Annotated in this window: 49 protein-coding genes, 1 tRNA gene, 1 other RNA gene and 3 pseudogenes (1 of these 54 running past the window's edge); 32 read left to right on the top strand and 22 right to left on the bottom strand. The window is 36.4% G+C overall.

The genetic code is table 11. The annotated features are described in order from the left end of the window. From F6K18_RS25255 to F6K18_RS25245, 3 genes are all read right to left on the bottom strand, one after another. On the bottom strand, positions 1-469 hold the 5' portion of the coding sequence (locus F6K18_RS25255; protein ID WP_287525063.1) for a type IV pilin-like G/H family protein. 68 nt of this gene lie to the left of the window's left edge; the window shows 469 of its 537 coding nt (coding positions 1-469); the start codon lies at positions 467-469; the stop codon falls past the left edge of the window. 591 nt (positions 470-1,060) lie between these two features. Then, the gene (locus F6K18_RS25250) at positions 1,061-2,380 is read right to left on the bottom strand and encodes a class I SAM-dependent methyltransferase (RefSeq protein ID WP_287525062.1); all 1,320 of its coding nucleotides are present in this window, start codon (positions 2,378-2,380) and stop codon (positions 1,061-1,063) included. Between the two features lie 81 nt (positions 2,381-2,461). Then, the gene (locus tag F6K18_RS25245) at positions 2,462-2,662 is read right to left on the bottom strand and encodes a hypothetical protein (protein WP_287525061.1); all 201 of its coding nucleotides are present in this window, start codon (positions 2,660-2,662) and stop codon (positions 2,462-2,464) included. 479 nt (positions 2,663-3,141) lie between these two features. Between F6K18_RS25245 and F6K18_RS25240 the strand changes: the two genes are divergently transcribed. The 6 genes from F6K18_RS25240 to F6K18_RS25215 all read left to right on the top strand — a co-directional run bounded on the left by F6K18_RS25240 (position 3,142) and on the right by F6K18_RS25215 (position 8,941). Further along, positions 3,142-3,339 carry a hypothetical protein gene (locus tag F6K18_RS25240; protein ID WP_124154965.1) on the top strand — a complete coding sequence of 66 codons (198 nt, stop codon included), beginning with the start codon at positions 3,142-3,144 and terminating at the stop codon, positions 3,337-3,339. A 62-nt stretch (positions 3,340-3,401) separates the two neighbouring features. After that, a complete protein-coding gene (locus tag F6K18_RS25235; protein WP_287525060.1) occupies positions 3,402-4,319 on the top strand; it encodes a hypothetical protein in 918 nt (305 codons plus the stop codon). A gap of 225 nt (positions 4,320-4,544) precedes the next feature. Continuing rightward, on the top strand, positions 4,545-4,796 hold the full coding sequence (locus F6K18_RS25230; RefSeq protein ID WP_287525059.1) for a hypothetical protein: 252 nt from the start codon (positions 4,545-4,547) through the stop codon (positions 4,794-4,796). Between the two features lie 158 nt (positions 4,797-4,954). After that, positions 4,955-5,317 (top strand): transposase, encoded by a 363-nt coding sequence (locus F6K18_RS25225; protein ID WP_287525058.1) that lies wholly within the window; start codon positions 4,955-4,957, stop codon positions 5,315-5,317. A gap of 969 nt (positions 5,318-6,286) precedes the next feature. After that, positions 6,287-7,471: an AI-2E family transporter gene (locus F6K18_RS25220; RefSeq protein ID WP_287525057.1), complete on the top strand. Its 1,185-nt coding sequence runs from the start codon at positions 6,287-6,289 to the stop codon at positions 7,469-7,471. Between the two features lie 315 nt (positions 7,472-7,786). Continuing rightward, a complete protein-coding gene (locus tag F6K18_RS25215; protein WP_287525056.1) occupies positions 7,787-8,941 on the top strand; it encodes a homocysteine biosynthesis protein in 1,155 nt (384 codons plus the stop codon). A gap of 1,045 nt (positions 8,942-9,986) precedes the next feature. On the opposite strand, the gene F6K18_RS25210 is transcribed toward F6K18_RS25215, so the two are convergent. Beyond that, positions 9,987-10,985: a hypothetical protein gene (locus F6K18_RS25210; RefSeq protein ID WP_287525055.1), complete on the bottom strand. Its 999-nt coding sequence runs from the start codon at positions 10,983-10,985 to the stop codon at positions 9,987-9,989. A 618-nt stretch (positions 10,986-11,603) separates the two neighbouring features. Between F6K18_RS25210 and F6K18_RS25205 the strand changes: the two genes are divergently transcribed. Continuing rightward, complete coding sequence (locus F6K18_RS25205; RefSeq protein ID WP_287525054.1) at positions 11,604-12,482, top strand: tetratricopeptide repeat protein; 879 nt, start codon at positions 11,604-11,606, stop codon at positions 12,480-12,482. 100 nt (positions 12,483-12,582) lie between these two features. On the opposite strand, the gene F6K18_RS25200 is transcribed toward F6K18_RS25205, so the two are convergent. Then, entirely contained in the window at positions 12,583-13,020 is a 438-nt protein-coding gene (locus F6K18_RS25200) for a hypothetical protein (RefSeq protein WP_287525053.1), read from the bottom strand. 599 nt (positions 13,021-13,619) lie between these two features. Here F6K18_RS25200 and F6K18_RS25195 point away from each other — a divergent pair. After that, a complete protein-coding gene (locus F6K18_RS25195; protein ID WP_287525052.1) occupies positions 13,620-14,345 on the top strand; it encodes a hypothetical protein in 726 nt (241 codons plus the stop codon). Between the two features lie 107 nt (positions 14,346-14,452). On the opposite strand, the gene F6K18_RS25190 is transcribed toward F6K18_RS25195, so the two are convergent. Then, the gene (locus F6K18_RS25190; protein ID WP_287525051.1) at positions 14,453-14,869 is read right to left on the bottom strand and encodes a CoA-binding protein; all 417 of its coding nucleotides are present in this window, start codon (positions 14,867-14,869) and stop codon (positions 14,453-14,455) included. Positions 14,870-15,135: 266 nt separating this feature from the next. Here F6K18_RS25190 and F6K18_RS25185 point away from each other — a divergent pair, with 266 nt between their 5' ends. The 4 genes from F6K18_RS25185 to F6K18_RS25170 all read left to right on the top strand — a co-directional run bounded on the left by F6K18_RS25185 (position 15,136) and on the right by F6K18_RS25170 (position 18,853). Further along, entirely contained in the window at positions 15,136-15,324 is a 189-nt protein-coding gene (locus tag F6K18_RS25185; protein WP_287525050.1) for a hypothetical protein, read from the top strand. Positions 15,325-15,802: 478 nt separating this feature from the next. Further along, on the top strand, positions 15,803-16,888 hold the full coding sequence (locus tag F6K18_RS25180; RefSeq protein ID WP_287525049.1) for an alpha-hydroxy acid oxidase: 1,086 nt from the start codon (positions 15,803-15,805) through the stop codon (positions 16,886-16,888). Between the two features lie 209 nt (positions 16,889-17,097). Continuing rightward, complete coding sequence (locus F6K18_RS25175; RefSeq protein WP_287525048.1) at positions 17,098-17,607, top strand: NINE protein; 510 nt, start codon at positions 17,098-17,100, stop codon at positions 17,605-17,607. An 847-nt stretch (positions 17,608-18,454) separates the two neighbouring features. Then, on the top strand, positions 18,455-18,853 hold the full coding sequence (locus F6K18_RS25170; protein ID WP_287525047.1) for a nuclear transport factor 2 family protein: 399 nt from the start codon (positions 18,455-18,457) through the stop codon (positions 18,851-18,853). Positions 18,854-19,488: 635 nt separating this feature from the next. On the opposite strand, the gene F6K18_RS25165 is transcribed toward F6K18_RS25170, so the two are convergent. The 4 genes and pseudogenes from F6K18_RS25165 to F6K18_RS25150 all read right to left on the bottom strand — a co-directional run. Continuing rightward, on the bottom strand, positions 19,489-20,982 hold the full coding sequence (locus tag F6K18_RS25165; RefSeq protein ID WP_287525046.1) for a M48 family metallopeptidase: 1,494 nt from the start codon (positions 20,980-20,982) through the stop codon (positions 19,489-19,491). A gap of 466 nt (positions 20,983-21,448) precedes the next feature. After that, a complete protein-coding gene (locus F6K18_RS25160; protein ID WP_287525045.1) occupies positions 21,449-21,802 on the bottom strand; it encodes a PleD family two-component system response regulator in 354 nt (117 codons plus the stop codon). Between the two features lie 812 nt (positions 21,803-22,614). Then, the gene (gene bchD, locus F6K18_RS25155; protein WP_287525044.1) at positions 22,615-24,639 is read right to left on the bottom strand and encodes a magnesium chelatase ATPase subunit D; all 2,025 of its coding nucleotides are present in this window, start codon (positions 24,637-24,639) and stop codon (positions 22,615-22,617) included. An 803-nt stretch (positions 24,640-25,442) separates the two neighbouring features. Continuing rightward, positions 25,443-25,551: pseudogene (locus F6K18_RS25150) on the bottom strand (IS200/IS605 family transposase); the annotation flags it as partial. A 293-nt stretch (positions 25,552-25,844) separates the two neighbouring features. On the opposite strand from F6K18_RS25150, the gene F6K18_RS25145 reads away from it, so the two are divergent. Then, a complete protein-coding gene (locus F6K18_RS25145; RefSeq protein WP_287525043.1) occupies positions 25,845-26,072 on the top strand; it encodes a hypothetical protein in 228 nt (75 codons plus the stop codon). A gap of 135 nt (positions 26,073-26,207) precedes the next feature. Further along, positions 26,208-27,030 (top strand): annotated as a pseudogene (locus tag F6K18_RS25140) (IS5 family transposase). A 412-nt stretch (positions 27,031-27,442) separates the two neighbouring features. Here F6K18_RS25140 and ssrA read toward each other — a convergent pair. Further along, positions 27,443-27,837: a transfer-messenger RNA gene (ssrA, locus tag F6K18_RS25135) on the bottom strand. A gap of 36 nt (positions 27,838-27,873) precedes the next feature. Here ssrA and F6K18_RS25130 point away from each other — a divergent pair. Then, entirely contained in the window at positions 27,874-28,014 is a 141-nt protein-coding gene (locus F6K18_RS25130) for a hypothetical protein (protein ID WP_287525042.1), read from the top strand. A gap of 299 nt (positions 28,015-28,313) precedes the next feature. Here F6K18_RS25130 and F6K18_RS25125 read toward each other — a convergent pair whose 3' ends face one another. Beyond that, entirely contained in the window at positions 28,314-30,125 is a 1,812-nt protein-coding gene (locus tag F6K18_RS25125) for a serine/threonine-protein kinase (protein WP_287525041.1), read from the bottom strand. A gap of 676 nt (positions 30,126-30,801) precedes the next feature. Next, complete coding sequence (locus tag F6K18_RS25120) at positions 30,802-30,936, bottom strand: hypothetical protein (protein WP_287525040.1); 135 nt, start codon at positions 30,934-30,936, stop codon at positions 30,802-30,804. Between the two features lie 13 nt (positions 30,937-30,949). Here F6K18_RS25120 and F6K18_RS25115 point away from each other — a divergent pair, with 13 nt between their 5' ends. Both F6K18_RS25115 and F6K18_RS25110 read left to right on the top strand, forming a co-directional pair. Continuing rightward, positions 30,950-32,314: a lipid-A-disaccharide synthase-related protein gene (locus F6K18_RS25115; protein WP_287525039.1), complete on the top strand. Its 1,365-nt coding sequence runs from the start codon at positions 30,950-30,952 to the stop codon at positions 32,312-32,314. Positions 32,315-32,513: 199 nt separating this feature from the next. Further along, positions 32,514-32,696 (top strand): hypothetical protein, encoded by a 183-nt coding sequence (locus F6K18_RS25110; RefSeq protein ID WP_287525038.1) that lies wholly within the window; start codon positions 32,514-32,516, stop codon positions 32,694-32,696. Positions 32,697-33,099: 403 nt separating this feature from the next. Here F6K18_RS25110 and F6K18_RS25105 read toward each other — a convergent pair whose 3' ends face one another. Both F6K18_RS25105 and F6K18_RS25100 read right to left on the bottom strand, forming a co-directional pair. After that, positions 33,100-33,525 carry a Uma2 family endonuclease gene (locus F6K18_RS25105; protein WP_287525068.1) on the bottom strand — a complete coding sequence of 142 codons (426 nt, stop codon included), beginning with the start codon at positions 33,523-33,525 and terminating at the stop codon, positions 33,100-33,102. Between the two features lie 27 nt (positions 33,526-33,552). Continuing rightward, complete coding sequence (locus F6K18_RS25100) at positions 33,553-33,732, bottom strand: hypothetical protein (protein ID WP_287525037.1); 180 nt, start codon at positions 33,730-33,732, stop codon at positions 33,553-33,555. Positions 33,733-34,655: 923 nt separating this feature from the next. Between F6K18_RS25100 and F6K18_RS25095 the strand changes: the two genes are divergently transcribed. From F6K18_RS25095 to F6K18_RS25085, 3 genes are all read left to right on the top strand, one after another. After that, positions 34,656-35,387, top strand: a complete 732-nt coding sequence (locus F6K18_RS25095) for a VWA domain-containing protein (RefSeq protein WP_124143577.1) — start codon at positions 34,656-34,658, stop codon at positions 35,385-35,387. Positions 35,388-35,550: 163 nt separating this feature from the next. Continuing rightward, on the top strand, positions 35,551-35,679 hold the full coding sequence (locus F6K18_RS25090) for a hypothetical protein (RefSeq protein ID WP_287279520.1): 129 nt from the start codon (positions 35,551-35,553) through the stop codon (positions 35,677-35,679). A 758-nt stretch (positions 35,680-36,437) separates the two neighbouring features. Continuing rightward, entirely contained in the window at positions 36,438-36,632 is a 195-nt protein-coding gene (locus F6K18_RS25085) for a hypothetical protein (RefSeq protein WP_287525036.1), read from the top strand. Between the two features lie 40 nt (positions 36,633-36,672). Here the strand turns inward: F6K18_RS25085 and F6K18_RS25080 are convergent. Then, positions 36,673-37,614: pseudogene (locus tag F6K18_RS25080) on the bottom strand (sigma-70 family RNA polymerase sigma factor); the annotation flags it as partial. 200 nt (positions 37,615-37,814) lie between these two features. Then, the gene (locus tag F6K18_RS25075; protein WP_287279521.1) at positions 37,815-38,150 is read right to left on the bottom strand and encodes a hypothetical protein; all 336 of its coding nucleotides are present in this window, start codon (positions 38,148-38,150) and stop codon (positions 37,815-37,817) included. A 1,238-nt stretch (positions 38,151-39,388) separates the two neighbouring features. Between F6K18_RS25075 and F6K18_RS25070 the strand changes: the two genes are divergently transcribed. Continuing rightward, on the top strand, positions 39,389-39,988 hold the full coding sequence (locus F6K18_RS25070) for a DUF4126 domain-containing protein (protein ID WP_287525035.1): 600 nt from the start codon (positions 39,389-39,391) through the stop codon (positions 39,986-39,988). A gap of 1,095 nt (positions 39,989-41,083) precedes the next feature. On the opposite strand, the gene F6K18_RS25065 is transcribed toward F6K18_RS25070, so the two are convergent. Beyond that, positions 41,084-41,308: a hypothetical protein gene (locus F6K18_RS25065; protein ID WP_287525034.1), complete on the bottom strand. Its 225-nt coding sequence runs from the start codon at positions 41,306-41,308 to the stop codon at positions 41,084-41,086. 433 nt (positions 41,309-41,741) lie between these two features. Between F6K18_RS25065 and F6K18_RS25060 the strand changes: the two genes are divergently transcribed. The 6 genes from F6K18_RS25060 to F6K18_RS25040 all read left to right on the top strand — a co-directional run bounded on the left by F6K18_RS25060 (position 41,742) and on the right by F6K18_RS25040 (position 46,925). Further along, positions 41,742-42,785 carry an NB-ARC domain-containing protein gene (locus F6K18_RS25060; RefSeq protein WP_353735160.1) on the top strand — a complete coding sequence of 348 codons (1,044 nt, stop codon included), beginning with the start codon at positions 41,742-41,744 and terminating at the stop codon, positions 42,783-42,785. A gap of 3 nt (positions 42,786-42,788) precedes the next feature. Further along, complete coding sequence (locus F6K18_RS36840) at positions 42,789-42,977, top strand: hypothetical protein (protein WP_353735159.1); 189 nt, start codon at positions 42,789-42,791, stop codon at positions 42,975-42,977. 31 nt (positions 42,978-43,008) lie between these two features. Beyond that, positions 43,009-43,299 (top strand): nucleotidyltransferase family protein, encoded by a 291-nt coding sequence (locus F6K18_RS25055; RefSeq protein WP_287525033.1) that lies wholly within the window; start codon positions 43,009-43,011, stop codon positions 43,297-43,299. Positions 43,300-43,428: 129 nt separating this feature from the next. Beyond that, positions 43,429-43,773 carry a DUF86 domain-containing protein gene (locus tag F6K18_RS25050; protein ID WP_287525032.1) on the top strand — a complete coding sequence of 115 codons (345 nt, stop codon included), beginning with the start codon at positions 43,429-43,431 and terminating at the stop codon, positions 43,771-43,773. Positions 43,774-43,900: 127 nt separating this feature from the next. After that, a complete protein-coding gene (locus tag F6K18_RS25045; protein ID WP_287525031.1) occupies positions 43,901-44,044 on the top strand; it encodes a hypothetical protein in 144 nt (47 codons plus the stop codon). A 202-nt stretch (positions 44,045-44,246) separates the two neighbouring features. Beyond that, entirely contained in the window at positions 44,247-46,925 is a 2,679-nt protein-coding gene (locus F6K18_RS25040; protein ID WP_287525030.1) for a GH92 family glycosyl hydrolase, read from the top strand. A gap of 1,225 nt (positions 46,926-48,150) precedes the next feature. Here the strand turns inward: F6K18_RS25040 and F6K18_RS25035 are convergent. Next, a tRNA-Ser gene (locus tag F6K18_RS25035) sits at positions 48,151-48,237 on the bottom strand. Between the two features lie 310 nt (positions 48,238-48,547). Here F6K18_RS25035 and F6K18_RS25030 point away from each other — a divergent pair. The 5 genes from F6K18_RS25030 to hisS all read left to right on the top strand — a co-directional run bounded on the left by F6K18_RS25030 (position 48,548) and on the right by hisS (position 54,172). Beyond that, positions 48,548-48,916, top strand: a complete 369-nt coding sequence (locus F6K18_RS25030) for a 2Fe-2S iron-sulfur cluster-binding protein (RefSeq protein WP_287525029.1) — start codon at positions 48,548-48,550, stop codon at positions 48,914-48,916. Beyond that, positions 48,906-49,427 carry a thermonuclease family protein gene (locus F6K18_RS25025; RefSeq protein ID WP_287525028.1) on the top strand — a complete coding sequence of 174 codons (522 nt, stop codon included), beginning with the start codon at positions 48,906-48,908 and terminating at the stop codon, positions 49,425-49,427. The genes F6K18_RS25030 and F6K18_RS25025 overlap by 11 nt, the downstream gene beginning before the upstream one ends. A 304-nt stretch (positions 49,428-49,731) precedes the next feature. Beyond that, a complete protein-coding gene (locus F6K18_RS25020) occupies positions 49,732-50,562 on the top strand; it encodes an inositol monophosphatase family protein (RefSeq protein ID WP_287525027.1) in 831 nt (276 codons plus the stop codon). A gap of 529 nt (positions 50,563-51,091) precedes the next feature. Continuing rightward, positions 51,092-52,012 (top strand): DnaJ domain-containing protein, encoded by a 921-nt coding sequence (locus tag F6K18_RS25015; protein WP_287525026.1) that lies wholly within the window; start codon positions 51,092-51,094, stop codon positions 52,010-52,012. Positions 52,013-52,783: 771 nt separating this feature from the next. Then, positions 52,784-54,172 carry a histidine--tRNA ligase gene (gene hisS, locus F6K18_RS25010; RefSeq protein ID WP_287525025.1) on the top strand — a complete coding sequence of 463 codons (1,389 nt, stop codon included), beginning with the start codon at positions 52,784-52,786 and terminating at the stop codon, positions 54,170-54,172. A gap of 398 nt (positions 54,173-54,570) precedes the next feature. Here hisS and F6K18_RS25005 read toward each other — a convergent pair whose 3' ends face one another. From F6K18_RS25005 to F6K18_RS24995, 3 genes are read right to left on the bottom strand one after another with little or no spacing between them, the layout of a single operon-like run. Beyond that, positions 54,571-55,575: a hypothetical protein gene (locus F6K18_RS25005; RefSeq protein ID WP_287525024.1), complete on the bottom strand. Its 1,005-nt coding sequence runs from the start codon at positions 55,573-55,575 to the stop codon at positions 54,571-54,573. Further along, on the bottom strand, positions 55,541-57,127 hold the full coding sequence (locus F6K18_RS25000; protein ID WP_287525023.1) for a hypothetical protein: 1,587 nt from the start codon (positions 57,125-57,127) through the stop codon (positions 55,541-55,543). Before F6K18_RS25000 ends, F6K18_RS25005 begins: the two co-directional genes overlap by 35 nt. Beyond that, positions 57,124-57,612 carry a hypothetical protein gene (locus tag F6K18_RS24995; protein ID WP_287525022.1) on the bottom strand — a complete coding sequence of 163 codons (489 nt, stop codon included), beginning with the start codon at positions 57,610-57,612 and terminating at the stop codon, positions 57,124-57,126. Before F6K18_RS24995 ends, F6K18_RS25000 begins: the two co-directional genes overlap by 4 nt. Positions 57,613-57,671 lie beyond the last annotated feature (59 nt).

Below are 57,671 nucleotides of genomic sequence, written 5' to 3'. Positions count from 1 at the left end.
TCTCTCCCTCACAAAGAATTGTCTGGGAAGTTAATGCTCCATTTGCGTCTATCAGATATACCATTCCTGCATATCCTCTGAGACCAGCAGCACTATCCGCTGTCCAAGCTGCAACAGCTGCTTCACCGTCAACTTCTTTGCCCTCAGCAGCAGTAATATCATAGGTATAGTTACTTGTAGCAGTTTTAATACCTAAACCGAGCTTTCCTATGTTCTCAGCAATATCGCCAGTGAGAAATTTACCTTCCTCCGCATAATAAGCTTGCTGACCCTTATTAATAGAAGCCAAATACTGCTTCGCCTCAGACTGCTTCGCCTTATTAGCTTGGTTTAAGAAAGAAGGCAACGCAATAGCAGACAAAATACCAATAATAATGATAACCACCAACAATTCAATCAGAGTAAAACCCTCTTCCTTTCTCTTCTTAGCAACGTGCTGTAAGAACTTAGCCTTAAATTCAGTTTTCATGTTTTCTCCTATAAAAATTGGACAAATAAAATTTATCTCCTGAATCTAACTTACCCACCTTGGCAAAAATTCATATCATCCCCCAGGAAATTTTTTTTTCAGAGACATCTAACGAGCCAACTTATCAAGAGAGTATTAAAGAAAGCCAGGTTTGTCATTGCGAGGCGAGGTAGATTAACTATTGTCGATTTGCTAATATTTATTCACATAAATTCATATACATTGATATAGTTGCATAGATTGTGCTATAATTGTCCTTAGAGAGAGTAGTTTGTGGTGCAAAACCAGGCCACTATGTAACCGCTATCCTGATAAGTTATCTCTAGCATGGTCAAGTAATTAAAACCTCTGTTTAGCCGATAACCAAGGCGACGTAAGTGCTTAAAAGCGTCTACAGGTTTTCTTGTAGACATTGGGAGATACCCCCTCAGCAGGTCTTGCTTGCTGTGCATTGTTAACAAATGTTAGCAAAATTGTATCGGTAGTCATTGAGACCGAAATGGAGTCCAAAATAAATTCGATCCCCCCTTAGTCCCCCCTTAAGAAGGGGGGAAACTTAAAGCCCCCCTTATCAAGGGGGGTTGGGGGGATCTAGCACTCCAAAAGCACATAAAGAAAAGGATCTAGAGTATCCAATAATTCCCTAACCTCCTCCCAACACCTCTCCTGACTCACTGCTTCTAAAGTAATCGGGTCTAATGGCCTAATCTTGACCAACCGTTCTACCAAAGATTCTACAGTACAAACCCCGTCCCACAGAGGCAGCAAACAAACAGCCATACTACTATCTATATGAATAGGTGTTAAACTGGGCAACTTGACATAATTACTAATCTCAAAAGGTTTATGGTTATTGATACAGTTAATCAAATCCTCCCTAGCTTGAGAATTTCGTAACTGAGGATGTAGTTGTACCTTAGCCTTTTGCCAGTCAGAGTCTGTCCATTCGGAAACTGGCACAAAAGATTGACTTTGTTGGGGATGACCACACCAAAAGTCCAACAAACGGTGCATGGGTTGTAAAAGTTCAAATAAATGTAGTCGTTCCTCCAAAGAAATTTCAGGTAAACTCATGGCTAAAAAAGCTGGCAAATCATCTTCATTTTTAAACAAATCCATTATTTCCCACTGTCGCCATTTCACCATATTAATAAATTCTAGATCGGCACTTTTCAAAGCAGCAAAAACTTCTGGAATTGTATAACCTTTATCTCCCAGTAATAAATAATTACTCAGCATCCATTCTTCATTTTTTGCCCTTTCGGGTTTCCAAATTTGCCGTTTCAGAATAATTGAATCTTTCAAAGTATCCAAAGTTTCTCGTGCTAGTTCCATTTCCATTTCTCCAGGATTTTCATTCATTAATCCCATCATTTGAAAAACTTCTTGCACCTGAAAATAGTTATGGCGTTGGAGGGAACTATGGAGATTTGTTCTAATAATTCCATCAGGTTTTAAAACAGATTTCATTCCCTGTAAACCAGCAACTATATCTGGTAATAAATACAGCACTTCATCACAATTAATATAGTCAAACTCTAAACCTAAACTTGGCAATTCTTCTATAAGCAATACATGAAATTCGGCATTATCAAAACCATGATATTTGAGACGTTGCCGAGCTAATTCTACAGATTTTTCCGAAATATCAATGCCGACTATTTTTGCCTCTGGATTTGCTTCTGCTAAGACTAATGCTTTATAACCACTGCCACATCCCGCATCTAAAATAACCTTATTTTCAGTTCCTATAACTTTTTTATTTCTCAGATAATATGGTGTGACAAGATTATGAATAAAAAGTGATTCATAGTCATCTTTAGGAGATTTTTCAACAGGTATTCTGGGATAAGTTACAAAATCAAATTGTTGACGAATTTTTGCTTGTAGTTCTGATTCTTGATAGTTCATAATTGTTTGATTGGTAGTGCTGAGTTAGAAGAATAGTTAGGGATTGCTGATTAAATATAAAAGCATTGACATATAAATACTTTAGCCTTTTTGGGAACGAAAAAAGTGCCCCTGTTTCAGCTCTTCACGCTCATGCATGGAGCGTATTTTAGGCACATAGTTGGGCAGAAAAATCATTCTTACAAAACGCCCGCTCCTACTTCCTCGCTCCCGATCCATTTCTCCTGTATCCAGTATAGCTATCTCCTGTCTCCTACCCCTACTAAAATACTTTTTCAGCAAACCCTAGTTATTCATATCTATCCCCCTAAATCCCCCTGAGAAAGGGGGACTTAATAGTTATAAATGTTTATCTGAAAATAGGGGGACTTGAAAATAAAAAGCTTACTTAATTAAACTGAAAAGGCATTGCTGAATTAAGGTATGAAAGTAGGTTGATAGGGAACACTTAACTGGGAACACCGGATCTGGGAAAAGTTAATATTAACAAGTAGTTCAAACCATCCAAAATAAAAAATCCCAAATACAAAATTATCAAATCATACCCAGAATCAGCAACGCCCTGAAAATTGTATAGTTATAATTTAAGTAAATGTTGATTGAGATAGTGGCTACACAAAATCAAGTCAAAATTTATCCGGCGGTTTGGAGAGCAAATCTCTACAGAGTATTAGGAAAAGTTCCCCCATTTTTAAGGCGGTTAGGGGGGATTTAATTCTACATTTTGCAAAATATTTAATCCTTAATTATAACATCGTAATATGAATAATAAAATAATCTTCATTCTCAAAGTCCTAATTCTCTCTGCTGGACTTTCCCTCTCGATCAAATATGCTGGCCCCTACCTTTCCATTTCCTCCACAGCAACCAATGCCATCATTGCTGTACTCACACCTCCAATAGTTGTAGGGATATTATTGGGATGGCGACTTTGGGGACAAGTTCAGAATGTGGAATAAAGGGTAAAGAAAGTGGGTTTTTAGGTGATTTCAGAGAAATTTGAGAAAAGTAAGAAAACTTGATGACTAGATTCCTTTATGACCAATTTGCTAAACAATATTTAGAAGAATTACTATCAATTATTGGCGAAGTAAAAGCACCCCGTGAAGTGCGGGGAGAAGCTAGGCAAATAGATGTCTGGTTTTCACCACAACCACAACTTCAAGGAAACCTAAAAGTATTAGGATTATTAGGTCGTTTTGCCACAACAACTGCTTTATTTGAACCTTACCGAAATCCTGTAACCCCTAATGAAATTTGTAGTTGTTTGCTGAAATTACTGGAAGTTAGGGGAGAATTTCAAAGAGAAGCGAACCGCAATAATAGCCGTATTTATGAAGATGATTATCCGAAATTATGGATACTTACTCCTACTGCTTCTCAACCTATATTAAATGGATTTGGTGCTAGTTCAGATGAAGAAAATTGGCTGAGAGGAATTTATTTTTTACCGGAATATTTACGCACGGCAATAGTAGTAATTCATCAGTTACCACGAATTCCAGAAACAATGTGGCTGAGAATATTAGGTAGGGGAAAAGTACAGTCTCAAGCTATAGATGAGTTAGAAGCATTACCTCAGGATAATCCTCAGCGTGAAAATGCTTTATTGTTGTTATCTGATTTGCTAAGTAATATAGAAGTAAATCCAGATATAGATTCAGAAGATCGGGAGTTAATTATGAGATTATCACCACTTTTTTCCCAACGTTTAGAGGAGGCAACTCAGTCAGGTATACAACAAGGTATACAACAAGGAGTACAACAAGGACATAGAGAAGTGATTGAAAATTTGCTTGTGTTTCGTTTTGGGCAATTAGATCGGGAACTGGAGGTAATTATTCAGCGGTTACAATCTCTATCTCTACCAGAATTAATGCCTTTACTATTACAATTGTCCCGTGATGAATTGTTAGCTAGATTTGGAGGTGAAAATTAATCAAATTATCACCACTTTTTCCCAAGGTTTAGAGGAGGCAACTCAGTCGGGTATACAACAAGGATTTCAACAAGGAGTAAAGTAAGCACAACGGGAATTTATAGAAAGTTTTTTAATATTTAAGTTCGGCACATTGGATGAAAAGCTAGAGTTCAACAATTAATAATTACAGTAGTTTCCGAAGTTATGAGGTACAGTTAGAAATAGGAATTTGATGATATAGCTATGAAGTCATATCCAATAGAACTGCGAGAAAAAATAGTTGATGCACACTTGAAACAAAAAATATCAATTCGTCAGGTGGCTATCACATTTTCTGTTGCTAAAAGCTTAGTGCAAAAACTGGTAAAACAACACAAAACAGATGGAAATTTAGAACCATTAAAACCTGGGAAACCAAGATTTAGTCATCTGACAAATGCAGATTTAGATTTAAAACAATTGGTATCAGAACATCCAGATGCAACTCTAGAATAATTATGTGAATTATTTGGATAAAAACAGGAAATTTGGTAAGTCGTACTGCCATATTTCGAGCTTGACAAAAACTGGGATTAAGCCGTAAAAAAACACTTCGTAGTAGCCAAGCGGGGACAGAAAGAGTTCAAAAATTAAGAGCAGAATATGGGGAAAAAGTGAAAGATATAGACCCAGAAAATTTAGTTTTTATAGATGAAACAGGTGTAATGCTTGGTTTAACAAGAACTCATGCCGGTTCAAACAAGGGAACTAGAGTATATGAAATGAAGCCATTTTATCGAGGTCAAAAAGTCACAGTAATTGGTGCAATAAGTGTTAAAGAAGTAGTAGGGTTAATGACAATAAATAATTCCATGGATAGCAAAGCATTCAAAGTATTTATTGAACATTTTTTACTACCAGAACTATGGCCAGGGGCGGTAGTTGTGCTCGATAATTTACCTGCACATAAACTAGCATCAATTGAACAAATGATTAAATCTGTAGGAGCTAAAGTTCTAAATTTATCTCCATACTAACCGGATTTTAATCCCATTGAATTATGGTGGTCACAATTAAAATCTTTTTTACGGAGCTGTTCTCCAACTACAGCAAAAATGGTTGATAGAATCATCTCTGTGGCAATTAACTTAATGAATCCTCAACATTTAAAAAACTGGTTTGCTAAGTGCTGTTACTGTACCTCATAACAACGGAAAGCGCTGTAATAATTAATTATTAATTATTAATTATTAATTATTACCTCTCCTTGAAAAGAAGAGGATTGACTAATCATGAAAATTTTTTCTCTCTTGGTCGATTGGAGGACAGCGAGGAGACCCGTTCTTACAGACCCGCTCCGAAGTACGCCATCCCCCCCTTCGGGAAGCTCCGAAGAGAGAACTCCGTTCCGCTGTCGCGAACGACCGCTTGTTTCTCCTTTAAAGGAGAGGATTTTTACCTTAATTATTCGGTAATAATCTCACAAATGATAGATTTTTCTGCTGTAGATTTAGCCAGATTAATAGTAGATTTATCTAATTTATCTCCTACAGAAATTTTGGCGAGATTTAAACCAGAAAATTGAAAGTTTTAGACAGCTCTAAATTAACCTATCACCTCTAGTAAAAAACTATGTTTTACCTAATAAGTATTGAAACTTTTTGGGAGTAGGGGTGTAGCGGAGTCGGCAATGAGGAGAGGTCAAATCAATAAATTTTATGATAATAGTTAATCATATTTAAAGGATTTGTCATTGTTTCTTTGTCTACTCCGCTACACTAGCTCATCTGACCATCAACGTTTGCTCTAGTTATGGGTAAAGTATAGACTAAAAAATGGGATATTTTTGTTTGATGAAGGCAGCTAATTCATAAGCGATCGCTGCTCATTTCTTCTGTTTTAACCAAGCTAATATCAAGGTGTAAATTGTAATTAAATATTACACAAATTCAAGATAGAATACATTAACCTATATACTTAAAATCCATACTTTAATTATAATTCTTGTGAATCTAGGTAATTGGATTGGACTATTCGCCATCCTCGCTTCCATATATATATTGTGGCAGATCCGTCAATTATTACTGCTAGTATTTACCGCAGTGGTAATTGCTACTACTCTCAATAAACTAGCTAGATGGCTACAACGTTTCAGCATAAATAGATCCCTAGCTGTATTAATATCGGTCAGTCTATTTATACTAATAATTGTGACTTTTTTCTGGGTAATTGTTCCACCTTTAGCGGAGCAGTTTCAACAGTTAATAACTATTGTTCCCTTGGGTATTAATAAATTAAATGATTGGTTGAATATACTCAAAGAACAATTACCTATTCAACTTAGAGAGCAATTACCAAACATTGATATTAATGAAGTTGTTACTCAACTACAACCTATATTTAATCAACTAATTAATAATGCTGGAGAGTTCGTTGGTAATACTTTCGGAATATTTCTGAGCTTACTACTAATTCTAGTTTTAACCATAATGATGTTGGTAAATCCTAGTGCCTACCGTCAAGCATTTATACAATTATTTCCCAATTTTTATCGACAACGAGTAAACCTAATTTTAAACCATTGTGAAATAGCATTAGGAGGGTGGGTAATTGGCACTTTAATTAATATGAGTGTAATTGCTTTACTAAGTTTTATTGGTCTATCTATATTGCAGCTCCCTCTGGCTTCAGCTCAAGCTATTTTGGCAGGGTTACTAACTTTAATACCGAATATTGGACCGACTCTTAGTGTAATTCCGCCGATGGCGATCGCTCTGATAGATTCTCCTTTAAAATCTGGTTTAGTTTTGTTGATTTACATTCTGATTCAACAAATTAAGGGTAATATTTTGACTCCTTATGTAATGGCGAAACAAGTTTCTTTGTTACCTGCTATGACATTAATTTCCCAAGTATTTTTTGCTAGCTTTTTTGGATTTTCAGGACTTTTACTCGCTTTACCTTTAACAATTATTGCTCAAGTCTGGATTCAAGAGTTATTAATTAAAGATATTCTTGATAATTGGCAAATTGAAAATTTTTCATATGAAAGAAATACCGTCAATGTTATGACTAAATCTGCGGAAGTTAATCAGAACCAGGTAGAAGATAAAATTGATTCTAAAGTAGAGCAAGTAGAAGATAAAAGTACAGAAGATTTACCTAAATCTAGTTCAGAAGAAGAAATTTAATAGGCAAGGATTCAGGAATCAGATTCGTTTTTTTTCTTCCCTGTTCCCTGTTCCCTGTTCCCTGTTCCCTAGTAGAGCAAATAGAATATCAAAGTACAGAAGATTTACCTAAATCTAGTTCAGAAGAAGAAATTTAATAGGCAAGGATTCAGGAATCAGATGTGAGAATTGAGGTGTTCCTTTAAATTATAGAATATAGCAGTTATCTTATTCATATATATTCGTTTTTTTTCTTCCCTGTTCCCTGTTCCCTGTTCCCTGTTCCCTGTTCCCTAAAAGTCTCCAATATCTCACAACTAAAATCATATTGCTAATATGAGAACAATTGCTGAAATTAACGACAAAATTATCAACAAAAAAGCCGTTGTATCCACAGTAACAGAAGTAAAAACTAGAGTTGCTGAAACCAGTGTTACCCAAGTAGCAAAAGAAGTTGATGTAATTACCACCGGGACTTTTGAGCCAATGGAGTCCTCTGGAGCTATCATTAATCTAGGACATACTGACCCACCAATTAAAATTCGCTCCTGCTGGTTAGATGGTATCCCTGCTTATTCGGGCTTTGGGGCTGTGGATTTATATCTTGGCGCCACTCAAATACCTGAAGATAATGAAGAATCTAAAGAAAGAGGTGGTGGTCATGTAATTGAAGACCTAATTGCAGGTAAACCTGTCCATCTTAGGGCAATTGGTCAAGTAACAGATTGTTATCCCAGAGCTACCTTTGAAACGACAATTACCCGTGAAACAATTAACCAGTTTTATTTATTCAATCCACGAAATCTATATCAAAATTTTATAGTTGGTGTAAACGGTGGCGATCGCCCTCTATTTACCTATCTTGGGCCTCTGATGCCAAATTTAGGTAATGCAGTTTATTCTAATACTGGTGCTATTTCTCCACTATTCAACGATCCAGATTTACAAGTAATTGGTATTGGTACTCGTATATTTTTGGGCGGTGGTATTGGATATATAACTTGGGAAGGTACTCAACACTTTCCTTTACAAAAACGTTTACCTAATCGTACTCCCATTGGACCTGCTGCGACTTTGGCCTTGATTGGAGATGGGAAACAAATGCAATCTAAATGGGTGCGTGGTTGCTATTTCAAAAATCATGGTCCCTCAATTATGTTGGGTGTAGGCATTCCTCTGCCTGTTTTGAATGAGAAAGTAGTAGCTAACTGTACTATTCAAGACCAAGATATTGTTGCACCAGTAGTAGATTTTTCCATTCCCCGACGGGTACGTCCAACTTTTGGTTTAGTTAGCTATGCTCAACTCAAGTCTGGTCGTATAAAAATAGAGGGCAAACTTGTCAGAAGTGCCCCTCTTGCCAGTATTTTCCTTTCTAATCAAATTGCTTTAGAGTTAAAACAGTGGATTGAAGCGGGAGAATTTACTCTAACTGAATCAGTTGCTCCAATTCCTATGGATAGAACTTTTTTGCCATTTCTAGAAAGTTAATTTTGAATCAGAGTTAGGGGAGCTGTTCCATTCGTCTGGCGCAGAAGTTAGGAGTTTCGACTTAGTTAACAATTTGCGAATGCTAAATTTTTGGGGTTGCACATTGTGGAATGATATTGCCAAAAATTAGTCTAGACTTTGACTAAAAAAACCATTAATTAATAATTCTAGCAATTGATTAATCCAAAATCCAATTCAATCAAAAATATCAAATCATTCGTCACTGTGCAACGCCAAATTTTTGAACCTAAGCGACCTAAAAGGTTGGAATTTTTTAAACTAAAAAATCCTAAAACCTTTATATGTCAATGCTTTTAGATTTATTCAGCAAGCCCTAATTAATAATTAATAATTAATAATTACCTCTTCTTTTCAAGGAGAGGTAAGACTAATCATGAAAATTTTTTCTTCTCTTGGTCGATTGGAGGACAGCGAGGAGACCCGTTCTTGCAGACCCGCTCCGAAGATCGCCATCCCACCCTTCGGGAAGCTCCGAAGAGAGAACTCCGTTCCGCTGTCGCGAACGACCACTTGTTTCTCCTTGAAAGGAGAGGATTTTTACCTTAATTATTCGGTAAATATTGAAAAAAAGGAAAAAACGATATAAATAACTATCTAAAATGACCTGGAACACCTATTTTTAAGCAGCTCCGATTAATATCTACCTTTTTGTAGAATTCTTTTTTCAAATTCCCCAACATAATTTTATACTTATTGAACACTTCAGTTATTAGGTAATAATAATAGTTCACTCATGTTTTTAGCAATTATTTATATGAAGTAAATATATTTTATTCGTTATTTCTCTACTCTATACAGATGTTGTATGCAAGGTATCTCACATATTAATAAAATGTAGCAAAAATGCGTGATATTTGGTATTAATTTTGCATAGGTACTTAGATATAAAATTAAAGATAAAGATATTGATAATTTATTTGCTACTCCTTTCTTTCCTTTTTCCCTTTTTCCCAAGTATGCTAATTATGAGAAAATTCTCCAAACTTTGTCGCTAAAAACTATAAAAAAACAAAAATAAATTATCCTACTCATCTGTATTTTTCTTTTTTTTAGTAGGTTTAGGAATAGGTTCTTTTCTTGTTGGAGCTGAATTTGCCGAATTATAATTCTGGGAAGTAGGTCTGCGAGAATAATTACTTCTTCTATTATCATTAAATGTTTTTCGACCTTTAAATGGAGGCTTACGACGATTATTAACAAATAGACTACCTATATCATTAGCATATTGAACAACAAGAAATGTATCCTGCCTTTGAATATGTAAATCCCAGAAACGATTCAGTGGGCGATCGCCTAAATTCCCTTTTAGTTTCAGCTTGAAAAACCTAGGAGTATCTTCATCCTTGCGAGGAGCTTGTTTAACTCTAACTATTATATATTCTTCTTCTTGAGATTGATAAATTACTTCTCCTCGGATGGAAAAATAACCATCATTTAAGCTTAATAAACTATCTATTTGAGTCTCATCATCAGTAACAATAGTAGTTTGTTGAGAATTATCTATATCTTCTGATGTTTGTGGTATTTCTTCACTTTGATTATCTTCAGCAGTGGGAGAAATGGTCAAAGAAGAAGTAACATTATCTTTTGATTCAGTATTTTTAATTTTTCTGAGGGTTTCTGGTTCCCATACCCCCATAATTTGGATATGTAGGTCATCATTTTCTTGTCTAGTACGAGGATAAACAACCCACAGATGTTCCTCCTCTAGGTCTAAATGATTTTTTAATAGACTCATTACCCGACCTAACAATACAGCATCTATTTCTGAACCATCTGGAGTTTGTAAACTGCCCCGTGTAAATTGTTCTGTAGAAGGTTGATAACGACCTCGAACTAAACCTATAGCTCGATACTGTTTTGGTTCACTTGGGGGAGCAATTGGATGTTGTCGCACAATAGTATTATCTTGATTAGGAGTATCAATTTCATTTTGATCTAAATCTTGAGATTCCCAAGAATTTAACGGCTGATTATCTGTCACAGTTAAAGTATGAATATCTCGATCTTTCTCTTTGGCCATCTCTTTACCTGAAGATTTATTAGTTAATTTTACCGAAAAATTGGGGGATGTGCCTCGCCCTTATAGGGCAACTTTTTAATTGATTAAGTGGGAAGACATAAGCTATAGTATTATTGTCGCGGGTGGGCAATCCGAGACAATAAATCGACACTATTGTTATTAATCCAATTAGATTGTTGATTAATCCGTACATTTTCCACAATTCTTTAATTTTCTTGGCTCGTTTGCACAGCATACCGTAGGAAATGAAAAAAAATTGGACACGTATATAATGAATTGTGGAAGTATTTGACAGTTTGCTACAATAACAAAGGCAAGAACCAAGCTAACTTAATTTAATTCTCAGGGTTGAAATCCTATACAAAACTTTTAAGAGTAGGTTGCCTATAAAGGTGGTTAACAAATCCATTAACCTTAAAATACCCGAAAATAATGGAATAGAGTAGCAAAGTTTTCAAATTAATCAAAAGCTTTTATTAGGTGGAATTACCACCGATTTTAAGCCTGTGGAGAAGATTAGGTGGCAACCTTCGGGTACTGCGCAGGAAGCTATTCTCCAAAGCTCAAACCGCAGTTTGGGTAAGTCTGAATAAGTTCAGTAGAACGGAATTTAATCTCATGGTAGATAAACGTCGTGGTTTTTTGATGGCGGTGGTGGTGTTGGTAATAATTGCTTTTTTAGGATTTTCTCTATCTCCTTTATTAGGGGGACTATTAGAGGCCAATCAAAATAATGGTCAATCCACTCCATCTTCAACTCAGACTCCTGTAGCAGATCAAGAAGCAGATTTGCTGGCACAAGCACGGGGTTATGAGTTAGTTTTACAAAGGGAACCAGATAATCAAACTGCACTACAAGGACTTTTACAAGTTAAGTTAGAGTTAATTCAATCAGGAAAGGGCAATATTGAGGAGGTTATACCTCCATTAGAAAAATTATCTGAATTAAATCCTGGTAATACAGATTATAATGTACTGCTAGCTCAAGCTAAAACATATACAGGCGATCGCGAAGGTGCGGCTCAAATTTATCGTTCCCTTCTGGCAGCTAAACCTGGAGATTTAAAGGCTTTGCAGGGTTTGGTTAATTTGTTGTTGCAACAGGAGCGCCCGGAAGCTGCTATTGGTTTATTACAGGATACACTAAAAGCGGCTCCTGTGGCAAATCAAGTGGAAGCTGGCAGTATTGATGTGGTTTCAGTGCAGTTGATTTTGGGACAGGTTTATGCAGAGCAGAAACGCTACGATGAGGCGATCGCTGTTTATGATGAAGCAATTAAGGGCAATGCTGAAGATTTTCGGCCTGTTTTAGCTAAGGCAATTATGCTCAGAGAGCAAGGTAATAATGAAGCTGCTCAAGAGCTTTTCGATCTGGCAATAGAACTAGCTCCTGCAGGATTTAAAGATCAAATTAAGCAGGAAGTTTCGGCTAATTCCGGTTCCGAACCACAAGCATCTCCAGAATCAAATGCTACTGAAACTCAGGTAGAAGAGTAGAAAATAATTAGATTAGCATTAGCTCCAAATTAGTTAAATTCAAACACTAAACAATTTTGGACTTAAAGATTTATTTAATCTATTGAACTCTGATAAATTATCAGGGTCTTTTTTTTGCAAGTAAATAGCTAATACTAATTAACCCTACTCCCAATATTGTGACTTGATCTATTAGTGTTTGAGAAGTTTCTTGATGAGGATTAAGACTATATTTCCAATTTCCTACCTTTGCCATCATCAAGTCTGTTTGACTGTAGGTGTAAAGAAACTTTAACTCCAAATTACTGTTTTGTAGCAGTAGAATTAGAAGTTTTGTAACTGCTATTGCTTCATTATTAGCTTTCGAGTTAATAACATCACCAATTACAGTAGTAGGATCTATTTTAACATCTGCTTGGGTTGCCTGAGCTGTTAAAAAAAATTCTGAGGCATTATTATTAGCTGCCTGTGCTGAATTTATATCGATCGTGCTGTAGCTAAGAATAGTACTAATAGTTATAGAGGCTATTTTTATAAATTTTATAAAAGGGTTTCTCATCTCAGTATATTCCACAATACTTAATTAAGATTTTTCACCATAGAGACCTGTTCTAATTAAACTTTTGTGAATTAGTTAAATCACACATCCTTAAATGGATGAAGCTAGAAGAACTTTTTTCTCAACAGTATTATTACTGATGTGCCACTTTTATAGTATGAGCTTTGTGTCAAGCTGTGTACTGATAGAATAACGGAGAAATAATGATTTAGATCACTGACAAAATAACTTTTTTATGGGTATATATCCTTAAGTAAGGATTTCATTTTTGTAACTTCTAAGTATGTATACACAAATGTGGAGCGTTATATGAAATACTAAATTTTTTGCTACAAATATTTAGGCTGTTTCCAGGAGTCAGGAATCAGAAGTCAGTAGGAATAGCTTATATATAATTTAGTTACAGTCAAGCTCTGTTTTGAGTCAAATCGACATTTCTAGGTAAAGTCTTTTAAGTAGGAAAATTATTCGTAGCATTATTTTTTATATTTCATATATAGGTGGGAAAATTTAGTTGAAGACTGTCTACTTATGTATTGGACATTTGACGCATTCTACATGGGCTACTGATGGTTGAAATACTGAACAGTTTAATCATAATGATAAACCTTAACAATTTTCAGCGTTGGTGTAGCCTAGCGACAGCTATATCGCCATACAAAAAAACTCTAAATTTTCTGCTAGTTGGCTTGATTATTTTTGAATTTTTATTAGTTCTAATTTATCTTGGCAGTATCTTAGTTAGTGGTAAATCCTACCCCCTATTTGACATGAACGGTCAAATGACTATTTCTTCTCTCTTACAAGCATTACATTTATTAATAATTGGATTGATACCTTTAATATTACTTTTCAAAGAATGGCATTCTCAAATTCCCCCTTCTCATTGGTTTAAATTAACCTTTGGTATACTCTTAATTTATGGTGCTATTGATGAAGTATTTAAAATTCATCTACAACTAAAAAACTGGATTCCTTGGTTGGGCGAACGTGGTTGGCTGCAAATATATATAGTTCTTTTTATTATGCCTTTGATTCTCTTTTATTCAGACTTAAAATTCTTGTGGCGTTCCTATGGTCGAGAAACTTTTTTAGCATTACTAGGAATGTTGATTTTTGCCATTGGAGGATTTGGAGCTGAAATTTTTAAAGATATTGCTCAACCTTTACTCAGTTTATTATTTACACAAGATTTTTTAATGAGTTTTATTGAAAAAATTCGCATTGCTTTTGAAGAATTTTTTGAACTAATTGGTGAAAATTTAATTGCCTATGGATTTTTACTTTTTCTGGGTAAAAGACTAGTGCCGCTACGCGGAAGTTAAAAGTCATGCATTTAAAAGTCAATCATTTTTTATTTGTAATTGTTTGAGGATTTTGTAACTGGTCAGTTATTTCCGCCATCTTGCACTAGATAAAGATCGGCAAATGATTAGCCAAGAAGTCGTAAATACTCAACCTTAATACAAACATCCATTGCTAAATTTAAACCTGCATCTAATGCTTTATTTGCTGACTGCCAATCTTTAACATCTAGCTGAGTCCAAATAGTTTTGGCATGAATAGCGATCGCTGAGTCTACTATTTCTGGCAAATATTCAGAACGGCGGAAGACATTAACAATATCTACAGGTTCAGGAATATCTGTTAAAGCAGCATAACTAGGTTGACCATCAATTTCTTTAACTACTGGATTAACAGGATAAACTTTATAACCTACCTCTCGTAAAAATTTAGCAATTTGATAGCTAGTACGAATTGGTTGATCAGAATGACCCACCACAGCAATTACTTGAGAATTTGTTAGTATCTCTCGCTTCAGATGATCGTTAGTATTCAAATTGACCATGATTTTGTTTAATAAGCAATATATTCTAAATAGGACAATATTATGATATAGCAATATGATTTGAGTTGTGAGATATTGGAGAGTTTTAGGGAACAGGGAACAGAGAACAGGGAACAGGGAAGAAAAAAACGAATATATATGAAGTTAAGATAACTGCTATATTCTATACTTGAAAGGAACACTTCAATTTTCACATCTGATTCCTGATTGCTATATAATATAAATTAATTTTTTATCCAAAATTTATAATATTTTGATAATTAGTTATGACCGAAAAATTATGGTCAATAATCTCCCATTTTAAGGGTATAAAAAAAGCGGTCGAGAGATGGCGAGGTCTCCTCGCCATATCTAATCGACCAAGAGAAGAGAATATTCTAGATTTAAAGCCTCTAGTTGAAGCAAGAGGTACTGAATCATGTAGTTCAGATTATAGGAGGCTAACTGATAACTGAAATGACGAAATTTAGTAGTGAGTATTCGCGTTAAATTTCTGCAAAACCGCCTTTTTTTTAATTAGATGCTAGACAAATTTTTTATCCTCTACAGCATCAGACCTATAAGCACTATTTAAACTGTTGAAAATTACCATTTTTTTTGCGGGTTTAATACCCCACCGTCAACGAGGGAGCTTAAAATTGCTTAGGGTTATCAGACACGGAGTTGCCGGTCGTTGACTATCCATAAGCAATTTTTCCTTCAGCATAGCTGCCTTCTTCAACATTTAATCATTAGACATCTCCAGAAAAGAAACTTGCTCTTTATTTACTATAAACTAGGGTTGTAAAAGTTACTTACAAAATAATTTTCCGTATTTTTTTCCTAAAAACATCTTCCCTGTTCCCTGTTCCCTGTTCCCTATTCCCTATTCCCTACTGTTACAAAAAGTCTATATCTTTTTCACCAGATGTCTATTACCAATTACCAACAATAATGAACAAACCAATTAATATCTTCGAGTATGGATCTTTGGCAACACAACATTTATCTCAAATGGCACTAGATTATTATTCTAGTGGCGCATGGGATGAAATTACTTTGCAAGATAACCGTACTGCTTATGAACGATATAAATTACGACCTCGAATGTTAGTAAATGTTAGCCAGCGAAATTTAACTACAAAAATCCTGGGACAGCATATTAAAATGCCAATTTTAATTGCCCCTATGGCTTTTCAATGTTTAGCACATCCAGAAGGAGAATTAGCAACAGCAAGAGTAGCAGCAGATTTAGGAACAATAATGGTATTAAGTACCATGTCCACTAAAAGTTTAGAAGATGTGGCATTAGCTCCAAATGTGCCAAAAAATTTTTGGTTTCAACTCTATGTACATCGCGACCGCGGTCTAACTCGTGCTTTAGTAGAAAGAGCTGAAGCTGCAGGTTATCAAGCATTATGCTTGACAGTTGATGCGCCAATTTTGGGTAGAAGAGAACGCGATCGCCGAAATAAGTTTACTTTACCATCTGACATGGAATTAGCTAATTTAAAGTCGATGGCAAATTTAGAAATTCCTCAAACAGAAGATGAGTCTGGGTTATTTGCTTATGTTGCCAATCAACTAGATCCAGCTCTTAGCTGGGGAGATATAGACTGGTTGCAGTCATTGACATCATTACCTATAGTAGTTAAAGGAATTTTGCGGGAAGATGATGCTATTCGAGCTGTAGAACATGGGGCAAAAGGAATTATTGTTTCTAATCATGGAGGTCGGCAGTTAGATGGAGCGATCGCCACTCTTGATGCTCTCCCAGAAGTAGTTGCAGCAGTGGGACATCAAGTTGATGTACTGATGGATGGAGGTATACGCAGGGGTACAGATATTCTCAAAGCATTAGCATTAGGGGCAAAAGCTGTTTTAATTGGGCGTCCGGTTTTGTGGGGACTGGCAGTGAATGGAGAAGCAGGAGTGTGGCATTTGTTGGAGCTATTGCGCGATGAATTAGATGTGGCAATGGCATTGAGTGGCTGTGCTAAGATCGAAAATATAGATTCTAGTTTAGTTCGTTATATTTAAATTGAAGAAGGAAGAAGTGGATGGGGAGTCAAACCCCAACCAATTGTAAACACCGCAAGTGACGGCGGGGTATTAAACCCAAAAGAAAAAGATAAAAATTTCAGGTTAATTCATCTAATTGGGTGAAGTTTTCTATACTGTAAGAATAGTATCATTGAGTTAGATATAAAGTTCATATAAGGTTTTTTATTTAGATGGTGAGTAAAAAAATGAACAAATCTAAAACTATTAATAATCCCAAAGTATATGAAACTAAAAATACAGGTATGGCTTACCTTTTATGGTGTTCTAGTTTCTTAGGTATTTGCGGATTACATAGATTGTATTTGGGGAAATATGTAACTGGTAGTTTATGGTTAGCTACTTTCGGTTTATTCGGAATTGGTCAATTTTTTGATGTCTTCTTTATTCCTGGAATGGTAGAACAGAAAAATCTCAAAAATTTCAAGAAACAATTAGATTCTGGGGATATATATAATTATTTTCCTCAAGAACAAATAGTGAGAATGTTAGAGACTAATCCCCCAAAATCAGATACACAAATTATTCTCCAACTAGCCAAGGAAAATCCAGATGGAATTTCAATAGCAGATTGTATCATTGCTACAAATAAAACAGTATCAGAAATGAAAGAACTGTTAAAAACTTTATATAAAGAGGGTTTATTAGAAATGGAAAATCACCCCGAAACAGGAGCTGTTATTTATAAAGTATTTTAAAAATTTAGATTGTGTACGTTGAGTTTCTTTCCTCAAACTTTAATATGATATTCCCTTGAATATTTATAAATAAGGGGATAGGAAGCAGTTCAATAATTAATTATTAATTATTAATTATTAATTATTACCTCTCCTTGAAAAGAAGAGGATTAACTCAAAAGAAAATTTTTTCTCTCTTGGTCGATTGGAGGACAGCGAGGAGACCCGTTCTTACAGACCCGCTCCGAAGATCGCCATCCCACCCTACGGAAAGCTGCGCTAACGACCGCTTGTTTCTCCTTTAAAGGGGAAGCTTTAGACCACAATTTCTCGGTAAAAATGAATAATACAGCGTGTTTCATATTAATGATGTACACCAGTCGCGGGCAAAATGCCCGCACTACAAAGACATTATCATTAATATTTGTACCTTATATATCTGCAATCTGCTGTATATCTTTACTTCATAGAAATAATTGCTAAAAATATTACTTAACCTGACTTATTACTTAATAACTGAAGTGTTCAATAAGTATAGCATTATAGGTATATAGCAATCCTAAATGATTTGTGAGAATTTTTATAATAGTTAAGATTGACGAAAAACCTTGAAAATTCTAACTCCTGACTCCTCACTACCACAGAAATATTACAATTGAAATAGGATTGCTATAGTATTATTGTCAGGAATTGGTATAAGGAGATTTGTTATGTGTAAGAAGATATAGCATTTATAAATGAATTTGTAAAAAAGAAGGCAACTTTTTACAGGACAAAAATCAAATAAAGTATATTTGATAAATTGTCTAATTGCCTGTTTCCAAGATATTTTTATTGTATAAAAATATAATTGTTGTAAAAATTCACAATGACTCAAACAGAGATAAACACAATTACCGTTGCTAAAAAAGCTTTTGATAAATTTACTCATGGTTTAGCAACTGGAGAATGGGAAGCATTCTTAGATATGCTTACTGATGACTTTACCTTTTGGTTTCCCGTAGGAAAATTTCATGGTTTAAATGAAGGAAAAGACCGCGCTAGAGAATTTTTTCAGTATGTTTCTGAAGCTTATAGTGAAGGACTTTTAATTACTTCTTTAGACAATATTACTAGCAACAAAACAACAGTAGTATTTGAATTTCGGGATGAAGGTCCGATGTGGGGAAAAGCTTATAAAAATCGAGTAGCAGTTTCTTTTGATGTGAGAGGGGATAAAATTTGTTCCTACCGAGAATATTTAGGTAGTGATGGTAAGTCGAATTAATTAGCTATAGCAGGGAATAGGGAATAGGGAATAGGGAACAGGGAACAGGCAATAGGCAATAGTGGGAAAAATATTTCCCTGTCTTACAGTTTATTACCAGTCTATGTCCTAACCAACCCATTCTTTGCTATATATAAATATCTCCAGAAAAAGGGGGAATAGGGAGCAGGAAACAGAGAGAAATGATATCAAATCCGGTTAAACAGCCATAGAATGGTTAAGTTAGGAGGAATCAGGAGTCAGGAGACAGGAGACAGGAGTCAGGAGGAGAAAGAATTACAAAGATGAGGGTAGTTATGACGATTGAAGATTTTTTTGATGTCCAATTAAACGGATTTGATATGATTGATAATTTACGGATAATACCATTTTGAAAAAAAGAATATTACAAAACTTCCCCTCCTGGGAGGGGGAGGGGCGAGGGGTGGGTTTACTCCTAAGAAATAGCCTAACTATTTGTAGCAAACATTTATCAAATTGGTATTACAGGAGCAGGACTACCAGAAATTTTACTATTCCCTATTCCCTATTCCCTAGACCTCTTGCAAAAGTTTTAATTAAATCAATTCAAAATAAAGATATGAAATCAACAATTTCATCCCCCTATTCCCTGACTTCTGCAAGAAGTCTCCTATCTAAATTTCTGAAAAATCCTTTTTCTTTTCTACTAATAATGCTTTAGCTTTTGCCTTAATTTTGGCATGATATACTACTCCTTCATAAGCATAACGATTATAACCACTATTAACAATTAACTCCTCTAAATAACGTACCCTTTCTGCGGTCTCTGGGTGAGTAGATAACCAAGCAATAATACCTCTATCTTCTGTGTCTTCATTCAGAGTCTTCATCAAATTTCTTACCCCATCTGCTGCATAATCTGCTGATACTAAAATTCGCGTTCCTAATACATCTGCTTGACGTTCCATTTCTCGACTATAGTTAAGTACAATTAAATTACTAACTACACCACCAGCATAAGGAATATATTGAGTAACGCTACTAATTAAATTACCTTCAGACATTAACTGAAATCCATGAGATAATACAGTATGAGCTAGTTCGTGAGCAAGTAAACCTGCTAATTCTGCTTCAGAATTTGTCTTAACTATTGCTCCTAAATTAATAAATATTTGCCCGCCAGGTAAAGCAAAAGCATTAAGATTTTCATCATTTATTATATAAAACTGATATTCAAACTCGTCTCTACCAGTCATTTTTGCAAGTTTTTGCCCAATAGTATCGATATATTCAAGAATTGTTTCATCTTCAACCATAGGTAAACTTTTAGTTGCAGATTTTGCTAAACTCTTGCCAATTTTTGATTCTCCTCGAAGCATTAATGCTGTTGTTTGAACTGCATTCATAGCAGCAAATGGATTACCAGTAAGAGCTACTCCTAAAGCGCCAGTAACAACATTAGCAATTGTATTTCCTCTTAATTTTGATTTGAGCTGAGACTGAAATTTTTTTCTATAGGTTTCTGCTAATTGATTAAATTCATCTACTTGGGAATGTTCGGGATTCATTAAAGCAAATTGTTGAGCAGATAAAGTTGCTTCTAACCATTTTTCTTCATTTGCTAGGGCAGTAATTTGAGCTTTCATTAATTCCGGTTCGTTGGGATATAAACTCGCTGCTTGATGTAATATTTCTAAGGATAATTCTGTTTGTTCATCAGCTTTTAATACTTCTGCAAGTTTAATATGAGCTGGAATAAATTCAGGATATTCTTTGACTAATAATTTTAAAGCTATAAATATTTGAGTCTCTAGATTTTTAGCTAATCCTTCTTGTGCTTGCCGCCAATAAACTTGAGCTGTTACTGGTAATTCTCTAGGTTCATAAATTGGTTTAGGGCGATTAATTTTAGCTTCAATATCTTCAGAAAATGGTTCTTTTACTTCTCGGTAAAGTTTTTCAGCTACTGTTTTTTCTCCTGATAAATAAAGTCGGTCTGCTTCAGCTAATTTTTGTTCTGGTGTTTCTGGCCGAAAATTAGTAGGAAATATTTTTGCTGACGGAGGTTTTTGAGGTTGATTTTCTAGAGTATTTGTTTCTGCTAAAGCTAAGTTTTGCAGGGAAAATAAGCTAATTATAATTGTGAAATAATTTATAAAAATTTTCATAGTTTTATTTGATATTAAATCTGGTTAAACAGTTATAGATTGGTTAAGTCTTTAGGAGTCAGTCCTCAGGAGTCAGGAGGAAAGAGAATCACAAAGATGAGTATAGTTATGACGATTCGAGAATTTTTTATGTCCAATTAAACGGATTTGATATGAGTAAAGAATTTTGTCTATATAGCAGAAGGAAGAAGGCTTTAGTTATCTAGGAGAGAAGTAAGAAGCAAGAACTAAGAAGGCTTTAGTTATCTAGGAGAGAAGGAATCAGGAAAAATCTTGTTTTGTCTGAGTTTTAAGCTTTTGATCTGTCAAATACAGTAATGGCGACTGCGATAACAGAGAATAGGAAATAAGGAGTGGGAAGATGGTAAATTAGGAATAATATTATGTCCGTTTAATTAGTGATAAAAAACTTCCTTCTTCTTCTTCTTCCCTCCTGACTCCTGACTACTTCTTCAATCAATACTGGCTATTTTTTCAATAAACTTTTTACAGTTTCTAAGACCTTTTCTTCAACATAAGGTTTTGTCATATAAGCACAATTTTTAACTAATTGTTCAATTGCTACACCCATTCTGGATGTACCACGAGAAGTCATAAAAACTATTGGTAAATTTTGTAACTTAGAATCTTTTCTAATTTTCCAAGCTAACTCTTGACCATTCATACTCGGCATTTCTATATTTAATGAAATCAAGTCAACGTGTAAATTATTTTGCAATTTCTTCCAAACTTCTAACCCATCTTTTGCTACTTCTACCTGATAGCCAGCTTTGATAAAAGTCATACTCAAAAGTTGACGAACAGTAATAGAATTATCCACTATTAGAATAGTTTTGAACTTCACATATCTGTTGAAAATATTATTGATTGTTTCTAAAACTGTTTTCTCAGTAAAAGGCTTATATCATGTTCCCCCTCCGGGGGATCTACGCTAACGGTTGAATACTTATAAATAAATGTTGTGAGTCCTCAGGAGGACCGAGTCAGGAGTCAGGAGGAAATATTGGAGAAAAAGAGGAAATATTGGAGAAAAGTAAAGACAATTTCAGTATTCATTTGATACCGTCGGTACTGTCAGTCCTTAAATTTTATTTATAACTGACCCGTCCGAACATGATATTAGTTAGATAACCACAATAATTAAATTATTCCTGAACTTTTTTCTGCTTATTTCAGATGACTAGAGATAGCTAATTTATTATGGCTAATTAATGAGACTTGATATTAGAAGTGAAATTAGACATCTCCATTGAAGAAGGAGACAGGAGACAGGAGACAGGAGACAGGAGGAAAATTACATAGGGATAGTCAACGACCTGCCGCTCCGCGTCTACGCTCCCCCAAGTAATGCGTGAACACCCCCGTTGACGGTGGGGTATTAAACCCACAAAGAAAATGATAATAAAAAGTCAAATCAATTATCCCACTCTTATTCATCAATTCTTTCTCCCTGCTCCCTACTCCCTACTCCCTACTCTCTCTTTTCTGGAGATGTCTATTCATCAGGAGTAAAATTAAGAGGCTTTTTGTCAACAAAAGTTAAAGATAGGGTGTGTGATCAAATACGGGAAAAAGGTTGAAATTTGCCCCCATCTCCCTATCTCCCCATCTCCCCAAACTCCCTACTCCCTTTCAACCAATAGCATCCTTGAGAGCATTCTGAGTCATAGCCGCGATCGCTTGATCTGTCGCCTTAGGTAAATGATAATACTTACCCCCCGCTTGCTTCGCCAACTCCTTGGCAAACCCAGTCGAAACAAACTTATTCTCAGTATCAATCATCAACAACTGAATCCCCAAACCCCGAACTTTAGCAGCAATTTCCAACAACTCCTCCTTAATATTCGGTTTCTCATCATCCAATATCGGTTCACCCAACGAACGCGCCAACGGAATATTACCCCGTCCATCCGTAATAGCCACAATTACCACCTGTCCAACATCACCAGACTGTTTAGCATTCACACCCACTCTTACCGCTTGAGTCAAACCATGCGCCAAAGGCGAACCACCACCACAAGGCATCTTCTCCAAACGTCGTCGTGCTGTAGTTATCGAACGAGTAGGCGGTAACAACACCTCCGCTTGTTCCCCCCGAAAAGGAATCAACGACACTTGGTCACGACTCTGATAAGCCTCCGTCAACAACTGCATCACCGCTCCCTTCGCCGACTGCATCCTATTTAACGCCATCGAACCCGAAGCATCAACCACAAACACCACCAAAGCACCTGCCTTTCTTGCCAAACGCTTTGCCCGCATATCAATGGGTTCCACAATCACTTTACGATTTGGCTGACGTTCGCGACGAGACTTCTGATAAGGAGCAGCAGCTCGCAAAGTCGCATCAACCGCAATACGCCTCACCTTACCCTTGGGCAACATTGGCTTCACATAACGTCCCCGGTCTTCAGAAAAAATAACACTCCGACTACCAGACTTACCTTGACGGTTTGCTGTTTGGGCAAACATTAGCACGCTATCATCCAGCACCACTCCCTCTGGATCAAACAAAAATTCTTCAGGAATACTTGCCTCTTCTTCCTCTGGAGGTTCCGGGTTTTCCTCATCCTCATCCTCATCCTCCTCTTGCTCATCTTGAGACTGGTCTTCTGGTGGGGGTGGTGGTGGAGGTGGCGGTTGTTGTTCCTCTTCTGGAGGGGTTGGCACTATTGTTGCTCGTGGCACAATAACTAACTCCACGGCCCGACGCAAGTCATCAGCATTAATTGTTGTCCTTCCATCCAGTGCTGCTGATGCTTTGGCTACTCGCACGGCAAAAAGTTCTGCCCTATGTCCTTGTACGCCTCCACGAATTGCTTCTTCTACTAAATATTGGATTTGTTCGTTAGTAATGGTGACATCTTTTATCCATTCCCTGGCTAAAAGAATCTGAGTTTTGAGATTATCTATATCTTCTGCGTATTGTTCGAGAAAAGCTTGGGGAGATTTTGCATAAGCTAAAGCTTGTTCTACTGCCTCCACTCGTTGGTCTAAATCTAAAACCATATCTGCTGAGAGGGCGATCGCTATTCTATCTAGCAAATGTTCTCGTAGTGGCCCTTCTTCTGGATTATAGGTAGCGATAAATAGAGGTTTACAAGGATGTTGAAAACTAATACCTTCCCGCTCTATTTGATTTCTCCCTTCTGTTAATACTGTGAGTAATAAGTTGGCAATATTGTCGTCCAGCAGATTAATTTCGTCTACATATAATACTCCCCGGTGAGCTGATGCTAATAATCCTGGTTGAAAAACTGTTTCTCCCTGTTTGACTGATTTTTCTACATCTACCGAACCCAATAACCGGTCCTCTGTTACTCCTAGAGGGACTTGAATAAAAGGTGCAGGTATAACTTCAGTAGGAATTTCTACTGATGTGGGGTCGGCATACTGCTCTAATAGTTGGTCGTCCCATTCTTCGGGATAGTTAGGATTACAGTTACTAATGGAATCTTGAACAATTTCAATAGGAGGCAGGAGTGAATGTAGCGCTCTGGCCATTACCGATTTGGCAGTACCACGACGGCCAGCAATGGCAACTCCTCCTAATCCTGGATCAACAGCGGTTAACAATAGGGCTAGTTTGATTGCTTCTTGTCCGACTACGGCAGCTAGAGGAAAGTTGATGATGGCGGGAGGGTTTACTACAGGCATAGTTTAAATAGTTTTACTCTTGGTTTTTAGGATATCAAAATAATGGGACATATTTTTCGATCGAGGTTGGCGATCGCGGTAGCGATGCGGAGGATTATCGCTTCAAATGCCAATCCTTATATATATTCTTATTTTAAAGTTACACTTTAATTCAAATATATAGTTGTACATTTGATTTTTTTACTACTGCAAAATAACTTTTAACTAATATTATTAATATTTATATGTAGCATAAGTAATAAAAATATTGAAGTGAGGGGTTTCACCCCTTAAAAAGGTTATACTACGTTTAGTAGATGCACCCTGATAGTTATCTGTCCCTTTGTCAATTTTGACAAAGGGGCTTTTTTTTTTATGTATGATAGATATGGGTGCTTAGTTTAATGAAACTTATACTTTGTTTAATTTATGATATTTTTTTTTAATTACTCAAATAGTGGGGTTTACCCCTTGCGGGTGTTATACTACGTTTAGTAGATGCACCCTGATAGTTATTTGTCCCTTTGTCAATGTTGACCAAGGGGCTTTTATTTTTTAGATTAGCTATTGAAGAAGGAGAAAAGAAGAAAAAATAGATGGGTACTCAAACCCCAACCAATTGTAAACACCGTGTAGACAGCGGAGTATTAAACTCAAAAAAAAAGATAATAAAGTTTTTGCTACATATCCCCTAATTTTTAAGTAGTCAGTAGTTTTTTTTTGAGGAGTTAGTCAGTCTAGATAGGATTGACGAACACGGAGGAAGTTCGAGAGTTTGGTAACGCCGTCAATTTAGGCGCGGGGTGGAAAAACGAAAGGCGGTTTCAACCCCCCTGATGAGTGTCGTTGATGTATTCCAAAATCAACGGCGATGCTGACTTTTCCTGTAGTATTATAAAAATAGCTGTGAGTCCATAAACTAGGCAGCTTGCTTGAAGAAGGAGACAGGAGACAGGAGACAGGAGACAGGAGGAAAATTACATGGGGATTCGCTCCCCCAAGTAATGCGTGAACACCCCCGTTGACGGTGGGGTATTAAACCCACAAAGAAAATGATAATTCAGGAAACTCTTGTCGCAACAATCGAGAAGACCTGCCTTTTAAAGCTTTGACTATTAGCTACTTTAAAAGAAAAGAAACCACAAGGTTTTTGGTCTAAACGTTTAGCTAAAATTACTGAAAAACGTAATCGTCAGATAGGTAATGCTGTTAACAAAACAGCAAGATTGGTGATTAATCATTGTCTTAAACATGAAATTGCTACAGTCGTTTTTGGTTGGAATAAAGAGCAAAAAGAGTCAATTGAATTGGGAACTAAAACCAATCAAAAGTTTGTACAAATTCCTACTCCTAGACTCAAAGAAAGAATCGAGCAACTTTGCAACTTATATGGGTTGCAATTTGTAGAACAATCAGGAGTCCTATACCTGGCAATCATCATTTTTAGACAATGATGTTCTCCCAAAATATGGTGAAAAACCCGATAACTGGGAACCATCAGGAAAGCGTATTAGGGGAGATTTATATCAATGAAAACTTATTGTATAATTATTAAAGACAATTATTTAGCAAATTAAATTAATTTAATCGTGAAATATTGGCAATCCAAAAAGTTACCATCAACAGAATTTAAGCGTTTGACAGGGGTAAAAAAACTTTTAGAGTAATGGTTAGTACTGTAAAAACTCAAGAAAAAGAAAAAAAGAAATCAGGACAAAAGCCAAAATTAATAGTTGAAGACCAAATTTTAATGACTCTTCAATATTTGAGAGAATATAGAACTTATTATCATATTGGATTGGAATGGAAAATGTCTGAATCTAATGTCTGTCGTATTGTTCATAAAATTGAAAATATCTTAATTAAATCTCGTCAATTTCGACTGCCTGGAAAAAAAAGAATTATGGCAAACTCATTCTGAAGAAGAACTGGTAGTGATGGATGTCATGGAAAGTAAAATTGAAAGACCTAAAAAACGGCAAAAACAGTTTTACAGTGGAAAACAAAGATAACATACACTAAAAACACGATTAGTAATTCAACAAAAAAATGAAAAAATCTTATGTTTAGTCAATGGAAAAGGTATAATTCATGATTTTAAACTATTTAAAAATAGTGGCGTTAAATTTGGGAATTTAATTAAAGTTATCGCTGATAAAGGCGATCAAGGAATAGGTAAAATTTATCAATTAAGTCAAACACCACTCAAGAAAAAGAAAGGGAAGAAGTTAACTTTCATAATAGAAAAAATATAATCGGCAACTGAATCAATTAAGAATTATAGTAGAACATATTAATAGACGACTAAAAATCTTGAAAATTCTCTCTTATCCTTACCGAAATCGTGGTAAAAGATTTGGACTAAGAGTGAACTTAATAGCTGGTATTTATAATTATGATTTAGCTAATTAAGTTTGAATTTTAATTTATTAAATATCTAGTAAATTGGACTTTTAATCATTAGCTGAACTTATTTATTTTGGCGATTTTTAATGATTTTGGTTTGTGGCGATCGCCTGTTATTAATTATTCAAAAAAATTGATAAATTCTGGATATCTTATCAAGCAAACTTAGACTAAAAAATAGAAATATACTACAGCACAGTATATTTTTGCAATAAGTCTATTAATTTACTATAGCACACAATCTGTGAAAACCGCAACATTGATTGGTTTTCCCATCCCTCCGCTCCCGCCTTCAGGAGAGTGCGGGTCTTCAACCAACCTTGAGATCAAATACTATTCTTGATTGGTTGGCTAAAAAAACCGCTCTATGCTCAAAAAGCAAAAAACGGCTTTAGTACGATGGTTATTTTTAATTATTTAATGGAGCATATGGGAGTTGAACCCATGTCCAAAATGGCTATTTACTCTTCGCTCATTCACAGGTTTAGCTCTTGTTAACCCTCAGAGCTGGGACCATCCATTATCCCGGATGGCGGGATTCTCTAGTAAGGTCTTAACCAGTAGCTGACCAGAGGCAGTTTACTAGTGCATCCGTTGGGGTTAAGTCTGCAATCCTTAACGGAGTCAAACCACAGACGCTCGAACCTATAAGAGGTATTTTCGCAATTAAGCTACAGCTACTTGCTTACGAGCAAAAGGTACAATGTTGTTTGCACTTATTATTTTTTGAGCCCGGGATTTGCGAGAGAAGACTCACTCTCGACCTGAATCACAAAGTAGATTTCACCACCCTGTCGAAACCGTTAATGCCCCGTGTTATTCTTTTTATCTTACACATTTATTTGAATTTTGACAACTGTTGAATTTAGAAGTCAGGAGTCAGGAGTTAGGAGTCAGAAGTCAGGAGTGGCAGAAAGCAGAAGGCAGAAGGCAGAAGGCAGAAGGCAGGAGTCATATAGAATCCGGTTATATAATATGTTGTGTTTATAATCCAATACGGTTTCCTACGGAATGCTGCGCAAACAGATAAGACCAAAACTCATAAGGTATGGAACCATTAGATAAGCTTTTGAGATTACAGAACTGCCCAAAAAAATCCTTAACTCAACTGTATTGGTTTATAATCAATAGACATCTCTAGAAAAGAGGGAACAGGAAACAGGGAACAGGGGAGAATAATTGATAATGTATAGATAATAATTGATTTTATTTTTGATTTTTGGAGATTTCTAATAATTACTTCAATCTCCCCTACTCCCTACTCCCTACTCCCTACTCCCTACTCCCTCTTAATGTAAATCATCTTCCCAAACACCGATATAGACAAGATCATTCCTACTACGCTCAATTAAACCTTCGAGATTACCTGTTTTAAACTCATAGCGATTAATTTTACGGTTTCGCACATCCTGTAATCCTTGCTTAATTTCTGGAGTAATTTTCCAATTCAACATACTAATGAAAGCGGTTCTTACCATTAGGCCATCTACACCATCTGCTACAGACAACTCAGTTTGTCTTAAGCGACGAGAATCTCGATCATATATATAGCCTAAAGTAATTTGATTAGGAAGTAAATCATAAATTACAGCCCTAGTATTAGGCCAATAGCCACGCTCTTTAACTGTTGTAGGTTTTCCCAATAATTCTATTACTTTACTTTCTAATGTGCCTGGGGGTAAGCCACGAATAATCGGCAACCGATCCCTAATAGTAGAATTATCAATAGGATCGGAAGGAATATTATCTGGCAGTATTAAATCTATAGGTATGTCAGGAACTGAATCTTGGGGAGGTTGAACCGGAGTTGGAGCTGGAGTTAGAGTTAAAGTTGGAGTTGGCTCAACCGTAGGTGGTATAGGTGTAGGTTTTTCTACTGGAGGTGAAGGAGTAGGGGTCGGTCTGACTATAGCAGGAACAGGAGATGGTGATGGTGATGGTGATGGGGTAGGAGTAAAATTGGGCAATTGCTCCATATCATTAGGTTGTGGAGATGGTGTAGGAGTTACAATTGGTTTTGATATAGGAGTTTGAGCAATATCTGATGGTCTAACGGTGGGAGATGGTGTAGGAGTTTGAACGATAGGTGGTGTCTCAGGGGGCTGAGAATTTAACACTATTGCTGCTAATGTTCCTACTGTTAGGGTAGCGATCGATCCGAGTATACCCCACATCAATATTCCTTTAGGTCTTTGTATAGGAGGAATATTTGTAGTAGCAATTTTTCCATTTCCCACATTATGAGCTGGATGCTGTTGAGGTACAACCTGGATAGTTGAATGTAAATCAGTTGTGGTAGAATTTGATAAATCTTTTAGCCATTCCTCCACAGTTGCAGGTCGGTATTGAATATCCATTGCCATACCTTTTAGCACTGCTTGATTAACAGTACCACTAAGTTGAGGCTGTAACTCTCTGGGAGTAGGCATTTCTTGTTGCGCTCTGTTCATTGCTGCTATTGGCAGTCGTGCTGTTAATAAAGTATAGAGAGTTGCAGCTAAACCATATACATCTGTTGCTGCGGTACGTTTTCCTTGAACAAAATACTGTTCTGGAGGAGCATAACCATCAGAAACCAAATTAGTGTGAACCTGAGTTTTACCAGCAATAAATTCCCGCGCAATACCAAAGTCAATTAAGATGACATCCTTAGTACCCTGACGTAGCATAATATTTTGGGGTTTAACATCTCGGTGGAGTAAGTTATTTTGATGCACCACCATCAAAGCATTTCCTACTTGACGAATATAATGCACGGCGATCGCCTCTGGTAGAGGTTGTCCACTATATATAACTTCTGCCAAAGTTGTACCCGGAATATAGTCCATCACCATGTAAGGTTGACCATCTTCCACAAAAAAATCACTGACTCTGACAATATTAGGGTGGACACACAAAGCGAGTCTTCTGGCCTCATCCTGAAACTTCCTTTGAAATTCCTCAAAGTTGGGATGTTGACGTAGAGACTCATTGAGAGTCTTAATAACTACGGGTTGTCCTAAATAATTATGAGTAGCTTTGATAGTAATACCAAAACCCCCCCTTCCTAATTCTTGTTCTAATGTATATTTATCCCCTTGTAAGTTTCTCAATATATTCATTATTTATTTCCCAATTTCTCTAGATCTTAGTGAATTACAGTAGTTTTTATTTTAAGTAGGGACATTCCATGGAACATCCTGAGGAGGGTTGTGGTACGCGAGTATGTGGTTTATCTATCAAGACTTACGCACCTGCAACGTATTCTCGTCATTGTGATCGATAAAAAAGCCATCTCAAATCCTAATTTTTCCTACCTCATGTGTAAGTCCTGTCTATCTGAAACTATAAGCTAGTGAAATTCAGGAGTTTAACTTTAGACAGTAGTCAGAATTTTCTCCTGACTTCTGAGAAGATGACTCCTTCTGCTGAATGCTAATAGATATGCTAAATAGTATCCTAACTTCTACTACTTCTCAGGGGGGGTTGCACATTATGGAATGATATTGCCAAAAAATAGTTTAGACTTTGACTAAAAAAAACCTAATATTAATCTAATATTAATTATTATAGCAATTGATTAATCCAAAATCTTGTTCATCAAAAATCTCAAATCATTCGTCACTGTGCAATGCCTCTCAGGGTGTTTCAATTACGAACTATTAGTTTTAATTTTGGGCGTTGGTGATTTGAGGTATGATATCATGTTTAGTAGTCCATTTCATTAGTTCTAAAGGGTTGCAAATTGCCACAATGACTTATTTTTCATAATTTGGAGAATTCACTTACCCATCAAAATTAATGAAATAAACCACTAGATAAGAGCGCGAACAAAAAACTTTCTCTTCTACTACTCTTTCTTCTTATTTCTTCCCTCCTGACTCCTGACTCCTGACTCCTGACTCCTAAAAAATTAAGATTAATATCATACACTAATTCAGCAACTATGACTTTGAAGATACTTTGCCTTAGTAATGGTCATGGGGAAGACGCGATCGCAGTTCAAATTTTACAAGAATTACAAAAATATCCTCTTCCTCCTAGTCTTGCTGCCTTGCCTATAGTTGGAGAAGGATACGCTTATACCAAAATACCTCGTCTCTCAATTATTGGTCCCCGACAAAGAATGCCTTCTGGTGGATTTATCTATATGGATGGGCAACAGTTATGGCAAGATGTCAAAGGTGGTTTATTAAAAATGACCTTTACTCAACTCAAGGCATTAAAATATTGGGTAAGTTCCGAAACTAAATTAGGTCATCAAGTAGTTATCTTTGCAGTTGGTGATATTGTACCTTTATTATTTGCTTGGTTGAGTGGAGCACCTTATGCTTTTTTAGGAACTGCTAAATCAGAATATTTGATCCGAGATGAAACTGGGAAACTTCCGTCCAAGTCTTGGGTAGAAAGTTTTCAGCATTGGTCAGGTTCGGTTTACTTTCCTTGGGAATGTTGGTTAATGAGTAGGAGTAAGTGTAGAGCGGTACTTACTAGAGACGATCTAACAGCACAAATACTCAGAAAAAAGTCAATTCGAGCTTATTATGTGGGAAACCCAATGATGGATGGTGTAGAGTTGGAAAATTCTCTGCTGTCAATGTATCGCTCTGATGCAGAAATACTAGGAATGCAGCATCAAGTTACGATTACTTTATTACCTGGGTCTCGTTCTCCAGAAGCTTATGCGAATTGGGAAATTATTATTCAAGCTGTTGTAGGGTTAGTAGAAACTTTTCCACGGCAAAAATTTTTGTTTCTGGGGGCGATCGCTCCTAACTTAAGCTTAGAACCTTTTATTACACTCCTCAATTCTTATCATTGGCAGACTGAACGAGAGATTAGAACTAATACTCAGAACAGTATTTTACAACTGCCAGTTGATCGTCCTGTACCAACCTTTTTTTCTGGAGAGGGAAGTATTCAGTTTCCTGTGAAATTAACTTCTCAGAATAAAAATGCTAGTCTGATTTTAGACCGACAAGCTTTTCCAGAATTTGTGCATCGGGGAAATTTAGCTATTGCTATGGCAGGTACTGCTACGGAACAGTTTGTTGGTCTGGGGAAACCAGCGATCGCTATTCCTGGCAATGGCCCTCAATTTACATCTACTTTTGCGGAAGCTCAAAGTCGTCTTTTAGGAATTTCTGTGACTTTGGTCAAGCATCCCAGAGAAGTTGCAGATGCGGTTAAGTCTCTGTTGAACGATCCAGACCGACTACAATTAATTGCTAAAAATGGGATTCAGAGAATGGGTAAACCGGGTGCAGATCAGAGAATTGCTGATTTTTTAATGGGGTTGAAATGGATGTAGGCAAAAGTTATAGCGCTGCGCGCAGGCAACAGGCAACAGGCAACAGGCAACAGGCAACAGGGAGAATAAAAAGCTGTTTGCGGAGCATTCCGAAGAAATAATATAAGACTTTTAGCTATTGGACAGTTCCTGCAATTTGTGGATATGTCAGCGCACATTGCTATATATCATGTCCGGTTGAATACTTATAAATAAAACGATGAGGGAGTCAGGAGTCAGGAGGGAAGAAAGAAGCAAGAAAGAAGAGGAGAAAAAGGAGAAATTTTTTTGTTTAGCTGGCGCACAACGCACATTAACGCTACGCGACAGGTCAAGGGTAGCATTCCGCACCGAAAACGCGGAGCGCGGAACGGAGTCTTATCGCGATCTGATCCGGACATGATATTACTAACCCTTGGCAGCAGAAGAGTAAAAAATTTTTTTGAAATTAACTAAATCTCCAAATTTCTGAATTTCTCTACTACCGCTAAAGGTAAAGAAAGAGCATCTGCAACTTGTTTGGTAGTTAAACCCATGCTCAATAACCGAGGAATAGCTTCTTGTTGCTGTTGAGCAATTAAGTTCCGTTCTTGTTGAGCTTGTTGACGTGCATTTGCCTCTCCTTCAGCGTTTTGTCTTTCTTGTTGAGCTATTAGACATCTGGTGAAAATAAACTTACCCTTTATTTAACATCAGCTAGAGTTGTAAAAGTCAATTCCCTAAATCATTTTTCGTACCTTTTCCTAAAAATCTATTCCCTGTTGCTTTCCGGAGCTGTTGCCTATTGCCTGCTATGTGCAAAAAGTCTATATCTTTTTCACGCCTATGTCTATTTGTCTTTCTCGTTCGGCGTTTTGTCTTGCTTGCTCCTTTTGTTCGAGAATTTCTACATAAGTGGCAAAACGTTCTCCATCGGGTGGATAAATTTGTAATTCCCTACCCTCTTTTTCAAAGCGAATTCCGATTCGAGGACTTATCCAACCTTCCATGACTTCTATGGGAGTGAGAACTTCTCCTCGACACAACCATCCTTTTAATCTCCCTGTGTCTGGGTCATAAACATAATACTGTTGCGCCTTATATTCTGAATATAACTCTAGTTTTGCTACTTCCAGTTCAGTAATACTTTTCCTAGGAGAAACAATTTCAAACACAACTTGTGGTGAAATATTATCTTCTTCCCACTGTTTATAGGAACGTCTATCTTCTTGAGGAAGAGCGAAAACTACCATCACATCAGCAGTTTGTTTTACCCAAGGTTATTTTTGTTTGGGATACCAGAATAAGTCTCCGACAACAAACACATTGGGGTTGTCTTTATACATACCAGCAATACCCCCAACAATAGTAGTAATCAAACGGAATTGAATTGTGTGATCAGCAAAAGGTAAACCGTCACTCTTTGGATAAATAACTTCTGCTGCAGTGGAGGATGTCATTACAAATAACCTCTTACTTAACTTAAATGTTTATAACTTAACCCATCCTTATAGCTATTCACATTATATTTAGATATTTAGTATAGCACTATAGTTTTAATGATAATTTCTATTTTTTATTATCAATAATAGTACAGATGTATACGAAAGAAAATGTTGATCTTAATAGACATCTCCAGAAAAGAGGGAACAGGGAACAGGAATAAATAATTGACAATTTATAGATCAGAATTGCTTTGATTTTTAATTTTTGGAGATGTCTAATATAAAACCATAGTAAAAATTGTATATCAAGTCTGTTTAACGGGACTAATACCAATTCTCAAAAGTATTGCTATACTTAATTAGCCTATAGCATAGCAGTCGAACGAAAAACCTCTCTTTTTTCCCAGAGCAAATATCCTTTTTATTCTTCCAACTCTCTCCTAATAGATTATGATATAGCAGAAGGAAGAAGGAAAAATCTTCATTGTCTGAATTTTAAGCTTTTGATATGTCAAATACAGTAATGACGACTGCTATACAGCAAATTTTAGGATAGTGAAGTACAGTTTAAGATTAGTCCATAATTCTTATTCATTCCCAGCTCTCAGATCCAGTTTGATCTGTTCCCTAAAAGCATAAAACTTTGTACCTCCAAAACTCGAAAACTTATGTAAATATTCAACCGGATATTATATTACTAGAGTCAAAAAAATTAAAGACTTTTCCTTTTTTTTATGATGCTTTTCTCAACAACGGTGATGATTTTTACTACCTTTTTGAGTTTTGTTAATTTTAATGAACGTAGGATGAAATAAATTAATTTACTGATATCTTTTATAGTAGCAAAGTTTGGTAAAATATTAGAAATATGTAGATATATCTGCAAAAATATAAGTTATCAAAAACCTGCTGAATTAATCTTACCAAAGGATAAAAATATGCCAATTCCACAAATTTACAATCGCGATGTTTTTATTTTAATAGACCGTAGTGGTTCCATGACAATATCTGATGCTACTACAGGAAACAAAAATCGTTGGCAATATCTTCAAGAAACTGTACAAGGTCATGTATTTGAAATTCTGTCAGAGCAAGATGATGATTATGGAATAATTTGTGATGAGGTAACTTTATATTTTTTCAATCGAAATCAACAACCGACTAAAACTATTTACCTTAGAGATGCTGCCCAAGTACAAGCTGCTTTTAAAGAAAATAGACCTGGTGGTTCTACTTATATTGCTCCTACTTTAAATGAGGCAGTATCTCAGTGGTTTTCTAATAGAACTGATGATAAAGGTGCTTTTATAATTATCTATACTGATGGTCAAATTGATGATAGTAAAGAATTTATTAATGTTATTGGAAAAACTTGTTCTAATATCAATAGTCAAGATGAGATTAAAATTTTAATGATTGGTGTAGGTAGTGATATTGAGACAGAGGGAGCAATAGATTTTTATTTAGGAATTGATTTGAATGCTAATAAATTTCAATCTAGACGAGGAGAAGATTGTAATATCTTTATTTTTGATTTAATAGATGAGGTAATGGATGAGGGTATTATTGCTGCTCTTGAACGTCAACTTGAGGGAGATCCAAGAAAAGGATTAGGTGGTTGGATAAAAGAAAGATATCCAAGTTTATATGGTAAATATTTTGCTTCTTAATATTAAGAAGGAATCAGGAATCAGGAATCAGGAAGATATTTCTGAATTTAATTCCTCACTATTGATAGTGCGAAGATGTTTGATCACCACAATCTAAGTTAGAGTACTTTTCTTCTTTACTGAAAATTTTGGTTTAAACCCTGCCCTTTTAAGGGGATAAAAAGTGGTCGTTAGCGGAGCGGGTCTGCAAGAACGGGTCTCCTCGCCATATCCAATCAACCAAGAGAAAGAAAATTCTGCATCTTCTCGCTTCCCTATTGCAGGAGGTACTGATAACGTAGTTCCTCTGTAAAGAGGCTAATTGTTAACGTTTACGCAGGATTCCCATAGGAAAGTTCCTCCGGCAGTAGGTTAACTGAATTGACTTTCTCCTAAATACTGACTACTCATTACTTATTTATTCTGATATTTATAAATTTGTGCAATATTTGTAAAAAATTCTAAATTTATAGATGAAATTATGAAATTTTTAACCCTATTATCTCATACTATAGCAATCATATTTCAGTTGTAATATTTTAGTATTAATTAGGAGTCAGGAGTCAGAATATAAAAGGATTTTTATTGGTATTAATTGTTATTAAATATCTCATAAATCATTCCTGATTCCTATATAATGCTGTGAATATTTTCTACAAAACTCAATATGAAGAGGATTGCTATAAATTGCTGAGTTAATTTGATATTAATTTATACATTTCTTACCTTTTAGATAAAATTTATATTGTGTTTTAAATCACATAGTATATATACTATAAGTCACATTAAATCAAGAATATAAATCACAGTTATTTCAGTAAAAATACGGAAAAATAGAATTGTCAATTTTATTCTAATCCGAAATTTCATGTATTAAGACTGAAGCAGAATGTAGTAGTTAATTAATTATGTCAAAGTGTGCTGAAATACTTATTTGTAATTCTATGGTACTAAAGCCGATCGCTCCATAATCAATTTTCTAAATTAAGTAATTACCCTGACCGGATTTATCAGCATATCTATTGAAAGATTTGTTGATTTTTGTAAAGAATAAATATTGGCTCAAAATTCATGCAAGCTAATTATATCAATCAACCAATGAACAAAGAAAAGTTAGAGCAGTTGAATGCATTAACTAAAATAATGATTGTCAGTTTTCTGTGGCATAGTTCTGGTTTAATGAAATCTAGTCAACCTACTAAAACGGAGCAGAACACTACAAAGCCATCTCAGACAGATAAAATAAACCATCCTGAGCAAAAATAATGATGATGTGGGTGTTGCTGAACTAACACCACATTATTTCCTAAAGAAGATATTCTCTCAAAATACGATTACGTTTTGGGTCTTCCAACTTTTTCAATGCCTTAGCTTCTATTTGTCTAATTCTTTCTCTCGTTAAATTAAAAGTATCACCGATTTCTTTCAGGGTTTTTTCTTGACCATCATCCAATCCAAATCGCATTTGTAAGACATTTCTTTCCCGTTCAGTTAAAGTTTTGAGAACAGTTTCTACATCTTCTTGTAGGCAATTTTCAAAGACATATTTTGCTGGTGTTTCTCCATCAAATTCGATCACTTCTTTATAGATGGTATTTTCTCCTTTGCCTATAGGAATCTCTAAAGATAACGTTTCTTGAGCACATTCTACAATAAATCGTAATTTCTCTGTGGTCATTTCCATGCGTGTAGCGACTTCTTCAGCAGTAAGCAGACAACGTTCCATTGACATCTGTTTAACTGTTTTCTTAATTTGGGAAATGGTTTCATAGAGATAAACTGGTAAGCGAATGATCCGAGAATAGTCACAAATAGCTCTAGTAATAGCTTGTCTAATCCACCAAATACCATAAGTAGAAAATTTATAGCCTTTTGTATGGTCAAATTTTTCTGTGGCACGAATTAATCCTAAACTACCTTCTTGGAGTAAATCTTGGAAGTCTAATCCACGGTTTTGATATCGTTTGGCAATTGATGTCACCAGTCGCAGATTAGCTGTGACCATTTTATTTTTGGCCTGTCTACCTTGCTGGAGGTGATCGCGCAATTCTGGTATACTCATTTTTACAGCTGTTGCCCATTCTGTTTCATTAGGCGATCGCTGGAGTTTTTCCTCTAAATTTTCACGAATTTGTTCTAAAGCTAATAATTCATCAATTTGATGAGCTAAATTAATTTCTTCCTCAGCACGCAAACGAGGTATTTTATTAATTTCTTTGTGATAAAGTTGAATGGAATCTTCAGTAAATGTTGCGGTTGGCGGTTCTAAATCTTGGTCGTAGCTACGTTCAGCAGGTTCTTTATTGGTAAATTCTTCTGTAGATTCCCAATCATTTCGGGTTATATTTTCTAGCCAGTAAGTATCATAATAAGTAGGATTTTTACAGTCAATTAACCACCATTTAATTGTAATACTTATATTTTCTATTGTCTGAAGAGCAACTATTACTAACTGATGATAGTTTTTTGTACAAATGAGTAATTTTTTTTTTTGCTTTTAGGGATATTTTGGGAAATAGTTATTATTTTTTCTTGAAGTTTACGGTTTGTTTGAAATTCTGCTTGTAGCAACTCCAACAAAAATATTTCTAAACTACCTTCTTCATCGCTATGAATTTTGTAAACATTATCAATAAATCCACTGCAAGAAGTTGGTAATTCTAGCTGTTCAATCTCTAAATTTTCCAGTTGTAAATTATAGCCAAGTTTGTTAAACAAAGCTACTATTTTTTTCGGGCTATTAATTTTTTTTAGATCGTCTATTTCTAATGAATGCCCTATCATTATCATCTGTCTCCACAATTAATTTATGTTAATATGTTGAGTCTTTAATATATTGCGATTAAAAGCGTTATTCTGTCTGTTTTTTTCAAGCTTGGTAAATTTATAAGAAACATTTTTTTGTGTTTTATGAATAGATAGTTGTGGTTTTTGAGAATGATTGCTTACTTTTCCCTAGTTATTCCAAGATTCAATTCAAGTAAAACTTTACACCGATCTAAGATAATTAGCGATCGCGCTTAATCATACCTATCACTATCATCAAAGAGCTTGATGAATTTATACTTCCTTATATCATATATCTTCTTTTATGTCAATCTTTATTTTCAAATTCTTGATATTATCATGTTTGTAGGCAATCAATCAAGATTATATGTCAATATCATATTTAAAATGCTATGTCAAACTTTTATCATCTCGACTCATATGCAAAGGAAACAATTAGGATGATTATTTATACAGCATGAGATGAAAATTATGGGATAATACCAGTCTGATAAATATTTGCTACAAATAGCTAGGCTATTTCTTAGGAGTCAACCCACCCCTAACCCTTTCCAGGAGGGGGAGGACCGAGTCAGGTAGAGGAGCTTTCGGATTGGTGAGGTACAGAATGAATGGCTTTGATATTATTTTTTAGGTCGGAACTTATCTTTTTAGTCAAAAGGGGATCTCCAAAAAAGTCTTTTAATTACTCAAATTATTCATAACATTCTTGTTGGAAAATGGTATAATAGGCAACAGGGAAGAGAAAATAAAGATTAATGTATAGCAGTCGCCATTACTGGTGGTGGTGCATAGTAATGGTAAAGGAAGCACCGGGAGTTTGGGGGGATGGGGGGATGGGGAGATGGGGAGTGTGGGAGATGGGGAGATGAGGAGTGTGGGAGAAATTAAAAAATATGTATCCTACCATTACCATGCAGGACTATCGCCATTACTATATTTGAGATATCAAAAGCTTAAAACTCAGACAACGCAAGATTTTTCTTTCTCTCCTAGATAACTAAAGCCTTCTTCTTTCTGCTATAAAACTGTACCTTACCATCTTGAACAGTGCGGTATTTATATTGAGTTTAAAAATCGTTTTAAACATTAACATTAAAAGATAATTTTTCAATCTTGATAATATATATTTATACATCTGCAATCAGCAGAAAAAATATTGAAGTAATGAATAATTATTAAATAATCACCAGCAAAATTAACAGTTTTTATGAGGAAAAATTAGGAATAAAATTATGGAAACTTTATTAGGTATTTGTCTAGGTGTAGGTTTAAGTGCAGCTTGTGGTTTTCGCATATTTGTACCTCCTTTAGTAATGAGTATTGCAGCACAGTCAGGAAATTTACAAATATCTTCTGATTTTGCCTGGATGGGCACCCCACAAGCAACAGTAGCTTTCGGAGTTGGTGCATTTTTAGAAGTTGCAGCTTACTATATTCCTTGGGTAGATGAACTACTAGATATTGTCGCCACTCCAACAGCAGTTATCGCAGGTACAATCATCACAAGTTCATTTGTGAGTGACATGAGTCCAATGCTACAGTGGACGATTGCTGCGGTCGTGGGAGGGGGTGCTGCGGGAACAGTGCAAGGTTTAACAGATGTGACCAGATTAGCATCTACAACTCTCACCGGAGGATTTGCCAATCCTGGAGTTTCCACAATGGAGTTATTAAGTTCCTCGGTGTTGTCAATTTTGGCGATTTCTGTACCAGTGTTCGCAGCTTTCCTCGTATTTGTAGTGATTGGGTTACTATTATCAGGGGTGAAAACTTTGCATCGAAAGTTGAGGCAAAAAAATAATACAGAAATACCACCGACAGAAATAGAGTAATGACTTGTACCATGTCCGGTTAAACAGTTATAAATAAATGACAGAGGAGTCAGGAGTCATAATTGAGGAGGGAAAGCGTTGCATAGAGTGCGGGATGAATTTTAGACTGGGAAACATAGGAAGTGTAAAAAACATTCAATTGGATTTACCGAATAATTAATATCATGTCCGGCTAATTAGTGATAAAAAACTTTCTCCTTCAACTCCAGTTCTTCTTCTTCCTTCTTCTTTCTTCCCTCCTGACTCCTGAGGACTGACTCCTGACTCCTCCGTCGTTATTTATTTATAACTGTTCAACCGGACATGATATAAGGTAAAAATCCTCTCCTTTAAAGGAGAAACAAGCGGTCGTTCGCGACAGCGGAACGGAGTTCTCTCTTCGGAGCTTCCCGTAGGGTGGGATGGCGATCTTCGGAGCGGGTCTGTAAGAACGGGTCTCCTCCCTGTCCTCCAATCGACCAAGAGAGAAAATATTTTCCTTTTATTCAATCCTCTTCCTTTTAGGGAGAGGTAATTATCAATTATCCATTATTGAACTTCTCCCAAAAGTTTCATCCCTTGATTCACCAATTCCGGAGGGAAGAAAGAAGATGAGAAGGAGAAAGTTTTTTGATCGCGCTCTTATCTGGACATGATATTAGTTGACAATTTACTAGGACTTACGCACCTGCAACGTATTTTTGTCCGAAGCGATCGATAGGGTTTGCGCAGCAGTCCGGAACGGAAAGCAATCTCAAATCCTAGTTTTTCCTACTTCATGCGTAATACCAAATTGATAAATGTTTGCTAGAAATAGCTAGGATATTTCTTAGGAGTCAGGAGTCAGGAGTCGTATGGGAACGGCTTTAATACCATTTTTTCGGGCATAAATTATCTTTTTTGTCAAAGGGACATCTCCAAAAAAGTCTTTTAATCACGCTTATTATTCGTAACATTCTTTTTTCACGCTTGGTATAATATCACGTTCCTCCTCCAGGGGAGCTACGAATTGCGGACAGGTCAGTTATAAATAAAATTTAAGAACTGAATAATATAGATACAGTGTAGGTTTTTGTTGGGTTGCGCTGTCGCTTAACCCAACCTACAATCTGATACCTACGCACCACCACTCAAGAACGATACAGCTGCTGCTCCAGTTGCTGCTCCTGCTGCTGCTCCTGCTGGACCTGCAATCACTACTCCAATAGATCCACCAACGATACAACCTATGAGTGCAGCTCCTGCACCTTTTCCTAAACCTTCTCCAAATCCTTTGGCGAATTCCTTTACTGCGTTATCGTTATCTTTCTTCTTTGCGTTATTTTTGTCTTTCTCTATCATGTTACCTTCCAAAAGTAGAATTTTTAATCAGATTTCAACCACCATTTAATATGAATGCTACAGGGGATTAAAACTTACCATTTCATCCTCAAATCTATGGTTTAATCTTTTCTTTATTATTGTCTTTACATCGGTGCTTTGCCTAGTCCAAAAACGTTCAAATTTGTTACTTTTGTTCTGAGTCAATTTTATCTACTTTTGTAGAAAAATGTTACAAATGTACTAGACTGTTACCCAACGCAAGTGATAATACAAAAAACATACCTCCCCTTATCCTATGAACTTGGAAGAAGTTATAAAAATAGCCAACCAAATAGTTTCTGAGAAAACAGGCAAATCTCTAAGTGACTTACAACAAGCGGTACTCAAAGTAACTCTATAACGGAAGACTTACCAAGATATTGCTAAAGAATTTGATTGCTCTGAAGGTAATGTGAGAAAAGCTAGCTCAGAATTATGGCAGATAATTTCAGAAAAGTTAGAGGAAAAGGTTACTAAATCAAATTTTCGCTCCGCAATGGAGAGGTTTCATAACTCTAATATTTTAAACTTCGCAGAAAACGTGAGCGGTAGTGTCAATATCTGTCAAAAACAAAGACACCCTCCAGACACACCAAACTCACACCAACCTAACCAACAAACATTTCACAGCAAACAACCCGCGACGCCACATCAAGACTTAGGCGAAATGCCAGAGTTAGGCGACTTCTACAACCGCAACACCGAACTCGAAACCCTAACTACCTGGATTTTACAACAACATTGTCACCTCATCGCACTCACGGGTATCATTGGTATCGACAAAACCACATTAGCAGTAAAACTCCTTCACCAAATAAAAGATAATTTTGACTATGTAATTTGGCGCAGTCTAGAAACATCCCCCACTTTTACAGAATTTCAAGCTGACTTAGTTCAGTTTTTCTCCCAGTCTCAACAACAAAACTCTCTTGAAAACACACAAAAACCTTTACCCCTAATCAAATATTTGCAAAAGCATCGTTGTTTAGTAGTCTTGGATGACATTCATCACCTTTTCAACAGTGGGGAGTTAGCAGGAAAGTACAAACCAGGATACGAAGAATATGACTGCTTTTTCAAACAGATAGAAAAACTATCCCATCAAAGTTGCCTGCTATTAATAGGTTGGGAACAACCCATTACACTTGCTCAAGTCAAAAGCAAAAAAACACCAATTCCTATTTTGCAACTGACTGGTTTAGATATTGCCAGCGCAACAGAAATACTCAGAGATTATGGTTTGGCAGAAATTGATAACTGGGAAAAACTAATTCACCACTATCAAGGCAACCCTCTATGGTTAAAAAGTGTGGCAACTCAGATTCAAGAATTGGGAGAAAATTTGATTGAGTTATTGCCCGATGATGCCATCCTATTACCAGAAGATTTAAAAGATACTTTACAACAGCAGAGCGATCGCCTATCGGAAACCGAAAAACAAATCTTGGAGCTTTGAGTAATGAAAAATCAACCTATTAGTCTGGCGCAACTGTTAGAAACTACAGAAATATCACCATCAGATTTACTCAACACATTACAATCTTTGTGTAGGCGTTCCATAATTGAAAAGCAAGAAAATCTTTACAGCGTGCCACCTGTAGTCAGGGAATATAGCAGAGAGAGTAAAGCAAAGCTCAATATGGTATGATTACTTGAAAAATCAAATCCAAATTTAGACTATGAAAATTAGAGAAATTCTACAACAAAAGCGGGAAGAAATTCTACACCTAGCTGCCCAACATGGAGCATCGAATATCCGAATATTTGGGTCGGTTGCACGAAATGAAGAACGGGAAGATAGCGATATAGATTTTCTTGTGGATATGGAAAGCGATCGCAGTTTACTAGATCGTATTGGTTTAATTCAAGATTTAGAAGACCTTTTAGGTAGAAAAGTAGATGTAGCAACCGTTAAGGGATTACGCGAATCTTTCCGAGAAAGAATTATTAGTCAGGCGATACCCCTATGATATCACATCCGGTTGAATACTTATCATATATTTGGGGGTGGGGAGTGTGGGGAGAAGGGGAGGTGGAGAGATTGAAGGTGAGAAAGTGTGGATAGAATTATAAACATATACTCTATAGTCGGATTTTATATGACAGATGATAAAATGTATTTACAAGATATCCTCGATCGCCTCAGTCGCATTGAAGTTTACACACAAGGAGGAAAAACAGAATTTTTACAATCATCTTTGATTCAAGATGGAGTGATTCGTTGTTTTGAAGTGATAGGAGAAGCAGTCAAACTGCTTTCTCCAGAATTAAGGCAAAATTATTCAGATATTCCCTGGCGAAGAATTGCTGGATTTCGAGATGTCTTGATACATAACTATGCTGGAATAGACTTGGATGAAGTTTGGAATGTAGTAGAATATAATTTACCAGATTTAAAACCGAAAATTTTAGGAATTTTATTGGAGATGTCTAATGAAACTTGAAAACGCAAATTTGGTAGTCGTACATAGTAATGGTAGTTGGAGACGAGCAACACCTAGCACCGAAGCAAGATGCTCCTACTAGCGTACCCCATGACAAAAATAATTAGGGTTTGCGCTCAAAAGTCTTATGGGTGAGGGTAGGAGACAGGAGACAGGAGACAGGAGACAGGAGACAGGAGACAGGAGACAGGAGACAGGAGACAGGAGACAGGAGACAGGAGACAGGAGTAAGAATTGTAAGAATGATTTTTCTGCCCAACTATGCGCCTAAAATACTAACTTTTTGAGCGTGAAAAGCTGAAAACCAGGCACTTTTTTTGAACCCAAAAAGGCTAAAACCTTTATCTGTAAATACTTTTAGATTTAATCAGCAAGCCCTAATTAGATGCACTAATACTATTACTAATTAATAATTAATAATTAATAATTAATAATTAATAATTAATTATTGAACCCTATTCCTTCCCCAATTTATGACTAACACAAATACACCAACCACAGATAATCTCAAATATGTCAACCCCCTAATAGGTACAGGTGGTCACGGCCACACCCACCCAGGGGCAAGCGTTCCCAATGGCTTTGTAGTACTTGGTCCCGATACTAGAGTCGAAGGATGGGATGCCAGTTCCGGATATTATGATAGCGATCGCAGTATTCTTGGTTTTTCCCACACTCACCTGAGCGGTACGGGTATTGCAGACTATGGGGATATTCTAATTTTGCCAAAAATTGGTACTATGATACTCGAACCGGGAACTCTGGAAAACCCAGACTCAGGTTATCGGGAACGCTTTGATAAAAATTCGGAAACAGCTTCTCCTGCTTACTACAAAGTCAAATTAAACTCAGGAATACAAGTCGAACTCACAGCTAAACAACGGAGTGGTTTTCACTACTACACCTTTCCCGAAAATGCTAAAATTAACCTGCTCATAGACTTAGTTCATCGTCGAGACGAAAAAACTCTCTCCGCTATTCTCAAAGTATTAGACCCATACACCATTGTTGGCAGTCGCATAAGTCAAAGTTGGTCGCCAGAACAACGAATTTATTTTTATATCAAAATAGATAAACCACTGCAAAAAATATATATCTCCACCGATGGCAAAAATCTAAATCAGCTCAAAAGTGCCAACAGCAAAAATATCCAATCATATCTGGAATTAGGGCAAATTTCCAATCTCAAAGTACGCATTGGTATTTCCGCAGTAGACATTAGTGGCGCGCAAAAAAATATCGAAAAAGAAATCCCATCCTGGCAATTTTATCAAACAGTTGACTCCAGCAAAGAACTCTGGCGGGAAAAACTGGCAAAAATTGATATTGAAACCGAAAACGAGACAGATAAAATCATTTTCTACACTGCTCTCTACCATACCTACAAAGCTCCACATATATATATGGATGTAGACAAACGGTTTCGGGGAGCAGATGGACGCATTCATACCGCAGGAGGTTTTACCAACTACACTCTATTTTCATTATGGGATACATTTCGCGCTCTCCACCCATTGATGACCTTACTCGAACCCTCAGAAACTAATGAATATATCAAATCTATGTTGATACATTACGACCAAGTGGGTTCTCTACCAAAGTGGAAACTAGGAGAAAAAGATGTCAAAACAATGGTTGGTCGTCATGCCATCAGCGTTATTGTAGATACTTTTACCAAAGGTTTGCGGAACTATGATAATTGGTGGGCATTGGGAGCAATGCTCGACACCATGAATAGAGAAGAACCAGAATTAAATGCCTATCGTAACTATGGTTTTGTACCTTCAGATGTTGATGTTAACTGGTCAGTGTCGCGGACTCTAGAATTTGCCTATAATGACTGGGCGATCGCTCAAGTTGCCAGAATTTTCGGAAATATTAGTCTGGCAGAAAGTTATGAAAAACGTTCTCAAGCATACCGCCAAGTATTCGACCCCAGTCAAAAATTAATGCGTCCCAAACGTAGGGATGGTAGTTGGGATAATTTCGATCCGTTTGCCGCAGCATGGGAGTCTCCATTTATTGAGGGGAACTCCTGGCAATATACCTGGTTTGTACCTCACAATATTCCCGACTTAATTCAACTCATGGGTGGGAAGTCAGCATTTTTAGCACAACTGGAAAAATTATTTTCCCTAGATAGTAGTAAAGGAAATGAACTACCAGATATTACAGGATTAATTGGACAATATGCTCACGGCAATGAACCCAGTCATCATATCCCCTATCTTTTCAATTTTATCGATCGCAACGATCTGACTCGTGCTTATGTCAAACAAATACTTACCACAATGTACAAAGCTACACCAGATGGCATCATAGGCAATGAAGACTGCGGACAAATGTCAGCTTGGTATATTCTCAGTGCTTTGGGTTTATATCAGGTGACTCCGGGTACGCCAATGTTTGATTTGGGATATCTACATTTTTCTCAAGCAACTATACATTTGGATAATGGCAAAGATTTTGTTATTCAAAAAGGTAATCATCCAGAACCATATTTACTCAATGGTCAACCCGCGTCAGGGTGGCAAATTTCATATCAAGATATTATGAATGGTGGTATGTTGAGTATTTCCTCACCAACACCAATAAATTCACCAACCCCAACAAATGTAATGCAATGGTATAACCAACCCCCTGTCTGGAGCGACCAAAATGGAGTAATTCAAGTTACCACAGGTGCAAAGACAGATTTTTGGCGAGTGACTCACTATGGTTTTATTCGCGATAACGGTCATTTTTATTATCAGAATATTACAGGTGACTTTACCGCTCAAGTCAAAATTACTGGTGAATATCAAGCATTATACGACCAAGCAGGTTTAATGGTGCGTTTGGATGAAAAGACTTGGGTAAAATGTGGCATTGAATTTGTAAATGGCGTGCAACAAGCGAGTGCTGTGGTGACTAGAGAATATTCTGACTGGTCAGTAGTGTCGTTGTCGGAAAACCCCGAAAGTATTTGGTTGCGGTTAAAGCGGAGTGGAGAAACAGTGGAAGTGGAATATTCTCTTGATGGAGAGATTTATAGTTTGTTGAGACTAGCTTATTTGACTACGGCAAATGAGTTGCAAGTCGGTTTAATGTGTGCTTCTCCTGATGGGGATGGTTTTTCTGTTGTATTTGAAGAATTTAGACTGTTTGATTAGAGAAACCTAAAGAGGGAGGAAGGTTTAAAAGTTTGAAAAAAAACTTATATTTCCTCAATTTACGCTTAGGTTTACACAAACAATAAAGTGGGGAAATGATATAACTCACATTCCGCACTTCAATTTGTGGCGTTGCTTAAATGTAATGATAATTAGGCATCTACTTCACCCATAGGGAGTAGGCAGCTTTGCTGTAGGCAGTAGGGGTAAAGAATTGATAATTTCTTTGGGATATAGATATTGATTTTTGATTCTTGGAGATATCTATTAGCTGAAGGTAAAATTGAAAAACTGATGTTTTGCGCCCAAAGTTAATCTCAAAATCATTACCACTCAGCAACGCCCAATTTGTAACATTAAAAGTAGTAGAAAAATCCGTAACTTGGTAGGTATTTATACTATATAGCTGCTACATTTGACCTTTCTCAGCAGTCAGATTCTCAGGAAAATATTAAGTATAAATACTCAATTACTTACTCCTATTGACCACTATAATTGTCTCCTGTCTCCAGTATAGCTGTCTCCTGTCTCCGATTTTTAATACTACATTTTGTCGTACGTAATGTTAGGATATAACCACCTAATAGCATTCTTTTTTTAACTGGTCTAATTAATTTAGACAGGACTTATATCAAATTCTTAATTTAGACAGGACTTATATCAAATTCGTTGGCTTCAGAGTAATATAATTCCGTTGATCATCATACAATGCGTAAGGGCGAATGGCCATTTGCGCTCCGCAAAGCTCCGAATGACGCCCCTACAATATAGACTCTTATCTTTATAGCGGTTTTCACAAAGGTAGACTTGCATTGCTTCTGCCTTCTGCCTTCTGCATAGCTGCCTTTAAGCCAAAATCTCTGTATTCTATGTTAATGAAAACTGCTATAAAATACTGAATAAAACCGATGCTAACGGATTTGATATTACACATGAGGTACGAAAAACTAGGATTTGAGATTGCTTTCCGTTCCGGACTGCTCCGCAAACCCTGTCGGTCGCAATGACGAAAATGGGTTTTACTGCGTAAGTCCTATGAGAGTAGAAATAGATTTGTGGCCAAATATTCCATAATACATAAACCAGGGCTTAACTTTGGCTAAGTCAGGACTTATGCAAAAGAGAAAATTATACACCATTTTTAGGGGTTAACGGCCGTTAACCCCCTACTATATTTGGTGGTTATGCGTAAGTCCTGTAAATCACAGAAACCCATTTTATAGAACGGAGAGGGGGGGATTCGAACCCCCGTATAAGTCACCCCATAACAGCATTTCCAGTGCTGCGCCTTAAACCACTCGGCCACCTCTCCAAAAAGCAAAAGTATTAAATTTTATATTTGCTCACAATTATACTATTGTAGCAGAATTATTCTAAATTTTGCAACTATTTCTCACAAATAAAATTTTATATTAGATATTGGGCCTAGATAGCATAAGATAAGTATAAATCATGTTTTAGTCTATAGCAGGCAACAGGCAACAGGCAACAGTGGGAAAAACATTGCCTAGTCTAAAATTCATCATTAGCATAAGTCCTAAGCAACTCGTTCCTCGCTATATTAATTAAAACTTAATTTCTAAATTGCCAGCAATAACTATAAATTATAGTCTCAAATTATTATGGCCCGTTATCACCAAATTCGCATACACAATCGCCAAAAAGATACATATCATACAGTCCAGGTTCCTGAAGACCGCTACATCCTCCACAGTGCTGAAAATCAAGGAGTAGATTTACCATTCTCCTGTCGTAATGGTGCTTGTACTACTTGTGCAGTGAGAGTTATATCTGGCCAACTCTATCAACCAGAAGCAATGGGACTATCATTAGAACTTCAAAAACAGGGTTATGCTCTTCTGTGTGTCAGCTATGCTCGTTCTGACCTACTCGTAGAAACACAGGATGAAGATGAAGTATACGAACTTCAATTTGGCCGCTATTTTGGCAAAGGAAAGGTAAGAGCGGGATTGCCATTGGATGAAGATTAGAATCATTTTTCTAGTTATAGCCTGGATACTTTTCATTGGCTGCCAAAACTCAAATCCCCGATCGGGCAAAATAATTAGAGTAGAAAGGGTAGTTAGTGGACAAACCATCGAGATAACTGACCGTTCTGCTGCTGTACCTATACTAGAACCCATTCGCTTGATAGGTATTCAGGCACCAGATATCAGACAAAAACCTTGGGGACAAGAAGCTAGAACCCAACTAGAAAAGTTAACCTTGGGGCAAGAAGTTTTATTAGAGTTTGATGTCCAGAAAAAAGATAAATTTGATCGCCAACTAGCTTATATTTGGCTGAATGGGAAACTAATTAATGAATATATGGCAGAAGAAGGTTTGGCCTTGGCAGAGCCATATTTTCCTAACAATAAGTATACAGAACGTCTTGCTAATGCCCAAGAAAAAGCTAGACTGATGGGGCGAGGTATCTGGAATCCAGAACGTCCAATGCGTCAAACTCCAGCACAATTTCGTCGTGAAAATCTTAAACAATAGGTTAGATAATTAATAATTAATAATTAATAATTAATAATTACCTCTCTTTGAAAACGGATAGGATTGACGATTAAGGAAAATTTTTTCTTGTTTCTCCTTTAAATGAAAGGCTTTAAACCTTAATTATTTAATTATTCGGTAAGCAAGTCAAAAGTCAGTAGGGGTGATTCACGTTTGCGTTTGCGCAGCATTCCGCAAGGAAAGCATTCCGTTAGGAAATTACCCGTACAGAAGTCAGAAGTTATTATTGTCATGGAGATTTTGAACAATTCTCTAATTCCTATTAAGTAAGTTAATTATTTTTATGAGTGCAGAACAATTACAAGTTTTCCTAGATATTGCCACTGAAGCTGCTCTTGCTGGTGGTGCAGAGTTGATGTCTTATTGGGGCAATCTTCAAGATATTCAAGAAAAGGGTAGTCCAGTAAATTTGGTAACTGAAGCTGACAAAGCTGCTGAAAAGGCGATCATCAAGGTTTTACAGCGACATTTGCCAAACCATGGCATTCTAGCTGAAGAGTCGGGAGAGTTGGGAGATACAACAAGTAGATATCTATGGGCAATAGACCCTTTGGACGGTACTACTAATTTTGCCCACCAATATCCTTTTTCAGCATCCTCGGTAGGATTATTAATTGATGGGGTACCACAGGTGGGGGTGGTATTTAATCCGATTTTAGATGAACTTTTTCGTGCAGCTAAAGCTTTGGGGGCAACTCGTAACTGCAAACCAATTAGTGTTTCTCAGACTACTACTTTAGAAAGAAGTTTGACGATAACGGGTTTTGCTTACGACCGACGGGAGACTACTGATAATAACTACAAAGAATTTTGTCAAATATGTGATCTTACTCAAGGAGTACGACGTTCTGGTTCTGCTTCTATCGATCTATGTTCTATTGCTTGTGGTCGTGCAGATGCTTACTGGGAAAGAAATTTGTCCCCTTGGGATATTGCTGCAGGTATAGTGGTGTTGGAGGAAGCGGGAGGTAAGGTTACGGCTTATAATGGTAGTCCTGTTGATCTGAAATCGGGTAAGATTTTAGCTACTAATGGCAAAATTCACGATTTAATGAGCAAAGCGTTGACTGAAACTCTGCCTTTGTCTCATTGGTCTAAGGAAAGGAGGGAATAGGGACTCACCCCTAACCCCTCCCAGGAGGGGAGTAGGGAGTAGGGGGAAAGAATAGGCTTTTTACAGAAGTAGGCAATAGGCAATAGGCAACAGGCAATAAGCAATAGGGAAGAAAATTTCTGCAAAAAGCGTGTCAGTCTAGTAGGGAGTGGTAGCGGTAGCGTAACATCCCAAAATCCTATATCTATTGTCAGTCTGTAATATCATGTTCGGATAAACACTAACTATAAAGTCATTGCGACGGTAACGACGTGGAAGGAAGCAATCTCAGGGATTTGAGATATCTCTTCCATCTATATCCTAATCATAACTATTCAACCGAACATGATATAAGTCCTGAAGATTACAGCAGATTCGGTACTAATGAGGTACAACTGACAATATGGATTTTGTCTATCCCCCATTCCCTGTTCCCAGATCCAGTGTTCCCTGTTCCCTAAAACCATAAGCATAAGTACCTCACTGGCAGTGGAAACTGCTGTAAGTTTAGATTCAATGCAATTAATTTTGTTAAGGAAAAGTTGTTATTATGTCTTTTACATTTAAACAAGGATTATTCCAATTTGATTTCACAGACCATCACGCAATTTTAGGGGTTTCTCTAGATGCAGAATTTGGTGAGATTCGTAAACGGTATATGCGGGTGGCACGTCGTTTGCACCCCGATACTTCACCCTTTGAAAGTGAAACTGATAAAGAATTTGCTAATCAGTTGTTATCTAAGTTGGTGAGTCCTGCTTATAATAAATTTTCTAAGGAAAGCGATCGCGCTGAACTTTTTGTCGTTCTCAAAAATCTCAGTAATACTGTTTCTCAACAGCGCAGTCAAATTAAGTTTACTACTGATGCAGCAAAAAAAATTGCTAAGGCGGGAGATTATCAAAACATATATAAGGAAACTCTCAAGGAATTAAGCGATCGCGAATATGAATCTATTGACAAAACTTTAGATATCATTGGAGAAATTAGTGAATTGAATTTAGCTTATTTACTGCGCAAAACTGGTTCTGGAGTTGTTAAACCCTCACCTCCACCTACACCGAAACCTCCTAGTGATTCTGTCAAACCCACAACTATAAAACCCTCAACTAAAAATCCTTTGGTAGAGCAAGCTTGTAATAGGGCTAAAACATTAATATCTAATAAAAATTATGTGAAGGCAATTTCAGAGTTAAAAGGAGCTTTGAAATTTGAGCAAAATGATAGTCTTTGTCATGCTTTATTAGGTTTTTGTTACTTCCAGCAAAAGCAAGGCACAATGGCGAAAATTGAAGTCAAAAAAGCTCTTTCATTAAATCCTCAAGAGCCAAAAGCATTAGAAGTAAAAAAATTATTAGAACAAGCTGCAACTGGCAATAATAAACCAAGTAAAACAACAGGTAAAAAAGGAACTAAATCTGATAAAGGAGGTGGTTTATTTGGGGGTATTTTTGGTGGAAATAAAAAATAACGAAGGTAAGCATTTCCTGCGGAATTATGCGCAAAAAGCCATCAGTTATTCAGCGCTTCCCTGCGGAATGCTACGCAAACAGCTATTGCTTTTAGTTTTAGATCAAAGCTTTACTAATTAAGGCAAAATTTATACTTACTACTAAAGTCGCCTTTAAAGTCTATATTCATTTAAACCCCCTCATAAGACTGAGAGTTGACAGCTAATAGCTTAACACTTCCTGAGTAAGTGTTAGTATTAGATTATTAAGTTACTTACCGAATAATTAGTAATTAATAATTTCATATTTGAAGCCGATCCTTTCTAATTTCTAATAATTAAGGAGAAAAAATATTCTCATGTTCTTTTGGTTAATACTCTTCCTTCATTTTAAAAAGAAGAGGTAATTATTAATTGTTAACTGTTAATTGTTGAACTAATATCATCTCCGGATAATGATGGAGGAGTCAAGAGTCGTAGGGGCGAATGGCCATTTGCTAACGCAAAGCTCCGAATGGCGCCCCTACAAGATTTTTGTTATTACGATGTGGTTAATCAATCTGAAAAGCGCTGTAAACGCACAAGACATAACACCTAATCTCTAAAACCTAACAACTATAGCAATGAGCGCTGGTATATTTACAAATTACAGGAGCAGCTAAATAGCGAAAAATCTTATATTATCGGCAATTTATTCCCCCTTCCGGAGCTGTTGCCTGTTGCCTGTTGCCTGCACACAGCGCTATAACACCTAACACCTAACACATTCTGCAAAATACTATGAGGTAAAAAATGGCAAAAACAGATAAAATTAATTATAGTTGTCCTAGTGGATTTCCAGAATTCCTCCCTGGTGAAAAACGATTAGAATCTTATTTAATGGATACAATTCGTCAGGTATTTGAACGCTACGGATTTACACCTATTGAAACTCCAGCAGTTGAACGTTTAGAAGTTTTACAAGCAAAAGGAAATCAAGGAGATAATATTGTTTATGGTTTATTTCCTATTTTGCCTCCAAATCGTCAAGCAGAAAAGGAAAAAGCTGGAGATAGTGGTTCAGAAGAAAGGGCGTTAAAGTTCGACCAAACTGTTCCTTTGGCTGCTTATATTGCTCGGCATTTGAATGATTTGAATTTCCCTTTTGCTCGTTATCAAATGGATGTTGTTTTCCGAGGAGAACGGGCAAAAGATGGTCGTTTTCGACAGTTCCGACAATGCGATATTGATGTTGTGGGGAGGGGTAAATTAAGTTTATTATATGATGCACAAGTTCCAGCGATTATTGCTGAAATCTTTGAAGCGATTAATATTGGTGATTTTCTCATCAGAATTAATAACCGCAAAGTTTTAACTGGTTTTTTTGCATCTGTGGGAGTAGCAGCAGAGAATATTGTGTCTTGTCTTCGGATTGTTGATACTGCGGAAAAAGTGGGAGAAGCTAAGGTTAAAAAAGCTTTGTCTGAAATTAGTTTGTCTGAATCTCAAGTGGAAAAAGTTTGGGATTTTACTAAAATCAAAGGTACGGTTGATGATGTTTTGGATAAGCTGAAAAGTATGGCAGAAACTTTGGATAATTCTGAGGTTTTAAGTCAGGGAGTTTCTGAATTAGAAACAGTAATTTCTGGTGTCAGAAATTTGGGAGTTTCAGACCAACGTTTCTGTATCGATCTATCAATAGCTAGGGGATTAGATTATTATACGGGCACAGTATATGAAACTACTTTAATCGGACATGAAGCTTTAGGAAGTATTTGTTCTGGGGGTAGATATGAAGAATTAGTCGGAATGTTTATTGGGGAAAAAATGCCTGGAGTTGGTATTTCTATTGGTTTAACTAGATTAATGAGTCGCTTGTTAAAGGCGGGTATTTTGGAATCTTTTGCTCCGACTCCAGCAACAGTTATGGTTGTGAATATGCAAGAAGATTTAATGGCAACTTATTTGGATGTTTCTCAAAAGTTGCGTCGAAGTGGGATGAATGTTATAACAAGTTTTGATAGTCGTGGAGTTGGAAAACAATTACAACAAGCTGATAAGCAGAAAATTCCTTTTTGTATTATTATTGGTTCCGAGGAAGCAGCAGCTAATATGTGTAGTTTAAAAGATTTAAGAACAGGGGAACAAATGAAAGTTCCTATAGCAGGTTTAGCAGGTGTATTAAAACAAAGATTGGTTTAACAATTAATAATTAATAATTAATAATTAATAATTACCTCTCCTTGAAAGCGGATAGGATTGACTCAAAGGAAAATTTTTTCTTGTTTATCCTTTAAAGGAGAGGCTTTATACCTTAATTATTCGGTAATACTGTAGAGTAATTAGGGCTTGCTGATTAAATATAAAAGCATTTACAGATAAAGGTTTTATATCATGTTCGGATAATCAGTTATAATAAACCTTCTGCCTTCTAACCTTGCTCTTTCCCTTCTGCCTTCTGCCCTCTGCTTTCTGCCTTTGGTCCACAGATATTATAAGTATTCAACCGAACATGATATTAGCCTTCAACTGTTACTAGATGGAATCAAATTTGATTTTATAGATGCCGAAGCATACTTGGTTCCTTACCAAAAATTAAATCATCGCGTATAGCGGAATTCATACCATGAGCTTTTGGGACTCTTTCGTCCAGCAGTATCCACTGCCCAAACCCGACAACGTCCAGGTTGTGCCCCCACAAATTGAAACCTGTAACTGGTCGAATTAATATTAGGTACTATCCTAGTCCGACCACCAATATTTGAACACCACTGGTTGGGCTGGCAGCAATGATAACAGTCAATCTCGACTGTGTAACTTACTGCACCCCTTACAGGAGACCAACGTAACATAGTGTTTCTTGGATAATGATTAAAAACAGTTCCATTAACTGGAGATATTAGTTTTGGTGCAGATAGTGATGTTCTGGAAGTACTGACCTTCCTAAAACGATATTCCTTAACATAATCCCGACGGGTACCATCAGTGAAAATATTTTCGCTCAGTACACGCAATTCCCCATTACCTAGCATGGTGAGTGTTCTAATTTCTTTCTTAAAAGAAACTTCTCGACTCACAATTACTGGGTTCCCTTGGAAAGCGACGGTAGTTTCACCGTGGTCGCAATCTGTGGGATGACAAGAACCCCAGCTATGAATGCCAAGAGAGTTTCTCTTTTGCCTGATAGCTAATCGAGTGATTCCCCGTGTATTGCGATCAACGTTTTGCCAGTTTCCGATAAAGTCATTCAGCCTAGCACGAGTCTTGACAAAATTGGGACGAGCCTCCCGTGGATAGTTTATACTGATTTCGCCATTTCTAGCTTGCCCACCACTAAAGTTAACTAAACTAACGAACCACTTACGACCACGGTTAAAATCTGAGGAAGTGACATTGTAGGACAATGTTATGGGGCTAACGCCATCCCGGCGTGCATAATAAGCCACAGGATTAGGCTGTCTTGGTCTATCGGGGCCGTTGATAATTAAAGCTAGTTTCCTTGCTGTACCTTCCCATTTAACACTAACTTCAATACGACCAGGTTTACTAAGTTCAATGGGAAAGATTACTCTATCGCCAAACTTGGAGCCAATTGTAAATATCAACTGCTTGCTTATACATATCTGTTTTTCCTAATTCAGCACTCTGTAAATAAGTATTAGCTAAAGAAAAACGAATTACCCAAATATCTCGCTGCCAAGACTTCTCTGGTTTTGTCGAAAATAATAGAATGCTATTCTTAAATTCTTTAACTGCATCATCATAGAGTTGTAGTTTGTCAGCTTCTTTGAGTTTCCGATCGCCGCAGTTTCTATAGAGTAATCCCAGTTGATAGTAGGCTTTAGCTGTTAGTTGCTGAATTATGTCAATTATTGTTTCTCGATCATAACCAGATATTACATTTTGTAGAGCCTCAATAGCCTCTTCATTGGGCTTAGAACAATAACTAGTTTGAATATTTTCTTTAGTAGTAATCGCTAAACCTAAGTTGTAGTTAGCTTTGATATCTACATAAGCTTTAGGATGTTTTATTTCTGCATCTAATGCCTTGCGATATTTGGCAATAGCTTCATCAATTTTCTCTTCTGCAATGCCCTCATTTCCCCTCTTATTAATACTCTGAACTCTTTGACTGTATAGCAAAGCACCCCAAGCAAGATAAGCTCTAGCGTATTGATTTTTACTAATTTTTAAAGCTTCTTTAAAGGCTGCTTCAGCTTCTGCAAAATCTTTTTTAGCATCATTAAAATGAGTTATAGCTTCTTCGTAATCACTTTCAGATTGTTCCTGTTTAGATTTGATTTCTTTAACAAGAAAATATTCGTATGATAAATTACCCATCTTACTGTGGGCTACACCCTTAAAAAGATATAATACTTCTAGTCCTGTCTTGTTTAATCCACGTTTTCTTTCTTCTATTTCTCTTAGTAATTCTTCAGATTCTTTGATGTGATCTAATGCTATATCTTGTTCCTGGGAAAGTTTAATAGTAGCTAAAGCAAAATGGAATAATGTTTGTAATGGTGGTTTCAGATCCGCATATAAATTTTTTCGATTTACTCCTTTCAAAGGTTGAATAAAATCTATTGGTTCACTAAGAGCGTGATACCCTGTAATCTCCATAGCATCTTCATAGTTTTCAGGCAGATAAAATTTAGTGAATAACTGGTTAGAAGCCGAATCTAGCCACCCATAAATAATAAAATCTGCATCAATTCTATGGGCTATATTTGTGATTGAGGATGAAAATTCATCTTCTGTACTTCTCACAAGATATTCAATTGGATTACTTTTAATAAGTCTGAATTTAGATTGAACTGATATATCCAATCTATCCAAACTTTCTAACCAATTTTTTATGGTCTGACTCAAAGAATTACCAACGCTAGATGCAGTAATTGTTTTTTTTGCTTCTTTGCGTTCCTTAAACCCAATTAGCGCGACGTTAAAATCACCTATCATTGGTTGACTTTGAACTATCCATTGACTGACAACTGGAGTAACTATGGGAACAACTGATAAGACAATCAAAACTAATAATGACCAAATCGGAACAGAAATACTTAGGCTTCCGATTTGGATTACATATCTAATGGTAGAACCATTATCAGCTATGATTTTTTGAACCCTAACAAAGGATTCCTGTTTCTCAGTCATTGCTGTCTTTGTTTTACCCCTTCAATCTTGCTCTCATCCCGTGCGACTGTCTCTTGTTGAACATCACTTTCACCAGTAGCAGATTGTTCTACATTACTAATAGTACTTTTCCTTTCTGCTAACACTCGCTGTACGACTTTACCCTCCATCAAACGGTTAATTTCATTAGTTAAGGCAGTATCTTCTTTCAATAGCTTTTTCAATTGAACTCGAAGAGCTGCTTGAACATCTTCATCATCTGGGTTATCTGCTGCGTCTTTTATTGCTTCTTTTGCTGCTGGCTTAGTTTCTACTTGAGGACGAAGTTTATTCCATAAAGCCTTGGCTTGCTCCCAAGCATCTTGACCAAAAAGCTTTCCTGCTTCTTCTGCTGCTTTTTCTCCTGCTTTAAGTATTGGACTTTGGACAAAAAGCAAGATAGTTAGTGTAATAATTACGCTAATCATATCTGGCAATGTTCCTCTGTCTCCAGTGAATTTAATCACTGAAAAATAGAAATAATTGAGAGTGATCGCCGACGGGGATGCCAACTTTTAGTTATTTT

It is taken from the genome of Okeania sp. SIO2C2, assembly GCF_010692625.1.
In the GTDB taxonomy this organism is placed as follows: domain Bacteria; phylum Cyanobacteriota; class Cyanobacteriia; order Cyanobacteriales; family Microcoleaceae; genus Okeania; species Okeania hirsuta.
The sequence above is the reverse complement of the archived record's forward strand: the minus strand, read 5'-3'. Positions and strand labels throughout refer to the sequence as shown.

What these genes read in the sequence shown, in the direction of transcription:
- F6K18_RS25250 (WP_287525062.1), bottom strand. Translation starts at nt 2,380, where the DNA reads ATGAACTATCAAGAATCAGAACTACAAGCAAAAATTCGTCAACAATTT.
- F6K18_RS25240 (WP_124154965.1), top strand. Translation starts at nt 3,142, where the DNA reads ATGAATAATAAAATAATCTTCATTCTCAAAGTCCTAATTCTCTCTGCT.
- F6K18_RS25235 (WP_287525060.1), top strand. Translation starts at nt 3,402, where the DNA reads ATGACTAGATTCCTTTATGACCAATTTGCTAAACAATATTTAGAAGAA.
- F6K18_RS25230 (WP_287525059.1), top strand. Translation starts at nt 4,545, where the DNA reads ATGAAGTCATATCCAATAGAACTGCGAGAAAAAATAGTTGATGCACAC.
- F6K18_RS25215 (WP_287525056.1), top strand. Translation starts at nt 7,787, where the DNA reads ATGAGAACAATTGCTGAAATTAACGACAAAATTATCAACAAAAAAGCC.
- F6K18_RS25210 (WP_287525055.1), bottom strand. Translation starts at nt 10,985, where the DNA reads ATGGCCAAAGAGAAAGATCGAGATATTCATACTTTAACTGTGACAGAT.
- F6K18_RS25205 (WP_287525054.1), top strand. Translation starts at nt 11,604, where the DNA reads ATGGTAGATAAACGTCGTGGTTTTTTGATGGCGGTGGTGGTGTTGGTA.
- F6K18_RS25200 (WP_287525053.1), bottom strand. Translation starts at nt 13,020, where the DNA reads ATGAGAAACCCTTTTATAAAATTTATAAAAATAGCCTCTATAACTATT.
- F6K18_RS25195 (WP_287525052.1), top strand. Translation starts at nt 13,620, where the DNA reads ATGATAAACCTTAACAATTTTCAGCGTTGGTGTAGCCTAGCGACAGCT.
- F6K18_RS25190 (WP_287525051.1), bottom strand. Translation starts at nt 14,869, where the DNA reads ATGGTCAATTTGAATACTAACGATCATCTGAAGCGAGAGATACTAACA.
- F6K18_RS25185 (WP_287525050.1), top strand. Translation starts at nt 15,136, where the DNA reads ATGACCGAAAAATTATGGTCAATAATCTCCCATTTTAAGGGTATAAAA.
- F6K18_RS25180 (WP_287525049.1), top strand. Translation starts at nt 15,803, where the DNA reads ATGAACAAACCAATTAATATCTTCGAGTATGGATCTTTGGCAACACAA.
- F6K18_RS25175 (WP_287525048.1), top strand. Translation starts at nt 17,098, where the DNA reads ATGAACAAATCTAAAACTATTAATAATCCCAAAGTATATGAAACTAAA.
- F6K18_RS25170 (WP_287525047.1), top strand. Translation starts at nt 18,455, where the DNA reads ATGACTCAAACAGAGATAAACACAATTACCGTTGCTAAAAAAGCTTTT.
- F6K18_RS25165 (WP_287525046.1), bottom strand. Translation starts at nt 20,982, where the DNA reads ATGAAAATTTTTATAAATTATTTCACAATTATAATTAGCTTATTTTCC.
- bchD (WP_287525044.1), bottom strand. Translation starts at nt 24,639, where the DNA reads ATGCCTGTAGTAAACCCTCCCGCCATCATCAACTTTCCTCTAGCTGCC.
- F6K18_RS25125 (WP_287525041.1), bottom strand. Translation starts at nt 30,125, where the DNA reads ATGAATATATTGAGAAACTTACAAGGGGATAAATATACATTAGAACAA.
- F6K18_RS25115 (WP_287525039.1), top strand. Translation starts at nt 30,950, where the DNA reads ATGACTTTGAAGATACTTTGCCTTAGTAATGGTCATGGGGAAGACGCG.
- F6K18_RS25110 (WP_287525038.1), top strand. Translation starts at nt 32,514, where the DNA reads ATGAGGGAGTCAGGAGTCAGGAGGGAAGAAAGAAGCAAGAAAGAAGAG.
- F6K18_RS25105 (WP_287525068.1), bottom strand. Translation starts at nt 33,525, where the DNA reads ATGGTAGTTTTCGCTCTTCCTCAAGAAGATAGACGTTCCTATAAACAG.
- F6K18_RS25100 (WP_287525037.1), bottom strand. Translation starts at nt 33,732, where the DNA reads ATGACATCCTCCACTGCAGCAGAAGTTATTTATCCAAAGAGTGACGGT.
- F6K18_RS25095 (WP_124143577.1), top strand. Translation starts at nt 34,656, where the DNA reads ATGCCAATTCCACAAATTTACAATCGCGATGTTTTTATTTTAATAGAC.
- F6K18_RS25085 (WP_287525036.1), top strand. Translation starts at nt 36,438, where the DNA reads ATGCAAGCTAATTATATCAATCAACCAATGAACAAAGAAAAGTTAGAG.
- F6K18_RS25075 (WP_287279521.1), bottom strand. Translation starts at nt 38,150, where the DNA reads ATGATAGGGCATTCATTAGAAATAGACGATCTAAAAAAAATTAATAGC.
- F6K18_RS25070 (WP_287525035.1), top strand. Translation starts at nt 39,389, where the DNA reads ATGGAAACTTTATTAGGTATTTGTCTAGGTGTAGGTTTAAGTGCAGCT.
- F6K18_RS25065 (WP_287525034.1), bottom strand. Translation starts at nt 41,308, where the DNA reads ATGATAGAGAAAGACAAAAATAACGCAAAGAAGAAAGATAACGATAAC.
- F6K18_RS36840 (WP_353735159.1), top strand. Translation starts at nt 42,789, where the DNA reads ATGAAAAATCAACCTATTAGTCTGGCGCAACTGTTAGAAACTACAGAA.
- F6K18_RS25055 (WP_287525033.1), top strand. Translation starts at nt 43,009, where the DNA reads ATGAAAATTAGAGAAATTCTACAACAAAAGCGGGAAGAAATTCTACAC.
- F6K18_RS25050 (WP_287525032.1), top strand. Translation starts at nt 43,429, where the DNA reads ATGACAGATGATAAAATGTATTTACAAGATATCCTCGATCGCCTCAGT.
- F6K18_RS25045 (WP_287525031.1), top strand. Translation starts at nt 43,901, where the DNA reads ATGGGTGAGGGTAGGAGACAGGAGACAGGAGACAGGAGACAGGAGACA.
- F6K18_RS25040 (WP_287525030.1), top strand. Translation starts at nt 44,247, where the DNA reads ATGACTAACACAAATACACCAACCACAGATAATCTCAAATATGTCAAC.
- F6K18_RS25030 (WP_287525029.1), top strand. Translation starts at nt 48,548, where the DNA reads ATGGCCCGTTATCACCAAATTCGCATACACAATCGCCAAAAAGATACA.
- F6K18_RS25025 (WP_287525028.1), top strand. Translation starts at nt 48,906, where the DNA reads ATGAAGATTAGAATCATTTTTCTAGTTATAGCCTGGATACTTTTCATT.
- F6K18_RS25020 (WP_287525027.1), top strand. Translation starts at nt 49,732, where the DNA reads ATGAGTGCAGAACAATTACAAGTTTTCCTAGATATTGCCACTGAAGCT.
- F6K18_RS25015 (WP_287525026.1), top strand. Translation starts at nt 51,092, where the DNA reads ATGTCTTTTACATTTAAACAAGGATTATTCCAATTTGATTTCACAGAC.
- hisS (WP_287525025.1), top strand. Translation starts at nt 52,784, where the DNA reads ATGGCAAAAACAGATAAAATTAATTATAGTTGTCCTAGTGGATTTCCA.
- F6K18_RS25000 (WP_287525023.1), bottom strand. Translation starts at nt 57,127, where the DNA reads ATGACTGAGAAACAGGAATCCTTTGTTAGGGTTCAAAAAATCATAGCT.